Genomic DNA, 40,940 nt, shown 5'->3' on the forward strand with positions numbered 1-40,940 from the left:
CAACCGCGTTGCTTATCGAGACATCAAAGGACGCCGCATTGCCTTCTTCTACCTGAACGGCGTCCGCCACCACTAAGGTTGGGGTGTCGCCGTTTTGCTCACCGTCTCGCTCATCAATGATACTGCCAAGACCTGAGTCTGTGAGCTCAAACGCCTCGCCGCCCACTTCCGCTTCGGCGACCACATTCAGCTTGAAGCCTTCCACACCTTCAAAAATGTCGTCGTCTTCCGTCGCCACCTGGACAGTAAACTCGGTCACGTTACCCGGCAGCGTGAAACTGCTCTCACCGGCCTCAAGCACGATCTGTTTATCTTGCCCGTCTTCCACGTAATCAATGACAAACGGGGCATCCGGGAAGTCGATGGATTCCGCGACGTTCTCCTCCAGATCACTGAAGTCCAGGGCCACGCTGTACGTTATCGACCCAACAACAGGATTACTCAAACTTACCTCAAACGACGCAGCTTCACCCTCGCTTGTTAGCCCTGAGTCTCCTACAGTTAATGTTGGACGATCATCATCTGGGTTCGCTCCCGGTCCAGTACCGTCATCTAAAATGGTCGCGGTGCCTGAAGCTGGAGTTGTTTGGTCTGGGGTTGCACCCGTCAAAGTAAAGGTTTCTGGACCTTCATAAATATCATCAGCGACACTATCTAAACTCACAGTGAAAGATTGCACGCCAATAGGGAGAGAAACAGTAAACGTCCCATCTTCATTCACTTGGATTTCTTGAGTCGTACCATCAGATAACGTGACTAATACGTTTGTATTATCAAAGTCCACGCCCACTGCGCCAGCAGAACCGCCGATGGCAGAACCATCATCCAAAGACAATTCAATATTTGTCTCTATTTCGGTCGCCTGATCTAAAGTGACGTCAAAAGTGACTTGCTCACCTTCGTTAACGGTGGGGCTGGATATTTCTTGAATGACCACCTCTGCAGGAAGTGGTGCTTCTTGAGGAGCAGGTGCTTGAGGTTGGAAAATGTCCAATAGAGTCTGAACTTGTGTACTAGAGAATCCTGTTCCGTTGATCCCAACTGTCTCAAAATTAGTACTAGCTAAAGATTCTGCGCCAGTTCGGTTAATCGCCCCTGTGGTTTGAGGACTCGACCCGTTTACTCCACCAGCTGCGGTTTCGAAATCTTCACCAAGCTGAGTCGGGTCTTGCCCTTGTGCAATAGCTTCAATCAGAGCGGTAATGTCATCCGTCACATTTATCGAGCTACCTTGAGGTGTAACTTGCTCAACAACCAACTCCGAAGTATCTGAAACCTCTTCGATTATTAATTCACCAGGCTTGGGGAACTCTCCTTCTGCAAGGGTCCTTATATTCCCATCAAGCCCGATCACGACTATGTTGCCCACTAATGAGCTCAACGTTAAACGATCCATACCTACCTCGCCCCACTTCAAACTAATCCAAAAGTTTGTCACCTTTTAATTTACGACTATAGTTTAGTCAAAATCATCATATTTTTCGTTGTATGTTTAATGCTTACAGAGCTTTTGAACTCAAGGGGCGGGGTTTTAAAAAAGCTTGTAAAAGCACAGTCTTCGGAACGCTATGATGTTCAAAAATCGAGCTTTTTTCCTGAATTAATACAATAGCTAGCTAAGCAACTACTAGCCTATGCGCTATGGTTTATACAGGTGAGTTCGTGGACTTTCTGAGTAAAAGCCTAGGTTTAACAGTAGGTTGATCTATTCCTAACTCAAACACTGTTAATTGTGGTGTTCTGTCTCAACAGTGAGATAAAACAACAAAAAGAAACACGATTTTTTAGGAGAACTACCGTGAAATGGAACCGACTCAAATACGCCTGTTGTTGTAGCTTAATGGTGTCTATACCCGTTTTCGGTCAAACGTTAGAGCAAGCAGTGACATTGACGTTACAAAACAACCCAGATATTAAAAGTGCATTCAACGAGTTTACGAGTAAGCGGTACGTAAATGACGCATCTACAGGTGCTTATCTGCCATCCATTGATTTGGATGCGGGGATTGGCTATGAAGGTCTCGACCCGTCAGACGAGGTAGCTCGTGGCGACACAGACTACACCAGAAAAGAAGCATCGATCACATTGACCCAATTGATTTGGGACGGTAGCGCAACACTGAATGACATCGACAGAACCGCTGCCGATGCAGAATCGGTAAGGTTCCAACTCTTGGCTGATGCGTCAGACAAGGCACTGGAGGTCACAAAAGTATATTTAGATTCGGTGAAAGCCTACGAAATATTGAAACTCTCAGAAGACAATCTCGCAGTCCATAAAGACATCTATTCTGACATTTCAAAGCGTGTCACCTCTGGTATTGGGTCAACAGCAGATTTAACCCAGGTAGAAGCTCGTATCGCTAAAGCACACGGTAATCTTGCTGCCGCACAAAATAACTTATACGACACTCATACGTTGTTTACCCGTCTAGTTGGACAAACGCCGCAAGGGTTAATCTTTCCAAGAGCAGATGAAAACTTTCTCCCTTACACCGTAGATGAGGCGGTAAGTACGGCATACGAACTTCATCCTGTGATTCAAGTCGCTCTCGCAGATGTCGACTCTGCTAAATTCCAGTACAAACAATCAAAAGGTGTTTACTACCCAACGATTTCGATAGAAGCATCGCAAACATGGCGAGATGACGCAGACGGTCTGAAAGGGAGAAGTGATGAAACCTTAGCCATGCTTCGACTTCGCTATAACTTGTTCAATGGTGGTAGTGATGTAGCCAATGCAGATAGTTACGCTTACCAACTTAATAAAGCGAAAGATTTACGTGAAAGCGCGTATAAAAACGTCGAAGAAGGGCTAAAGCTGTCATGGACTGCGCTGGATTTAACACTCCAACAAAAAGAGTTCTTGTCGGATCATGTAGATTCAGCGTCTGAAACCGTGATTGCTTACGAAAAGCAATACAGAATCGGTCAACGAACACTTCTTGATGTATTGAACACACAAAATGAACTGTTTGAAGCGCGTAAAGACTACCTTGACGCAAAATATGCAGAACAATATGCAAAATATCGAGTAATGAACGCAACAGGTCAACTTCTCAGTGCATTGAGAGTCGAAGTACCGCAAGAATGGCTAGATAAGGTGGAGTACTAATTATGAAATACATAACTATTATTGCACTATCATTCGCAGTGGCTGCGTGTAGCTCTTCGCCGAATGAAAACGGCGACGAATATGAATACATGGATACGCCTATCGCCGAGCAAAATGCCGACCACCTTGATGAAGATAGTGATGGTGTGATCAACGAAAGAGATTTGTGTCCAGGCACACCAATAGGTGCTGACATAGACAACGATGGTTGTGGTGAGTACGAAAACACATCAGAGAAAATGCAGCTCCGTGTTCTGTTCGCCAATGATTCAGATGTAATCAACCCTGTGTTTTCGCAACAGATATATGAGTTGTCTAATTTCTTGAAAGCGTATCCTGAGACCTCTATAGAGATCCAGGGTTACGCTAGCCGAACGGGTACCGCAGAGCACAACCTAGACCTTTCTAAACGACGCGCAAATAACGTCCGAAACAAGTTGCTAGGTAACGGAATCAGTCCGGGAAGAGTGACTATCATCGGGTACGGTGATACTGTTCTGGCAACACAAGGAACAGATGAAGTTAGTCATGCTCAAAACAGACGAGTGACAGCAACGGTGATCGGTTATAAAGGCGAGGTAAAACAAGAATGGACTGTCTTTTCGACGCTGCCAAAGAATTAGCCTGAATACTCCCCCTTAAATTGTATAAAGGAGCTTCGGCTCCTTTCCTTTTAGCAGCGATGCAAACTGTATTATGCTTTAGGAATCTGCCCTTTAATGTTAACCTAGCTACGTCATAACAATGAGAGTTTTGAAATGAGCAAACTTACATCAGATATCCAAGAAAACCTTGACCTTTTCGTATCCGAAACTAAAGAAAACCAGTTAGTTTGGGGTCTACGTAACGAAGAAGGTTGGCTATCCTGCGATTCGACTGAATTCGAAAATAGTGAAGTTATGCCTTTCTGGTCATCTAAAGAAGATGCAGAAGCACATAACGTTGAAGAGTGGGCTGATTTTGATGTCCTGGAAATTCCTTTGGATATTTTTGTAGAAGATTGGCTTCTTACTCTTGCTGAAGATGGTGTTCTTGTAGGCACTAACTGGAACGCGCAGTTAGAAGGCAAAGAAATGGAACCACAAGATCTAGCAAAGCTTTATTTAGACTAATTGATGAGACCTCAGCCCACAAAGCTGAGGTCTTTTAGTTTACTATTTTTATAACTTTCACTCCGAATATCGACGAAGCGCATAGTTTTCGTCAGTCTTTTCGTCTTTACATACTTCACAGCGTCACACTGCTCATCAGATAATGAGTATTCTATTCATACGAAAGTAATACGATAAACCATAATATGCGCATGCTGTATCCCTTGCTCTGCTTCTTACTTTTTTGGAGCCCGGTCTATGCCAGTCACTCTCAATATACCGAACAATATCAGAACGTCACTCAATGGCATTCGGTTTATCAAGCCACACTAAAAACCAGTGCGAAGTCAGCGCTCAGTCTGCTTCAAAGCCGCTACCACACCGCAAAAAATGACAGTGAGAAGCTGTATGTAAGTGGTTTGATTTATGAATACATGTCTAACATTAAACAGCCCTATTATGGGAATAGCCAAAGACGGGACAATGAGTTTGCCAAGCTGGAATCCGAGTACATTCTCGCTTTAAATGAGCGAAAACAAGGCAGCTATGATGCATCAGTAAAGCACTTTACCTCGTTAAGAAATAAGATGAAGCAAAGTTCTAACATAGAGGGTGAAGCCTTGATGAACTACCAGCTTTGTTACACCTTAAATCAGCAAGGACGTTATCATAAAGCACATTTTTTCTGTGCATCTTTAGAAAGTCACCTGGATAGTAAGCATCAGGAAAGCTTTCCGAAAGATCTCTCACTCCGTATCATTGCCAATAACTACAATTTTCGTGGAGATTATGGAAAGTCGATAAGCGTATACCGCCGACTTCTTGCAAATATGCCCTATCAAAGCGACCCGTCAGGGGTTTATAACGATGTAGGTAGTTTGTTGGCAGAGCTTGGACAATTTGAGCAATCAGAACAGTACCTAATACAGGCCCTGCTTGCGCGTCAACAAGATGGTACACCAGTACAAGTCGCACAGGTCGAGCACAGCCTAGCCGCCATGTATGCCAAAGCCAAAGACTATGATAAGGCTATTACACATTATAAAAACTCGCTCACTATTCTTGAGCAAGTCGAGTATCCATATGGCCAAGGTTTAGTCTATTTGGGGCTTTCATCCGCCGAAGTCGAATCAGACAATGTGGAAGACGCTCTAAAGTATATTAACCAAGCGTTGGGGCTTGGTGAACGGTACGAGAATAACCATCTTCAAACCGAAGCACACTTAGCCGCAGGTTTTGCATACCTAAAAAGTTTGGATGCAAAGACGGCGATTGAGCACGCGAATTCCGCGCTAAAATTATCGACAAAGAACTCACGCCCATTACTGCAAGCAAAAGCGCAATTACTTCTTTCTAAGGCTTATCAGGTTAAGCAAAACTATCAAGCCGCTTTGTCACATTACGAAGCGTATTCAACAATAGAGTTGGCGAATCGAGATGCAAAAAACATGAAATCGATGGAAGCTCTGGACCTCACCAAAAATGAGTATGAATACGATCTCAATCTTGCTCGCTTACACACTGAACGCAATCTAAAGCGAAGTGAACTTGAGAAACTGACAGAACAAAAAAACATCTATAACTATATTGTTTTCTGTTTGGTGATGTTGCTAGTGCTAACACTTGTATTGCAGCGACAAGATCGGAAAAAGGCGCGTTTAGATAGTTTAACCAGCGCTTTGAATCGTTCTACCACTATTGAAACGATTAAGAGGCAGACGACGAAAATAGACGAAGAATTACGATATGTCCTCGCGTTGATTGATTTAGATAACTTTAAGTCAATTAACGATACTTACGGACATCCAGTAGGAGATTTGGTACTTAAGCAAGTTTGTCAGAAACTCAGCGCGAAGTTGAACAAGGGGGAGCTCATTGGGCGTTTAAGTGGAGAAGAGTTTGTTCTACTTCTAAAGAATGTAGATGAAATAGATGTACCATTCCGAGTTCAGAGTCTGCACAAAACAATTTCAGAGCAACAATTCAAAACAGATAAAAATGAAGAAGTCAGAGTTACAGCAAGCTTGGCCTATCTCGCGACATCAAATCCATTGACTCACTTTGATGAACTTTATTCGATCTTAGACCAAGCACTTTCTCAGGCAAAAAGAAGCGGACACAATGTCATTGTGGATGCTTACGACGAGCCGATAAACCTGTATACGGGATAATGCTAATATCAGTATGTCTGGCATTATTCCCATATGTTGTTTTTTTAAGCTTCTGAGTTCTGTTTTTCAACCAACGACTGCATAACCGCATTTTTGTTATTCAGGTAGTCTTCTAAACCTGCTTTACGCAAATCACACGACGGACAATCACCACAACCATCGCCGATGATGCCGTTGTAACAAGTGAGCGTATTTTCGCGAACCAGTTGCAACGCATCATACTGGTCAGCTAGCGCCCAAGTTTCCGCTTTGTTCAGCCACATTAACGGTGTTTTAATGGTCAACTCACGATCCATGCCTTTTATCAAAGCTGCGTTCATTGCTTTAACGAAAGCATCACGACAATCAGGGTAACCACTAAAGTCTGTTTCACAAACGCCAGTGATAACTGTTTCTGCACCAATCTGGTAGGCATAGATACCCGCTAGCGTTAAAAACAGTATGTTGCGTCCAGGTACGAACGAGTTCGGTAAACCGTTCTCTTGCAATTCATGTGAAACTGGAATGTCATCACGAGTCAGAGAGCTGATAGCCAGTTCGTTTAACAAACCCACATCCATCACTTTATGCGCTGCAACCCCCAAGTCTTTCGCTACCTGTTGAGCTACCTCGATCTCGAGCTTGTGACGCTGACCATAGTCAAAAGTGATCGCATGTACTTCATCAAATTCTTTCAGTGCCTGAACAAGACAGGTAGTCGAATCCTGCCCTCCACTAAAAACAACGACGGCTTTTTTCATGTTACTCTCCGAGCTTAAGCAATACTTAGGTATTTATGAGTTTGAATCGACAAACGCCAATTGCGAGCAACACAGGTATCAATACACAATTGCGTCGCGCGAGGCTTCTGGCTGATCGGCTGCAGAGCAATGATAGTCTGCGGCGTAATCTCAGCAGACGCTAACAGCTCATCAAGATGATCAATATCTTTCTGAGTCCCTACCGGATGCTTGATTTCATTCGCTCTTTCCAATGCGCTTTTCAGCACTGGTAATTTGCCTTTCATTGCCACTTTTGGTGACACTGTCACCCAAGTTTTCTCTGTCGTAACGACTTCTGACGTACCACTGGTTTCAATTTGGCACTGACAACCCATATCTTCAAACGCTTGTGCCAACGGACGCAAATCGTAAATACACGGCTCACCACCAGTAATAACGATATGCTTTGCGTTGAAACCTTGCTTCTTATATTGCTCTACGATGTCTTCTGCCGTTGCAACACACCACGTCGGAGAATCTTCCGTCTTAATCAGAATATCACCAATCGAACGTTGGTCCTCTTCTGCCGCCTCCCAGGTCTGTTTCGTGTCACACCATGAACACCCAACCGGGCATTCTTGAAGACGAACAAAAACAGCAGGAACGCCAGTAAAGACCCCTTCTCCTTGGATGGTTTCAAACATCTCATTTAGCTTATACAACGTAGAACTCACTCACTCATAATACTTCGAGGCGAAGACCTTAATGGAGAGCTGTGTCTAGGTCAATTCAAACCAAAAATTAATTGTTAAAATAGACCATTTTGTAGTTTCATAGGAAGGGCGTGCTTCTAATGGTTGTTATAAAATCACGCCTCAATTTTGAATTTTTAAGGTAAGTAACATGTATAAACTGATCGCCCTAGACATGGACGGCACGTTGTTAAACAGCGAAAAAGTAATTTCAGATGAAAATAAACGAGCGATCGCCAAAGCTCGAGAAGCAGGCGTAACCGTTGTTCTGGCCTCAGGTCGTCCAATCGATGGCATGCAAGCTAAATTGGATGAACTGGACATTCGTTCGGACAAAGATTTCGTTCTCTACTACAACGGCTCAATGGTCAAAAACATTGGTACCAATGAAATCATCCACCAGCAAATCATCGATGGTAAAGCGGCAAAGTTAGTCGCTCGAAAAGCAAAAGAACTCGGAGCCTATGTTCACGCGTTTAGTCAGGTTCACGGTCTGATCACTAACGAAAACAATCCATACACCGATATTGAAGCAAATATTAACGGTCTTAGTGTCACCGAAATGTGCTTTGAATCTCTGGAAGATGACCACCCTATTATCAAAGCGATGATGGTAGCAGAGCCAAGCAAGCTAACCGAAGTCATTGCTGCATTGCCGTCTGAATTACGTGACAAATTTACCGTCGTTCAGAGCGCTGCATACTTCCTGGAGTTTCTTAACCCGTTAAGCAATAAAGGCATTGGTATCGCTGCAATTGCAGAGCACTTGTCTATTAAACCGGAGGAAGTGATTTGTATGGGTGACGCAGAAAACGATCATCATATGTTGGAATTTGCGGGCTTAGGCATCGCGATGGAAAACGCCATGGAAGAAACCAAAAAGATCGCCGACTACATTACAGCAAGTAACGATGACCATGGTGTGGCCAGAGCCATTGAAAAATTTGTTCTGAACGCGTAATAAGCTCAGCTTCAATATCCCATCTCAAATAACAAACGGCACTCCATCTAAGGGTGCCGTTTTTAATCTTGTTTCACCCATCGTCAGTTGACTAAACGCGTCAAATAGTTAGAACGGTTTTACTCTGGTGGCTGCGGCCATTGAATATATGGTGGATTCGGCTCCTCTTCTGGAGGCACAAATGATGGAACCGTATTCTTGACACTACCTAGACTCTTGACGTATTGGTGCACAGCCCGCAAGTCATCTTCAGTCATGGTATTCAAAACCCACCAAGGCATTGGAGGTCTGGTCTTCAGCTGTTTTGCTTTGGCGATCCATTCAGATTCAGTCAGATTGCTAATGTATTCACGTAAGTTGACAGGGTAAGTGGTTCCCCATGGCCCTCTAAAACCGAGTTGTTCACCCAGCAACCATTGGGACTCAGGTATTGTTCCACCACTCGGTGCATAACCAGCGGTATGACAATCGTTACAACCGCCTATTATTACCAAGTACTTTCCTCTCGCCTTATACTCATCTCCCGTACCACCTAAAACAGCTATAGGTGAGATAAGTAAAATCATCAATAGTATGGAGAAATGTGCCTTTCTAATAGCCATAATAATCATACCTGTGTGTTTTATACAGGCTAATTATAGTTCTATCGATAACAGACGTACTTAATATCTAGTGAAAATGTTAATTATTCTCTATCTGAAATAGACTTACTCACCTCCTCTGGCTTATTACTTCTTATGAATGAGCAGGATCCTACATACTTACAGCCATTTCGTTCATGTCTGAGCTCTGAAGCCTTCTTTATACTGTCTAAAACAACGTGTAATAAGGCAATGTGCATGACTGACTACGAAAAAATGGTGGCTGGAGAGCCTTACTTAATTAGTGATCCAGAACTTGTAGAAATACGCTATCAAACAAGAGATAAAACGGATCACTTCAACCAACTCAGTTCGCGTCAGACAGAAGAAAAAACACAAGTTATCAAAAGCATCTTTAAGCAAGTTGGCGCAAACGTACATATAGAGAAAGGTGTAAGAATTGACTACGGTATCAATACTACGCTAGGTAACAACGTCTTTATTAACTATAACTTTGTGTTGTTAGATTGTTGTCCAACGACGATTGGTGACAATGTTTTTATTGCGCCCAATGTGCAGCTTTATACTGCCATTCACCCGCTTGACCCTCGCGAACGCAAACAACATATTGGACAAGCAAGACCCATTACCATAGAGGATGACGTTTGGATTGGTGGTGGCTGTATTATTCTACCTGGAGTGACAATAGGAAAAGGCAGCACAATTGGCGCAGGAAGCGTTGTTAACAAATCTATCCCAGCAAACAGTGTTGCGGTAGGTAACCCATGCAAAGTGGTTCGCTCACTCGAATTTGCAGAGTAAGCGTGTAACTAGGATAAGACATGATTCAAGGGGAGTCTCGGACCGTCATACGAGGCTTGCTTAATCTATAAACCCGTTTTAGCATACACCACCGTATTACTGAGTTGCCCCGATGGTAACCGGCGGTCATTATGCAGCGTTCCTTCAAGCTTGTAACCACAACGCTCTGCCACGCGCCGACTTTTGGAATTTCCTTCGGCCGCTTTGATTTCTACCCGATTCGCTTTCAAGTCCCGAAATGCGTATTCCTCAACCGCTTGAACCGCTTCCGTCATAAAACCAAAACCAGCACAAGAACTACGTAACCAGTAGCCAATTTCAAAAAATGGTACCCCTTTGTCTCTAATGATCAGTCCGATAGCACCAACGAAGCGGCCAGAGTGCTTCTCGAGCAGTGAGTAACGTAACTCACCTTCGAAGTTGTCAAAATTACTCATCGCCAGCTTTGTGTTTTCGATAGACTCCTCTTCGGTAAGCGCATAAGGGACCCAAGGAAGATACTCGCTTAGTTCGCTCTCACTTTCTTTTATTGCTTCTAGCATAAGTGGTTGCAACTTCATTGAAGGAGGCCGTAATTTAAGTCTTTCTGTTTCCATTTGTACCATCTCCTATCGTTGACTCACGAGTTACAAAGTAACGGGGTATATCCCCTTTTTACAGTTGGTTATCTTCGCAACCATTTATACATGACTAAACTGTCCACATACCCCAAACGACCGTGCCTGTAGGCTTTAGGAATCGTACCTACTATGCTGAAACCAAGTTTTTGCCAGAGCTTAACCGCGACTTCATTCGTCGAGACAACGCTATTGAATTGCATCGCTTCAAAACCAAGTTCTTCGGCTAGCCGTTGCGAATGCTCACACATCTTTCGAGCGATCCCTTTTCCTCTCGCCTCGTTTGCAACCATATAACCACAATTACAAATATGATTACTTGGCCCCATAGCATTAGGTTTCAGGTAATAGGAGCCTAAAACTACGTCGTTTTCTACATAAACGTACGACTTCAACGGAACTTCACACCAGATGTGGTATGCTTCTTCCAACGTCATTTCTGGATCAAATGCATAAGTTTCCTGAGCGTTAATAACGGCTGAAAAGGTTGGCCAAAATAACTTAAAATCAGATTTTGTTGTTTCCCTGAACATTAAAATTCCTTTCGAATAGAATACTTTGCTAAGACGTGTACAACGCAATATCTAACCTTTATATACCTTTCGGTAAAGTGAACAACCAGCCAGCAATAAGCACGGAGTATACCAAGACATTGAGGTTACACTATATTTATTCGCCAACATGTAAATCAGGTTGACAAATACAGTCACCTCACAGGTTATATAGGCAATAAAAAAGGTTTTTATCCATTCAGCACATTTGTAAGTGCCTGATTGCAGCCAAGTCATTTCGTCAAGAATAAACGTCCATGAAACGAGAAATGAAACCAATAAGCACGAGGTTCTCGCACTTTCCACCTCAAACCAATCTATAGACAAATTCAATAAAAACTACTAACGAGAATAATGTTGAGAACGGACATCTCAGATACCATGCAGATAAATTCTTCAAAAATAACAATCTATTAGTTTTATAAGCCTCCTTTTAGTATTAGTGTTTGCGATCAAGCTAATACTAATTAAAACTAAAGATGCCGAGGGTGAGGAATCTTTAGTTTTTTTGGCTAAACACCTTCAACATTACCACTTTAAGCCAATTTACAACGCGATTAAACACCTTAGAATGACCACACTTTCCGAAAACCAGCGATTCAAAACATGAGCATCAAACCAGACAGAGTCACTGCGATGCAGTTAATTATTGATCGAGCTAAGGTCGAGCTACCTCTGTATGAAAGTGACACATTCGTCTGTGGTACTGATGGCAATTGCATTGGTTGCCCAAAGAAATTGATGGAGCTAGTAGACTCAGAAGTGTCCTATTGGGAACACAGCATCTCTCGAGGCATTACACCAAACTTTGATGATATCCGTCGGTTTGGGAAACTCTGTACCAATGTAAAGAGAGGGCTTGTACGCAATAACATTTTGTAAATTACCTTTTGTCGACCAAGTTTTTTGTTGTGTATTACTCGTAGTTTCGCTTACACCAGTTTTCCCAGTTGTTTTCACCCAAACTCTTTCTAGCCTTGATAATTCTAAATATGGTGATAAATCCCATTAAAATACCAAACGAGGCGAAACAAATAAGATAGAACCTCCAATGTTCAGGCTCTTTATGCCAAGAAAATGCCCACATGAACGCTCCCCATAGTGGCCCCAAAAGTAAGCTATCCATTAAAAACACTTTTACAAACGACTGGAATACTAGTGGCTTTTTCGAGAGGTCTTTGTATTTTGGCCAAACAAATATTGTTGGTTTAGTTAAGTCCACGGGAACACCTTTTTCAATCAAGTGCAACCGGATGAATTCTGCCTTTTCCATAAAAACCCCACTAACTATATGTTATTGGAATTTTAAGGCTATCAAGTCATTCGCCTGAAAGGATTATCTAGATGTTGCGACTGATTTCAAAACTTAATTATTTAGTCGCTGGACCCAGCGCGAGCAACGCAAGGATAAAAATGTGGGCTTTCCTGAACCACGGGACCCAATAACAGCAATTCTCTTCATGGTGCTCATCTAGTCTTCATCCTGACCTATCAACTCGTGTAAGGTGAGCTCGACCACGATAGGAAAGTACCGCTGGTTTGCTTTTGCGGATCTTGGCAATACGAGAGCATTTCTTTATATGATATTGGCTTGCTGTACAGATAGCCTTGGTAAAAATCAATGCTGTGTTGTGCTATAGAATCGAGCTGATCTTGTGTTTCAATACCTTCTGCGATCACCTTCGTACCGATCGTATGAGCCATCTTAGTCACCGCAGAGACTATGCTTTGTTCTTTTTCATGCAGACAAATGTTATCAATGTATGATTTGTCGATTTTTATATAATCTATTTTTAGATTTCTAAGCACGGAAATAGAAGAGAAACCCGTTCCAAAGTCATCGACTGAAATCATCACACCAATCTCTTTTGCACTCAGAATGCTTTGAGTTAGCTTATCAATATTGGTGATCATTGCTGTTTCAGTGATTTCTAAATGCACATTGTTTGGATTAATAGAGTACTTTTCAATGAGCAGTTTTAAACTATCTAAGAATGTTTCATCTTCGAACTGAATAACCGAAACATTAATTGATATTGAAATGTATGGATGCATCTTGTTGACCAAAGCTAATGCTTCAATGGACATTTTAAGTACTAATTGTCCAAGCTCTATTATCAATCCATACTCTTCAGCTACCTTTATAAATTCGTCTGGTGAGACTCGTTCCCCTTTTAACTCCCACCTAACTAATGCTTCAAAAGAGTGTACCTTTTCGTCTCTGACATTTACTATCGGCTGGTATTGCATATAAAAGCTATCATCGTTAATCGCTTTTTTTATAGCTTCATATAAATACTCTTTTCGTTCAAAGCTTTCTTGTATATTCTTGCCAAAACAGCTAACGCGTAGATTATTCTTTTTTCCATAGCTAACAGCTAGATACGCATTTCTAATAGCAGTATTGATTGGGACACTGTCATCACAAATATAATAGCCTATATGATAGTCAGGTTTTACACGAATACTTCCTAACTGAAAACACACTGTTATCTGCTTCTTTAAGTTACTAATAAATTGTTCTAACTCTATTTCTGATAAAACGTAAGTGTGGATAATAAATTCATCACTCCCATACCGAGCAGAAATTGAACTGTGATATTTATCGTTATTTAATAATATATCTCCAACTTCTGAAATAATAAAATCGCCATACTCATGACCATAGTTATCGTTAATAAGATGCAGATTTTCTATATCAACATGCACAAAACCATTTAGTAGCGATGATTGATTTTTTTGAGTACGTTTTATAGCAATCGCTGGGGCGAAGTTATTTCGGTTATATAACCCGGAAAGCATATCACGACGTTCTAATGTTCGTATTCTACTCCCTCTAGAGTCAACCTCATTTTCTAGGCTCGATACTAATGTTTCAATTTTAGTTTGATTATCGATTGATGAGTAAATAAAGTTGGCACTTCTTACGGCAGTCAAACATAGTGCAAGTCCATAAACCACCCCCATTACCCCAAAACTTCTTAGAGTAGAATCGTCTCCAGTGAGTAATATAAAGCTATATGGAAAGGTGGTAAGAGATACATACACCAACGCGGAACGCCGATCAACAGATAGTAATGTGACGCTACCGCCCGACATCCCACAAAAAATGACTAATGTGAACATGACTTCTTCCAACGTCATTGTTTGATGAAATATATACGGGTAAGCAGCCCATATAATCGCTGAGAGAATGACACCAATAAAATGAAAGTCTAATTTATATTTGTTGTCGTTAGAAACACCATAATGAATCCAACAACGTAGACCAGTAATTACATAGACCAATAGCAACCAATAAATTTTCCCGTTTGTAGCATGAGGTCCATATACATTAGTCATAACTAAAATGGATGCAATGCAAACATTGATCATCAGTAAGGTAAGAATATTAGAGGAAAAGACTAATAAATGTCTGCGTTTGTTCATACAAATACTAAGCAATTAATTGCACTAATTTAACTAAACTAGCTTGTCTTACCGAATAAGTCTATATATTTGCTCGTTTTAATTGCACAAATCATATTTGTTAGAAATTTTCCGTATTAAGAGTGATCTTTAGATAAGACAAAGAAAAGCAAAAAATTGCTTGAAGGGATGGCGAGAAACAGGCGTGTATTAAAAGGGCCAACGGCTGTGACCCTTTTAATCTTGGGATTACTTACTCAAATCAACCAGCGGTTGCTCTACCTTTTTCACTGACTGATTTTGTTGGATATTTTTGACCGCTTCTAAAGCTTGCGTAACCTCTTGGTTGTTGCGAAGTACAGTATACGTAACGTCAAATTGCTTGCTTTCACCCGCTTTTATGGTTGGCACCAGCCCCAACGGACGTTGGTACTTTGTGTTGTACGCATAGCTGGTGCCAGGCTCAATCCCTGTGACGTAGCCCTGTTGTTCAGTATCTGTATTTTTCCATAGCGTCAGTACCGGCAATTGTTTAATGTTATAACCAACCGACACACCAAGGTTACCCGCTTGATTATGCAGTACAGCTAAGGTATTGCCCTTTTCATCACCAATCGGCTTGAGGTTAAATACCATTTCATCAAAGTCCTTGGTTGGCCCAAGATACGTCTGCCAATCGTCTAACCCTGCTTTGGCGTAGTCATTAAATGGTGAAATCTCACTGGCTGCAGCGGTTACTTTCGCGCCTTTCTCTAAGATCGGGCGACCAAAATTGGAGTGGTAGATGATCTGGTATTCATCATCATAGTCAGCCTTATTTGTCAGCGTATCATGCAAAGCAAACGTACTTTCACCAGGAACCACTTCGAGTTTGGTTAGCGTTTCCAGTTCCGCCTTTTTGAACGTACGCTCAGACACCGTGCCTTCAATCGTAATTTTATGTGGCGGATTATCATCAATGATTACTTTGACTGTCGAAGCAGGTGTATTTTGAACCCTACCGTGAAGGCTCAGTAGCTGACCATTATCATCCACACCTGGATGGCCAGTCCATTCATAACCGCATCGCACTAACATTTCATTAAAGCCATCTAACCAGCCAAGACCATTACGACTTTCCAATTCAATAAACGCCGGGTTAACCACTTCTTTTACTGGAGAATCCCAGCCTAAAATTCGCTCACCGTCACGTTTAACATTGAGTATACCCATGCCACGTGTTGGAATAACGGTGATGCTCAGTTCACCGTTATTGACCACAATGATATCGACACCCATCTGCTTGCCACCATGCAGACGGCGTTTTTCTATGGAAAACGGAGTATCACTTTTCATTTTTAGTGAGTCGCTGGTGACTTGCCAGTCCCCCACATCCTGGCCTTTAGCAGAATCGGTTAATACAAATTCGGCAGCATGAACATTTATCGTAGTCAGACCAAGAAGTACGGCAGCGAGCGTTGAATTCAATTTCATCTCTTTTTCCTTAATTTTGTTGTGAATAACAAATGCTGAATCGATTCAGTTAAAACATACGCCGAAAGAAAAGGAGCTAACATAAGCAACTAATGGCAATGTGATCTTGATAGTACGATAGTGATATATCGACTTGAAATTTGATTGCTGAATCAACTTCAGCAAGTTTGACCGCGCTTCTTGGGTTGTCTGTATTTATGTTGTGAAAACACAATTCATAGCAATCAAATGCGTTTGTGTTTACCATGAAGACAAATGTATCAACCGCTTTGAACCCTATGGACACAGCAGCAATCACACGACTTCAACAAGACTTGTTATTCAAAGTTATCGCAAAACTAAAGGCAGACAATGCGCAGGCCGGTTGTAGTTTGAATGAATCGTCTTTAGCACTGCAATTTGACGTATCCAGAACACCAATTCGCGCCGTGCTAAAATATATGGCTGATCAAAGCATCACCAAAGCGGTGCCAAACAAAGGTTTCGTATTACTCATCGACGCTGCAACTATTGAGGAGATGGATCAAAACGTCAGTCAACAATCCCGTGAAGAGAAACTCTATCTCCGCGTACTTATGGATCTGTTTTTTGGGGAGCTGGATTGCCCGATTTCCGAAAAAGAGCTTCAAGTGCGTTATGACGCCAACCGAGGTGAAATACAAAATGTTCTGCGATTGCTGGAAAGTGACGCGATCCTCCAGCGAAGCCCAGGCTACAAGTGGCAGCTCGAAGGTGTGCTGAATACACTTGATAGGCATACCGAAAGCTACCGATGCCGCCTTATTTTCGAACCCGCAGGTCTGCTCGAACCGAGCTGGAATCTGGATCGCGACGCACTTGAAACTCTACTTGATAGTCATCTAGAAGCCATTGCTGAACCGCAAACAGTAACGGCAAGCCAATTATTTAACCTAAGCGCCGAATTTCACGAAGTGCTCGCAGATTGCTCGGGAAATCGTTTCTTGTTAGGCATCATGCAGCAACACAATCGTCTTCGCAAAGCCACTGACCTGGTATCTATGCATATTCAATCCTCTGCGACTACCTCTTGCCAACGTCGAGTCGAAATCATTGAACTATTGTTAAAGGGAAATAACGCTCAAGCCGCAACAAAGCTCGCTCAGTTACTAGAAAATGACATTCGCGTTATGAAACGAACCTATAAAGAGGTAATGAATGTGCCTCGTGCGCAGCGAGAGAGCCTATTAAACAACATTGCCCCCAACTTTAATTAGCTCCCCTTCTCCCTCCAACCTTTCCTTTTTCCACTAGCTAAGCATTACTTTGAGCCTAACTAACCAAGTCAGGCTCTTTCACTCTTCACATATATTCGCTTGTTCATTCTTATTCCGGCCAACTCTTCGGACAACAAACACTCAACCTTAGCTAACGAAAACAAAAAGTTTAACTTTCATATTGTATTTTTGCACCACAAATACAATAATAATGATTCTTATTTAGAATTGAGAATGATCGCAGCGAGATTACGCGGTTTGATGACATTCAGTGAACCGGTAACACCACAACGAATCAGCCTTATTTGTAGCAATCTAAGTGGCTTTGTCTTTCATTCAACAGGTAAAGACGAAGGCTTGTTTAATTAGAACAAAATCAAAGGTCAGCGTACCTATCTGAGGACTTAAAAGTCCTTTCGTTGATAAACATAGAGAAGAAAATGAACATTAAAAAAGGAAGTTTAAAGATTTCCACTGTTGCACTTGCCGTTGCCGCAGCATGTACAGTGTTGACAGCTCAAGCAGAAGAATACGTCACTGATGAAAAAGTGGTCATTGTTTCAAGCCGCACCCCTAAAGCGCTCAGTGATATTCCAGGCACGGTTTGGTATATCGATTCTGAACAGATTGAACAAGAGTATCGTGGAGGAAAATCTCTTGGTGAAATTCTAGCGTCAACCATTCCCTCGTTAGATGTAAGCAGCGGAGCACGAACCAATTACGGTCAAAACCTGCGTGGACGTAAGATGCTCGTCATGATTGACGGCGTCTCTTTGCAATCATCTCGACAAATCAGTCGCTACTTAGATTCCATTGATCCATTTAATATTGAACGTATTGAAGTTCTTTCGGGAGCGACCTCTCTGTATGGTGCTGGCGCTTCAGGTGGCGTGATTAACATCATAACGAAAAAAGCGCAGAACGAAGATATTGAGTTTGAATCCTTTTTTGGTGGATCCTCAGGCTTTAACTCCGGCGAAGATTTTGATTACAAGATAGGTCAAGCAATCTCTGGTGGCAGTGAAAAAATTCAAGCCCGCGCTTCTGTTATCTACAGTGAAACGCAAGGCTACTTCGACGCTAATGGGAATATTGTGACTCCGGACATTTCGCAGGGATCGTTACAATTTAATAAAACAGTTGATTTTCTTACAACCGCTGGCATTAATATTTCTGAGACAAAAAAACTGAACCTTTTGGCACAATACTATGACAGCCAACAAGACTCTCCGTATGGTCTGTACATTGTTGGCCGTGATTTTGTTGATGTACGAAAAGGTTTTGAATCCGACCGCGAGCATGGAACCGAGCGCATGATGCTAAGCGCGTCTTACGTCGACGAGCAGTTCCTAGGACATCAGTTGATTGCAGAAGCTTCCTACCGTAAAGAAGACCAAACTTACACGCCTTACTATCAATCTTCAGGTCAACAAGTTACCGATGTCGTTTCGTTGAAAGCAGCGCTGGCGAAAAGCGTTGACCGATTAAACATCGTTTATGGCATTGATGCTTACCAGGATAAACTCGATAGCAATCAAGCGCTCTACGATCCAACCATTGCTAACAATTCAGGGAATCTGATTAACAAAACTTACGCGAAGGTTGGCCGATATCCAGGTATCGAAGTCAGTTCCATTGCCGGATTTGTACAAACTGATTATGCAATAACTGATGACTGGACCGTTGAAGGCGGCATTCGTTACCAATACATATCAAACGAGATTGACGATTTTATTGGCTACAGCCAACAGAAGAAAATAGCAGCAGGAAATGGCACTTCAGCCGATGCCGTTCCGGGCGGTGAAACCGACTACAGTGTTAGCCTATTTAACTTGGGTACGGTTTATCATCTAGATAGCGATTCTCAAATTTGGGCTAACTTCTCTCAAGGCTTCGACCTAGCAGACCCGGCTAAATACTATGGACAAGGAGACTACACCCTTGTTGGCGATCACTGGCAGCTTAACGATAGTATCAACGTGGATAAATCTAAGATGTCGGGCATTAAAACCAACAGCTTTGAACTTGGTTACCGCCTAGATACTGGTGATCTGAATGTACAAACCGCCGCTTATTACTCTCAGTCTGATAAGTCAGTGAAATATAACAAGACAACCATGCTCATCGATGAAATCGACGACAAAAAGCGTGTCTATGGTCTGGAAGCGATGGCGTCTTACTGGATGAATGACAATATCCAGCTCGGAGCATCGGGTCATTATGTGATCTCAGAAGTTAAGGGAGACGACGGCTGGCAAGACTTTAGCGCGGGTGAAGCGAGTACCTCAAAAGCGAACGCGTGGGCAGGTTGGGTTGACTCAGATCTATCGGTAAAAGTGCAAAGCCAAACCATGTTTGACTACAAAGATGACGCTCAAAACGAATTGAATGGCTACACCGTGTTTGATCTCGTCGGTAATTATCAACTTCCCGTTGGCAGCCTAGGCTTTGGTATTCAGAACCTGTTCGATAAAGATTACACCACAATCTGGGGGCAGAGAGCTCAAATTGTGTATTCGTCTCATTACGAGTCGGCAGCCTACTATTACAAAGGCCGCGGAAGAACGTTTGTTTTGAACTATCAAGTGAAGTACTAATCAGCACAACTTGAAAAATTACGCCATTAGAACAACGAAAAAGCCTGCGAACTTCGCAGGCTTTTTTGAAGCTGCTGAAGTACTTTATTCAGCTTCCTGAACTCTTGTTTTCTGACGCTGGTCTTGAGTGAGTTTTCTTACAAGAAGCGTGAACAACAGCATCAACATGGGGTATTGCAGAGTGGTAAATACCAGAGACCAAAAGCCGCTATGCGATACGATAGTTGCCGAATATAGGTACAATTGTTGAGCCAATACCAACACCAAAGTAACGAAAACCGTCTGTCTGGCGCTTATCTGCACTTGAGACTTGTCGAAAGTCATAACGATGACAGAAGCCGCCATTAGAATTGCCAGCCAGTTGCCAAATACTGGTAACGGCCAAATGACAGAAATCACCGCAGTAAATGCAGTCATAGCCAACCACACTCCTTTCGAGGTGAGCAACTGATCAACGTGTATCTTCGGGCTTCCTTCCAGACGCAAAATATGCCAAGCGACCAAAATCCCCAATAACGCACCCAGCAACATATCCAATATAAAAGCAGTACCAAGGAAGTATTTAGCCAGAATAACCAGCAACGTAATGCCAATAATCAGACCTGTTGAGACATTAACGCCAAAGTTACCAATTTTGTAAAATAGAAAAGTGAGCACACAACACCACACTGCGATAGGCAAGCTTGGAAAACTGAAACCGAAGCTATGTGTGAGCTCTACCACTGGCATATAAACATGTGGTCTTGGTAATGAAAACCCCTGCTGCGCGACAAGTATCATCACTGAAGTTACTGAAATTGCGAAAAATAGTCTAAAAACAAAACGGCTACCAAATCGCATCATCACCAACGGGAACAAAAACAGTAAAATGGCTGGTGCGGTGAGCTCTAGAATCATTTCAGCAGACTGAGAAGCCGTCTGAAAACTGGTTTCAGATAGTGAACCAACCCAGCTTTGTAACCCCATCATCCAATCCAATTCGATCTGGCGAAACGATGGAGCAGACTCGATCAAGTGATGAATGTAATGAACTGGTTGATGCGTCGCATCATTGAAATAACCAACGACCGTTTGCCATTGTGCGGGATAACGATACGTAGAGACTAGAAGCTGTTCTGGTGTCAGCAACATTGCTGACGCGATTTCTACACCATAATGTGGCGCAAACCAAATCGGTAGCTCGTTCCCACCCATTGAATTAACCATTGAGTAAGAAATGAGCTCTGAATCTGATACACAATCAAAGAAAACCGCCGTCTCAGTGCGACCTAGCTCTTTGCCTACCGTTACGACTAATCCGGTTTCTTCCCAAGTTTCCCTTTGAGCTGCAGTTCTTGGTGGCTCACCCTCAATTATTGTCCCTCCGGGCAGTGAAATTCGATTGGTTAGGATCTCGTGAACCAGTACCAATTTGTCATCTGCTCGCACAACACAAAGTGCACCTTCTACTGGCTCTGAAAACGACGCAGCGATAGCAGGTGAACTACCCAATAACACGGAGTAAAGAGTGACGAAAAATAACTGTCTCAACACAAAATGTAACCTTTAATAATAATAACCGACGTGTGAAGGCAGCAATATTGATAGATTTTTAAGAAACTAAGTGATGCCTCATGCGTATGATACATAAGACCGGGGAGGTTAGAGACAAAATCTTAATTCAACTCTGACTCTGGCCGGACATAATGCGCAATTGCGGTGACAATTTTGACAGTAATATGGAATTCGTGTCAGGAAAATTCACTCACCTTATTTAAATTCTCAGTTCTGAAACGACTATTAGGCGAATTCGTCTGAAAACAATAGCTTTAAATGATAAATCGTGACTCAGCCATTAAACTAAAAACGCAACTGACTGCACCTTATGTGTGATATGGCACTTCGGATTTAATCAGAGTCACCGGATCTTATCGGGCATGATGAGCGCTTTTCTTAGGCAATGAATGTGTTGACCAAAGCCTTGCTTTTCATATAGCGTTAACGCTTGTTGATTAAAGCTCCATACTTCGACAAACATCTGTTTCGCGCCATAATTGATGAAAGTGGATTCAATTTTATCAAGTAATGCTTTTGCTACCCCTTGCTTCCTGAACTCAGGCAACACGTACAATTCATCAACACTGCCCATCATAACGGGCTTACTGACGACAGAAATTAGCTCACAGAAGTGCCCAGAAACAAACCCGATAATTTCATCGTCCTTAGATGCGACATAAACCAGACATTCAGGGTTATCTATATAGCGCCCGATGCTTTTCTCTTGCTCAATTTCTTCTGCCGTTTTAAACAGTTCCGGTGATTGAACATGATGCTCATCATGCAAGTCGAACATAAGGTCATTGAGAATATTGATATCATCAAAACACGCAGATTTAATTACAAATGCACTCATAAAAAAGCTTACCAAAATTTGAACCTTCGTAGTTTGTGACCAAAGTACAAGGATGGCAAGTAGAGAGAACCAATAAAGTCGTCATTTGGTTATTCTTGCTGCGACTAAAGTTGTATCACTATTAAAAAAAAAGCCCCTGCTTGGATTGCAGGGGCGAAACATTAAACATATGGAGTAGATTAAACGCTATCGACGAAGCACTCGCTCAATTTCACTCAGACTGGTTGGATCGTCAATGGTCGATGGGACCGTGTATTTCTCACCATCAGCAATTTGACGAATGGTTCGACGTAAAATTTTACCCGAGCGTGTTTTCGGTAGACGATCAACGACCAGCGCATGCTTAAAGCAGGCAACCGCACCAATCTCACTACGTACTTTTCCGACCAGTTCACCTTCCAGATCCAACTCATCCACCTTAACGCCGTCTTTAAGTACGACAAAGCCAAGTGGGAGCTGTCCTTTTAGGTCATCGTGGATACCAACTACCGCACATTCTGCTATCGCCGGGTGACCGCCAACGATCTCTTCCATTTCACCCGTAGACAAACGGTGACCCGCAACGTTAATCACATCGTCAATACGTCCCATGATGAATAGGTAGCCGTCTTCGTCGAGATAACCACCGTCACCGGACACATAGTAGCCTGGAAACTGGCTCAGATAACCAGTTTCAAAACGATCATGGTTACGCCATACGGTTGGTAAGCAGCTTGGCGGTAACGGACGTTTTAGTGCAACAAAACCTTGTTGATTCGGTTTCACTGGCTCACCAAGTTCATCAAGAATTTCAACTTGATAGCCCGGAATTGGCTTGGTCGAAGATCCGGCTTTAACTGGCATCATTTCAATACCTGTTGGGTTACCTGCGATAGCCCAGCCCGTTTCCGTTTGCCACCAGTGATCGATAACCGGTTTGTCGGCTTTGCTTTGCACCCATTCAAGAGTTGGAGGGTCCAAACGCTCACCAGCCATAAAGATGGTTTTTAAGTTAGACAAATCGTAATGTTTTAAAAACTCACCTTCTGGGTCTTCTTTCTTAATCGCGCGGAATGCGGTAGGTGCAGAGAACAACGCATCAACTTTGTACTCATCACAAACTCGCCAGAATGCGCCCGGATTAGGCGTTCTAACCGGTTTGCCTTCAAAAAGTATCGTTGTACAGCCATGAATCAATGGTGCGTAAACAATGTAAGAGTGCCCTACTACCCAGCCAACATCAGATGCAGCCCAGAACACGCCACCCTGTGGAATATTGTAAATGGCACTCATTGAGTACTTCAGCGCTACCGCATGGCCACCGTTGTCACGAACCACGCCTTTCGGTTTACCCGTCGTACCTGAGGTGTAAAGGATGTAGAGTGGATCGGTCGCTAATACAGGAACACAAGCGTGTGGCAGTGCTTGGCTGTATTCTTGCTGCCAATCCAGATCTCTTTCTTGGTTCAGCTCTGCTTCACATTCCGAACGCTGGAAAACAAACACTTTCTCTGGTTTCCAACGGCTATCCATGATGGCTTTGTCCACCATTGGCTTGTATGGAATGATTTTGCTGATTTCGATACCACACGATGCCGTCATGATGACTTTAGGCTCGGCATCTTCAATACGCACTGCCAGCTCATTTGGTGCAAAACCACCAAACACCACTGAGTGAATTGCACCCAATCGTGCACACGCAAGCATCGCCATCGCCGCTTCTGGAATCATCGGCATGTAAATAACGACTCGGTCGCCTTTTTCTACACCTTGGGCAGACAACATACCGGCAACTTTCGCGACCTGATCGCGAAGCTCGGTGTAGGTATAGGTCTTTTTATTCCCTGTCACTGGTGAATCATAAATAAGGGCGGCGGTATCACCTCGACCTTGTTCACAATGGTAATCCAGTGCTAACCAAGACGTGTTCATCACGCCATCTGGGAACCAACGTTCAATACCGTTTTCATCAGTATTCAAGATGGTCTTTGGAGATTCGAACCAGTCGATATTCTCCGCTTGAGCGCGCCAAAAACTCTCCGGTTCGTTTTTCGCCCATAAATATTCTTTTTCGTATGAAGACATATTGCTTCCTCCAGTATGTCCTGACATTGCTTCTCTATTCAAAGACATTGGAGGGTACTCGCACAAATCCCTCCATCAGTATTCTCGCACTTCGGCTCATGATGGCTTTTTGTACCACCCAGCCCTGTTCAGTTTGCTTCGCTTGTGCCCCAACTTTTAACGTTCCTGACGGGTGGCCAAACGTCACCGACTCTTTTTCACCGCCACCAGCAGCCAGGTTAACTAATGTACCAGGCACACATGCTGCTGACGCGATAGCAACGGCTGCGGTTCCCATCATTGCGTGGTGTAGTTTGCCCATCGATAAGGCGCGAACTAACACGTCGATATCCGTATCATTTACCGCTTTACCACTTGAAGAAAGGTAGCTTTTCGGTTTGGATACAAAAGCGATTTTCGGTGTGTGCTGGCGTGTCTGAGCTTCTTCTAGTTCAGAAATCAGACCCATTTTTAACGCGCCATGCGCACGGATAGATTCAAACATTGCTAATGCAGCGTCGTCGTTGTTGATATCATCTTGTAGTTCAGTGCCCTGATATCCAATCGACTCTGCATCAATGAAAATGGTTGGAATGCCCGCGTTGATGAAAGTGGCATTGAAGGTGCCCACATTAGGCACCACCAAATCATCGACTAAGTTACCTGTTGGGAACATGCTGCCTTCACCGTCTGCTGGGTCAACAAAGTCCACTTGAATCTCAGCCGCTGGGAACGTCACGCCATCGAGTTCAAACTCGCCGGTTTCTTGCACGAAACCATTGACGATTGGCACGTGAATCAAGATCGTTTTGCCGATGTTCACTTGCCAAACGCGCACAGTCACAATCCCATTTTCTGGAATGCGATCTTGCTGAATCAGACCAGCATGAATCGCGAACGGCCCAACTGCGGCAGACAAATTGCCGCAGTTACCACTCCAGTCTACGAATGGCTTATCAATCGACACTTGGCCAAACAAGTAATCAACGTCATGATCGGCTTGGCTACTGCGCGAAACAATCACCGTTTTACTAGTACTGGAGGTTGCGCCACCCATACCGTCGATTTGCTTCGCGTAAGGATCCGGGCTGCCGATAACACGCAACAACAGTTTGTCACGCGCGGCTCCTGCCACCTGCGCTTCTTGAGGCAAATCTTCCAGGTTGAAAAAGACCCCTTTACTCGTGCCGCCACGCATATACGTCGCCGGCACTTTGATTTGGCTCATTTGATTCGGAGTATTGTTTTCCATAACCACTCCTTATTGTGCCAAGAAATCTTGAGCAAAACGTTGCAATACACCACCCGCGTTGTACACGTGAACTTCATCAGCGGTGTCTAGGCGACAGGTAACAGGAACGTCGACTCTCTCACCGTTGCGGCGTGTAATAACTAAGGCTAAATCAGCACCTGGCTTAATCTCACCAACTACGTCGTAAAGCTCAGTACCATCCAGTTCTAGCGTATTGCGGTTTACACCCGGTTTGAATTGCAGTGGCAGTACGCCCATGCCGACCAAGTTGGTACGGTGGATACGCTCAAAGCCTTCAGCAACGATTGCTTCTACACCAGCCAATCGAACGCCTTTTGCTGCCCAGTCACGAGATGAACCTTGACCATAATCCGCTCCAGCCACCACGATCAGTGGTTGTTTGCGGTTCATGTAAGTTTCAATTGCTTCCCACATGCGAACAACCTGACCTTCTGGCTCAATTCGAGCTAGAGAACCCTGTACCACTTCGCCGTTCTCTTTCACCATTTCGTTAAACAGTTTCGGGTTAGCAAAGGTCGCACGTTGCGCCGTTAAATGATCACCACGGTGGGTCGCGTAAGAGTTAAAGTCTTCTTCTGGCACGCCCATCTTCGCTAGGTATTCACCTGCCGCACTGCTCGCCATAATTGCATTCGATGGTGATAGGTGGTCGGTGGTAATGTTGTCACCCAAAACCGCTAAAGGACGCATGCCAGACAGTGTTCTTTCACCCGCTAGCGCACCTTCCCCCTCTTTTTGCCAATAGGGAGGACGACGAATGTAAGTACTCATCGGACGCCAATCGTAAAGCGGGTTAGAGTTTTGCGCTGCGTCGTCCAGTTTAAACATCTGGATGTAAACTTGATTAAACTGCTCTGGTTTAACGTGTTTACCAACCACCGCATCAATCTCTTCGTCGCTTGGCCACAAATCATTTAAGTAAATTGGCTTTCCATTTTGGTCAGTACCCAATGCGTCACGCTCGATATCAAAACGAATCGTACCAGCTAATGCATAAGCGACAACCAATGGTGGAGAAGCCAGGAACGCTTGCTTCGCGTAAGGGTGGATTCGACCATCAAAGTTACGGTTACCAGAAAGTACCGCTGTCGCATACAAATCGCGGTCAATGATCTCTTGTTGGATTTTTGGATCTAACGCGCCACTCATACCGTTACAGGTGGTACATGCGTAGCCTACGATACCGAAGCCAAGCTTTTCTAATTCTGGTAATAAGCCCGCTTCTTCTAGGTAAAGACGCGCAACCTTAGAACCCGGAGCAAAAGACGATTTCACCCAAGGCTTACGAATAAGGCCAAGTTCGTTGGCTTTCTTCGCGACAAGGCCAGCTGCAACCACGTTTCTTGGGTTACTGGTGTTAGTACAAGAGGTGATAGCAGCGATGATCACTGCGCCATCTGGCAGCTCACCTTCTTTCTCTTCCCACGCACCAGAAATGCCACGCTTCGCCAGTTCAGACGTTGGCAAGCGACGGTGTGGGTTTGAAGGACCAGCCATGTTACGGCTTACTGATGACAAATCGAACTCAAGTACGCGCTCGTAAACCGCAGTATCAAGATCATCCGCCCAAAGGCCTGTTTGTTTTGCGTATTTCTCTACCAAGTCGACTTGCTGTTCTTCACGGCCAGTCAGTTTCAGGTAGTTGATGGTCTGTTCGTCAATGTAGAACATACCCGCAGTTGCACCGTATTCTGGTGTCATGTTGGAGATGGTTGCGCGGTCACCGATTGTCAGGTCTCGTGCGCCTTCACCAAAGAATTCTAAGTAAGAAGAGACGACACGCTCGTTACGTAGGAACTCAGTGATCGCAAGAACGATATCGGTCGCAGTAATGCCCGGCTGACGTTTACCCGTCAGTTTTACACCCACAATATCTGGCAGGCGCATCATCGAAGGACGGCCAAGCATCACAGTTTCTGCTTCCAGACCACCAACACCAATCGCGATAACACCAAGTGCATCAACGTGTGGAGTGTGACTGTCGGTACCTACACAAGTATCTGGATAGGCAATGCCCTGCTTCGCTTGTACCACTGGAGACATTTTCTCCAGGTTGATCTGGTGCATGATACCGTTACCCGCAGGAATAACGCTGACGTTTTCAAATGCCGTTTTACACCACTCGATAAAGTGGAATCGGTCTTCATTTCGGCGCTCTTCAATCGCGCGATTTTTCTCGAATGCGTCTGGATCAAATCCAGCGTGTTCTACTGCGAGAGAATGATCAACAATAAGCTGAGTTTCAACCACAGGGTTTACTTTTGCAGGGTCACCGCCCTGATCCGCAATCGCATCACGCAGGCCTGCTAAGTCAACCAGTGCTGTCTGGCCTAAGATGTCGTGACATACGACACGTGCAGGATACCAAGGAAAATCGAGATCACGCTTACGTTCAATAAGTTGTTTAAGGCTGTCGGTTAAAACGTTTGGATCGCAGCGTCGTACCAGCTGCTCGGCAAGAACGCGTGAGGTGTAAGGGAGCGTTTCATAGGCTCCAGGAGAAATAGTATTTACGGCTTCGCGGGCATCAAAATAATCGAGTTGAGTCCCCGGAAGCGACTTACGATATTGGGTATTAATAGTTGTGCTCATGATTTGCTTCCATTCAATCTGTACATCTTGGCCTTCTCCCCATCACTCTAGAAACGTTACTCTTGAAAAGTTGTTTGGAGACTTGATTGGAGAACTGTTTTTGAGATGTAGTAGTCGTTCTAGTCACCTTAGTGATGAGAAATACTCCTTCCTCCATGTGGAGAGAATCGCACAGAGGAAGGAGTCACGCGCTAGCGTTTTTCGATAGGCACCCATTCCTGATGCTCTGGACCTGTGTAATCAGCGCTTGGGCGAATAATGCGGTTATTCGCGCGTTGCTCATACACGTGTGCAGCCCAACCAGTTAAACGGCTCATTACGAATATCGGTGTGAACAGTTTGGTTGGAATGTCCATAAAGTGGTACGCCGATGCATGGAAGAAGTCCGCATTACAGAACAGACCTTTCTCACGCTTCATAACCGATTCAACACGCTCAGATACCGCATATAGATGTGTGTCACCCACTTGCTTAGATAGCTCTTCAGACCAACGTTTGATCAGCGCGTTGCGAGGGTCACTTTCGCGATAAATCGCATGACCAAAGCCCATGATCTTGTCTTTGTTGGCAAGCATTTGCATGATGTTCGCTTCTGCTTCATCCGGCGTCTGCCAATCTTCGATCATTTCCATCGCGGCTTCGTTTGCGCCGCCGTGAAGTGGACCACGAAGCGTACCGATTGCCGCTGTAATACAAGAATGGATGTCTGACAATGTTGATGCACATACGCGCGCCGCAAATGTTGACGCATTAAACTCATGCTCTGCGTAGAGGATTAGTGAACAGTGCATCACTTGTTTATGCAGTTCGGTTGGCGTCTTATCAGTAAGAAGCTTCAGGAAGTAACCACCGATGCTGTCTTCAGTCTCGTCTTCCGTGTTAATACGGACACCATCATGGCTAAAGCGATACCAGTAACAGATGATTGCAGGGAATAGCGCGAGCATACGCTCAGTAGATTGCAGTTGCTCATCAAAGCTCATTTCCTGCTCTAAGTTACCCAGCATAGAACAACCTGTACGCATCACGTCCATTGGGTGTGCAGTCGCAGGGATAAGTTCTAGAGCTTGTTTAAGCTCCGTTGGCAAACCACGAAGGCTCAATAGGTGCGTCTTGTACGCATCGAGTTCTTGTTGATTTGGTAAGTGACCGCGTAACAGCAGGTGTGCCACTTCTTCAAATTGAGCATTATTGGCAAGGTCAGTAATATCGTAACCGCGATAAGTAAGACCTGTTCCCGTTTTACCGACAGTACATAAAGCTGTGCTTCCCGCGCTTTGACCACGTAGGCCTGCACCACCTAACTCTGCTTTCTTTGCTTCAGTTTGAGGCATTGTTTGAACTCCTTTTCTGTCTGGCTTTGCTCTCTTTGGAGCGTTTTTATTCACCAGACAAGTTTCACGTTATTGGATTTGATAAATTCCGATTATCTTTTCTTGGGCTTCCTTTGATTATTACTTCCCCGCTATTTTCCTTCTGAGAATAGCTGGTCAAGTTTGTCTTCGTAGTCGTGGTAGTTCAGGTGTTGATACAACTCTTTACGTGTCTGCATCGAATCAACCAACGCTTCCTGGTTACCTACTTCTAGAAGGTGTTTGTATACTGTTTCTGCGGCTTTGTTCATGGCACGGAATGCACTGAGTGGGTAAAGCACCATGTCCACTTTGGCTTTTGCCAGTTCATCACAACCGTAAAGTGGCGTTGCACCGAACTCGGTGATATTCGCTAAGATAGGAACATGCTTTCCTGTTGCTTGCTCTAGCGCATTAGAGAACTGTAGGTATTGATCCAACTTGTTCATCGCTTCTGGGAAGATCATGTCCGCGCCCGCTTCCACACAAGCAATCGCACGTTCAATCGCGCTGTCCATGCCTTCAACCGCGAGAGCGTCAGTACGAGCCATAATTACAAAGCTTTCGTCGTTACGCGCATCAACCGCAGCTTTAACGCGGTCAACCATCTCTTGCTGGCTAACAATCGCTTTGTTTGGGCGGTGACCACAACGTTTTTGCGCTACCTGGTCTTCCATATGAACTGCCGCCGCGCCCGCTTTTTCCATTTGTTTGATCGTGCGAGCGATATTAAATGCACCGCCAAAACCCGTGTCGATATCCACTAGCAATGGCAAATCACATGCGTTTGTAATGCGGTTAACGTCCACCAACACGTCATTCAGTGTGGTGATACCTAGGTCTGGCAATCCGTAAGAAGCATTTGCAATGCCACCACCAGACAAGTAAATCGCTTGATGCCCTAGGTTTTTCGCCATCATGGCGCAGTATGGGTTAACGGTACCGACAATTTGTAGCGGATTGTTTTGTTCAATGGCGAGTCTGAACTTCGCCCCCGGTGTTAAGCTCATGACGAATTCCTTCTAGTCTTTGTCTAAACTTTCAGTTCCTGTATGAATAATCTGCGATTGGATGAGTTTTCGACTCCCAGAGATGTGTCTTCTCATTAACATTTCTGCAAGTTCTTCATCGCGATTACGAATGGCTTCTAAAATATATTTGTGTTCGTTGAGTGCCTCATTCGGACGAGATTGCGAACGTGGCGACTGGTAGCGATACATGCGTAGTAAGTGATACAACTCATCACATAACAAAGTAATCAATTTGCTGTTTCGGCTTGCCTGAATGATGCGATAGTGAAAATCAAAGTCACCATGCTGGTGGAAATAAGAAGAGCCTTCTACTTGGTCAATATGCTTCGAATGTGTCGACAATAGCATTTCTAAACTCAATAGCTCTTCTTGGGTAATATGGCGAGCAGCAAGTCGTGCAGCCATCCCTTCTAACGCTTCGCGCACTGAGTAGAGTTCGATAAGCTTTTCTGGAGAAAAGGTGGTAACTCTCGCTCCAACATGCGGGATACGTTCAATTAGGCCCAAGCCTTCCAAACGCATCAACGCTTCACGTAAAGGGCCACGACTAACTTGATATTTCCTAGCAAGTTCTGGCTCTGAGATTTTACTCCCCGGCTCAACATCACCGTTCACGATAACTTCAATCAAAGTCTCCGTCAGTGTCTCAGACTTAGTGTGTTCTTTCTCAGAAGCTATCACTTTATAACGAGCTTTCAACTCAGAGTTCATATTCAAGCACTCAATTCAACGACACCGAAATGTCTACAATTCCTTAACCTAAATACAAGATAAACGATCAAAGTGTCGACAATCAAGATAATTGTCGACAATTTAGACTAAGGTCTTATTAGAAGGTCGAAAATGAACCCAATAAAGGCGTAATTTTCACCCATCACTCTGAGATCCCTCCGTAGTTGTCGACAACTTTTACATAACTAACTGCATGATTTTTATAAACAAGATTAATTTTTAAGAATAGTTACTGAGTATTAACATAAGTATTTAGGTATGGTATGCCTGTGGCTTGTTGTGTAGTCGTCGTTTTAGAGTTTGAATAGCGTGCCAAGGTACGACGGTTTTTTAATGGTAAGGATATCAGGTGTTAACTCCAAATTTGCATGAACCGACACCTATCCCCGGCCGTGAACTTTATGAACAAAATCGCCACTATGCCCAATATTCTCTTTATCTACCTTTTAAAGACACACAGTTAACATTTAATTAACCTTTCAACAAAGTTCAGATTCGTAGCTGAAACGACAATAAGACTCATCAACAGAATAGAGTCACTCACATAAGGAACGTGAACATGTTAAAGGTAATCAAACCAACGCTCGCCGCATCTATCATCGCCGCTTCATTTTCATTCAACGCTTTCGCCGCTGATGTAGAAAAAATGCATTTCCTCATTCCTGGTGGTGCCGGTGGCGGCTGGGATATGACCGCACGCGGTACTGGTGATGTACTAGTGAAATCAGACATCGTTGAAACCGTATCATTTCAAAACCTATCTGGTGGCGGCGGCGGTAAAGCCATTGCCCACTTGATTGAAACCGCAGATCGCCAAGAAGACACGCTAATGGTGAACTCAACGCCAATCGTTGTACGTTCTCTTAGTGGTATTTTCCCACAATCTTTCCGTGACCTCACTCCGGTAGCAGCTACCGTTGCTGACTACGGCGCTATTGTTACGTCCGCAGATTCACCATACAACTCATGGGAAGACGTCGTCAAAGCGTTTGAAGAGAACCCACGCAAAGTGAAGATTGCGGGCGGTTCAGCTCGTGGGTCGATGGATCACCTAGTTATTGCGGCCGCATTTAAAGGCGAAGGTTTTGATGCACGTAAAGTCCGTTACATTGGGTATGATGCGGGCGGAAAAGCGATGGCTGCGCTGCTTTCTGGTGAAACTCAACTCCTCTCTACCGGCTTAGGTGAAGTACTTGAAATGTCCAAATCTGGACAAGTTAAAGTACTGGCGATCACCGCTCCTAAGCGATTAGACGCGGCGCCAAACATTCCTACTCTCACTGAATACGGCAATGAAACTGTCTTTGCGAACTGGCGTGGATTCTTCGCAGCACCAGGAACAAGCCAAGAGAAAATCGACGAGTGGAATTCTGCATTCACAAAAATGTACAACACCGATGAATGGCAAGTCGTTCGTGACCGTAATGGCTGGATCGACAACTATAAAGCGGATAAAGATTTCTTCGCGTTCCTTGAAGATCAAGAGAAACAAATGGGCGATCTAATGCGCGAATTAGGTTTCCTTAAATAAATTGGTTACCTGAAGTAAACAGTAAACGGGGCTAATTCTCCAATACCAAACCAGTAACTACATCTGATTTGGTGTTAGCCCCATCTGCATTTGCACTCTAATTTTCACCGTATATGGGCATTGTCGACAATTCGGCATACACACTCCTTTGTTTATAGATTGATAAGCGGCTCGACTAGCAGCGAAATGCTTAATTGTTAATGAATTATCTTACTCATTAACGCTCATATACGGTCTTTTCTACCTTCGTTAGGAGTTGAAGATGTCTCGTTCAACCAATTTTTTTACCAAAGAAAACTTGCTCTGCCGCGATCGCGTCGGTGCGATGATCTTTTTACTTTTCTGTCTGGGCTACGGCTTCCAAACTTCTCAAATCGCATTATTTCCCGGTGATGAATATGAACCGTTCACCGCTCGCACGTTGCCGACAATTCTGACGTACATCGGTATCGGTTTAGCACTTTTATTGTTAGTCACCGGCCAACCGGATAAGAAAAATGGTGCTGTGTTGACGTTTAACTGGAAGCTGCTGATCTCGTTCTTAGTGTTAATGGCATTGTATGGCGTTGGGCTAACTTATCTGGGATTTGTGTTAGCGACTGGTTTGTTCCTTCTAGCAGGCTTTTACTTACTTGGTGAAAGACGCAAGTCCATTTTGTTTGGCGCTTCTTTCCCTTTTGTTATCGCCTTTTATTTATTGCTAACTCAAGGTTTAGATATCTACCTTGAGCCTGGTTTGATTTTCACCATCTGGTAGCCAAAGAAAAGGAAAGAGTTATGTTAGATGGAATTCTACAAGGTTTATCCACTGCGGTAATGCCAATGAACATCATGATGGTGATTGTTGGCTGCTTCGTCGGTACGTTTATCGGGATGCTACCCGGTCTTGGCCCTATTTCGGCAATCGCGTTGATGATCCCAATTACTTACGGTCTAGAGCCTTCTTCTGGTTTGATTTTGATGGCTGGCGTTTACTACGGCGCGGTATTTGGTGGCTCTACGTCTTCAATTCTGATTAACGCACCGGGCTGTTCTTCAACGGTGGTAACGGCATTTGACGGTTACCCAATGGCGCAAAAAGGTCAGGCGGGGAAAGCATTAGCACTTGCTGCTTACTCTTCTTTCACTGGCGGTACACTATCGGCGATTATGTTGCTAGTGGCAGCACCTGCATTAGCAAAGGTGTCGTTAAGTTTCCAATCCTCAGACTACTTCGCTTTGATGCTTCTTGGCTTGTCTGCGGTAGCGGCATTCGCCGGTAAAGGTCAGGTAATTAAAGCATGGATGATGACCATTCTGGGATTGATGCTGTCTACCGTTGGTATCGATAAAGGCGTGGGCGTAGAGCGCTTTACGTTCGGACTAACTGACTTAATGGATGGCTTTAGCTTCTTGTTGCTTGCCATGGCGACCTTTGCCTTGGGTGAAACGTTGATGGGTATTCTTAAACCGTCCGCAGATACTAGTGACGAAGAGCAAGACAAACTGAGCAACATCGGCTCAATGAAAGTCACCAAAGAAGAAATTAAAGAAGTGGCACCTGTTTCTATTCGCTCTTCTATTCTTGGTTTCTTTACTGGTGTACTTCCGGGCGCAGGCGCAACGATTGCCGCATTCCTCAGCTACGGCTTGGAACGAAATCTTGCGCCAAAAGAGAAAAAGGAAGAGTTTGGTAAAGGCAGCATTCGTGGCCTGGTAGCACCAGAATCGGCGAACAACGCCGCATCGAGCGGTTCATTTGTACCATTGTTGACACTGGGTATTCCTGGCTCAGGTACGACAGCCATCATGTTAGGCGCATTAATCGCTTACGGTATTCAGCCTGGTCCACGCCTGTTTGTTGAGCACCCGGATGTATTCTGGTCAGTGATCATCTCTATGTACTTTGGCAACATCGTACTGGTTATTCTTAACTTACCGCTTATTCCGTACATCTCGAAACTACTGGCAGTACCGAGAACCGTACTTCTTCCGATGATTTTGTTCTTCTCAATCACTGGCGTATACCTAGTTTCGTTCAATACTATGGATGTGTTTGTGATGCTGCTTGTTGCGATGGCTGCCATAGCGCTCCGATTAGCGAACTTCCCTCTTGCTCCATTATTGCTTGGTTTCATCCTAGGCGGTCTAATGGAAGAGAACCTACGCCGCGCATTGATGATTTCTGATGGTGAGTTGAGCTTCTTGTGGGAACGCCCTATTACTCTAACCTTTACTGTATTAGCAGTACTGGTACTGAGCAGCCCACTGTTTGTGAAACTGTTCCAAAAGCTACGAGCTCAACCAGTAAAAGTTGAACAATAAATCATCCCCCATGATTGACTTCTAAAGCCACCAGCCCGGTGGCTTTTTTCTTTGACCTTTCGCTACTATCTTTCTTTCATCAAGTTCAGTAGGGTTAACGCCATAAAAATACAACATAAAAACAAAAATCAAGGAAGACTTATGCTGCTGGAACTTACGTTGTTATTTGCTGCCGGAGTGATCGGAGGAATCATGAATTCTATTGCCGGAGGTGGCAGTTTTGTCACTTTCCCCGCTCTGATGGCAGTTGGTGTTCCTCCCGTTATCGCAAATGCCACAAATACGTATGCCTCTTGTGCTGGCTACATCAGTGGCGCGATAGGTTTCAGAGAAGAGATCCTAAAGAATAAGCAAGAATTGCTGTTTACCATCTGTTTAAGTCTCGTAGGCGGTGGAGTTGGTGCCTACCTGTTGCTGAATATTCCTGAATCAGTGTTTTTGGAAGCGATTCCCTGGCTACTATTATTTGCAACCTTACTGTTTATCTTTGGCTCACGTTTAACTCAGGCGATTAAAACCTTAACCAAAGGCCATAAACACGCGGGTATTTTAGGTGCGATCGCATTAGGCATTCTGTTAGTTGGCGTCGCTGCGTACGGTGGATTTTTTAATGCTGGATTAGGCGTGATTGTACTGAGTTACCTGGTGATCGCTGGTCATCAGGACATCAATCTAATGAATGGATTAAAGCTGCTCGTATCGACCTCTGTTTCGCTGGTCGCGATAGTCGTTTTCATCGCTAATGGCTCAATTGACTGGAGCAAAGGTAGCATAGTAATGGCGGGAACATTAGTCGGAGGCTATCTCGCTGCCCGTGTATCACGTCAATTGAACCCAAATCACGTGAGAGGATTCGTTGCGGTTTTTTCAACGCTTATCACAATCTACTTTTTCATTGATGTTTATGCCTTATAATATCGAAATCTGAGGTTGGGATAGATGAGTACGTCATGAGTGGTTGTAGCTAGTAATTCGCTTACGATATTGTAGAGGCGTGCATTGTACGTGCTCCCGGAAGAAGCGATTGAAACCACTCTGGTTCGCAAAACCGAGCTGTTGACTGATGGTTATTAAGGAGTTCTGATTATCCCGCAGCAGACGACGCGCCTCATTACAACGAACTAAGGTATAGAGACTAGTCAGGCAACTGCCCTCTTGCTGCAGACGTCGGTTAAGAGTCCAGCGTGTTATAAATAAACGTTCACATATCCAGTGACTCAGCTTATCCGCACCATGTGAAGATTCCGAATTCACCCATAGATACTCCTGAATTAATTTGATTATTTCATCCGTGTAGTTATTTTTAGACTGAAGATCATATAATGAAGATTCCAACCTTGTTATGACATGCGGCTGCAATATCGAATTATGCTCTATATTCGGTCGATACAAGGCCTCAAGGTCAATTTTATATATATTATTTTCACCGACATCAAAACTTGCAGAATATAATTTTTTTACTTCATCTATTTGATTAATGGTTAATACGTCGTTAAGTTTAACCTCTCGCAGAGCCCTGTTTCCTCTGTCATATTGTGAGACCAACTCGTCGATAAACCAAAAATTATACGCTGCCGCTTTGGCACCTAAAAGATCATTAAAATCTGATTTATATTCAATTAACAGATAACCATTATCGAATCTAAACTCCATCTTATCGGTTTCGCCAATCAGACCTCGGTAACGTTTAAAACAACAGAGCGAATCATATAATGTCGGTGCATTCAGCAATGCACTAACCATATCTGGGTGATTTTTAAACATTGTTACTAAAGGCTTTTCTTCCTCATCCGCTAACTGAAATCCACAAGACTCAGTTAATGAGAGTAATTTTCCATAACGCTGCTTATCAATCCGTCCTTTTTCAGCCAACAACTCATCATGATATATTCCAGTCTGTTTTGTTATATGATTATCTGACATTTCTAGTTGATACCGAACCAGATTCCAGATTTCATTTACAAGCTGCGTTGATACACTTTTCATCTACTTAGAAAACTTATTAATTTTAAGGCGAAAATTATTTCATTATATTGTTTTCTATTCTGTGATTGAGACAGATTAATTTGCAACATAAATGAATACTACTTAGCAGTGAGAGAATGCTCACAAAATTTAATCCATGCACCTGAAGGGTAATAAATTGCTCTTTAGAGATAAAACCGTAAGGAAAGCTTTTTATATAGTCTTTATCGACAGGCAAATCCTGACCATAAGATTTTAGCTCTGCTTATCTCTGGAGGCATAATGAAAAAAATATATACCTTATCCGCTATCGCGTCCGCTGTAGCTCTGACACTAACTGGTTGCTGGTCTGATTCTTCTACCGAATCAGTTCATACACAGGCCACACTAGGTTATATCTCTACTGCGTTAATAAACGAGGATGGATATCAGTTCAAAGACTTAAACCGGGATAACCAGCTAACCCCATACGAGGATTGGCGCCTGGATAGCGCAACACGAGCCAAAGATCTGTTATCACGCATGACGCTTGAACAAAAAGTAGGTATTATGATGCACGGCACCTTGTCGTTAGACGCTGAGGGACGTGTCGATTTCAACAGTATGTCCAAAGTACTGGACAACTATGTCAACACCTTTATCACCCGTATGTCTGGAAACCCACAGGCGATAGCAGAGGATAACAACTCTCTGCAACAAATAGCCGAATCTACTGGCCTGGGCATCCCTGTTACTATCAGTACCGACCCACGTAATCACTTTACGAATGATCCCGGAGCCACCGCAGTCAGCGCTGGTGAGTTCTCTCAATGGCCAGAGTTACTTGGCTTTGCAGCACTCAATGATGCGGAAACAGTGAAGGAATTTGCTGACATTGCTCGCCAGGAATATCGTGCAGTTGGTATCCAAATGGCCCTATCGCCACAAGCTGATCTCGCGACAGAACCTCGCTGGGGAAGGGTTTCCGGAACATTTGGCGAAGACAACAATGTAGCAAAAAATCTGGTGGGCGCTTATATCGAGGGCTTCCAGAACGGTGGGAATGGCCTGAATAACGGCTCGGTGATTACGGTAGTTAAACACTTTGCTGGCGGGGGCCCGCAGCTAGACGGTTTCGATGCGCACAACCAATGGGGTAAAGAGCAGATCTACCCAGGCAGTAACTTCGAGTACCATCTCGTTCCGTTTGAAGGAGCCTTCGATGCTAACGTTGCCTCAGTCATGCCCTACTATGGCCAGCCTATAGGTCTGACGTATGAGGGAGAGTCCATCGAAGAGGTTGGGTTCGGCTTTAACAAACAGATCATCACTGATTTGTTACGCGGTACCTATAACTTTAAAGGCGTGGTTTTGAGTGACTGGGGGATTGTCAAAGATTGTGGTGACCGCTGTATCAATGGATTGAGTGATGAAGAAGTTGCTAATGGGGTTAGCCCGTGGTCTGTGCCTTTCGGCATGTCATGGGGAGTTGAAGACTTAACTATTCCTCAGCGTTACGCAAAAGCCATTGATGCTGGCGTTGACCAGTTTGGCGGGGTCGATGATCCTTCTTATCTGCTAACCGCAGTGAATAGCGGACTAGTAACTGAGGAGCAAATCAATGCGTCTGTTAACCGTATCCTTATCCAAAAATTTGACCTAGGACTGTTTGAAGATCCTTATGTTGATGTGGATGAAGCTTTAGAACTAGTTGGCAACGACGAGTTTCAGCAATTGGGGCAGCAGGTACAGAGCAGCTCACACGTCTTATTGAAAAATGAAGCAGATCTATTGCCATTAAGTGCAGAGACCTACCCGAAAGTGTACCTGTACCAAAGTAATGCGGCCGTTGCTCAAGAGTATGGATTTGAGGTAGTTGATACCCCGGCTGAAGCCGATATCGCGATTGTACGGGTGAATACTCCGTATGAGTCTGACCCGCATTATCCGTTTGGCTCAGTTCACTACGGTCAGCTAGGTTTTGCCAATGAAGCAAGTCTGGTTCAGGATACGGATCATCTAGGTGGCAGCTACACAGGCAGCGAAGATCTCACGGCAATTCAGGCCGTGACCGATGCCGGTATACCTATGGTGTTGTCTGTTTATTTGGATCGTCCGGCGATATTGACTGAAGTTGCTCACAACGCCGATGCAATAATGGCAAACTTTGGCGCATTGGACAATGCTATGTTTGATGTCCTGACTGGTGTAGCAGAGCCGAAAGGACATTTGCCTTTTGAGTTGCCATCAAGCTGGAGTGCCGTATTAGAACAAGATGAGGATGTACCATACGACTCAATCGATCCTTTGTACGAATATGGTTTTGGCCTTAGCTATCAACAATAGCTATCAGTCATAACAAAGAAAAATCCGATGTCTGCATAGGCATCGGATTTTTATGTTTTTATTAAAACTAAAATCTGGCTACTTAATCAAACCCACTTCTTTATAGTACTTTAATGCCCCAGGATGCAGTGGTGCAGACAAGCCATCTTTCACCATTTCTTCTTTCTTCAAGTTAGCGAATGCCGGGTGAAGACGACGGAAGTCATCAAAGTTCTCAAATACCGCTTTCACCACGTTGTAAACCACTTCTTCGGATACTGAAGTTGAAGAGACAAAAGTTGCACCAACACCAAATGTTTGAACATCTTTTTCAGATCCGCGATACATACCACCAGGTACCGTAGCGACACGATAGAAACGGTTGTCAGCGATCAACTTGTCTACTTTAGCGCCTTCAACCGCGACGATATTGCTGTCACAAGAGGTGGTAGCTTCTTTAATCGCACCGCTTGGGTGACCAACGGTATAAATCATGGCGTCAATTTTGTTATCGCACAGTGCTTTAGACTGCTCTGCAGCTTTCAGCTCAGAAACCAGTTTGAAATCATCATTCGTCCAGCCGTACTCTTTCATCAGCACTTCCATGGTACCGCGCTGACCAGAGCCAGGGTTACCAATATTCACGCGCTTGCCTTTCAAGTCATCAAACGAGTTAATATTGGCATCTTTACGTGCGACGACAGTGAACGGTTCAGGGTGAACAGAAAATACCGCGCGTAGTTCTTTGAACGGGCCTGCATCCGCAAATTGGCTGGTACCATTGTAAGCATGGTGTTGCCAGTCTGACTGAGCGATACCCAAATCTAATTCGCCAGCTCGGATCGTATTGATATTGTAGATAGACCCACCAGTACTCTCAACCGAACAACGAATACCATGTTCGTCACGCGACTTATTTACGAGGCGACAAATCGCCCCACCCGTTGGATAGTAAACCCCAGTTACACCACCCGTACCAATCGTTACGAACGTACCTTCGGCAGCGACAGAGAAACTCGTACTCAGTGCAGCAAGAGAAGCCGTTATCGCGATTTGCTTAAACTTTAACATTGAACATCCTTTTTCCTTTTGTTTGTGACGGTTAAAGTATAGCAAGCGTTAATCGATTGATTATGCATGAGTTCACAGCAAATAAAATTTTCAGGCTTATTTGTATACAATTCTTTGACTAATCGAGTTAATGAAAAAGCCCCGTATCTGAACTGACCCCCAATAGTTGGACACCAATTATTGGGGGTCTTTCATGTCCAAATATAGTCGTGAGTTGAAGTGCATCTTAGCCAAGCAGTGCTTAAGTGGTGTGTCATCTCGTCTTTTAGCCAAAC

General features: G+C 44.0%; 32 protein-coding genes and 2 pseudogenes. 15 read left to right on the forward strand and 19 right to left on the reverse strand.

Annotated features, from left to right (window positions below; all coding sequences use genetic code 11):
* Nucleotides 1-1,396: pseudogene (locus L3V31_RS14830) on the reverse strand (calcium-binding protein); the annotation flags it as partial.
* Between the two features lie 402 nt (nt 1,397-1,798).
* Between L3V31_RS14830 and L3V31_RS14835 the strand changes: the two are divergent.
* The 4 genes from L3V31_RS14835 to L3V31_RS14850 all read left to right on the forward strand — a co-directional run bounded on the left by L3V31_RS14835 (nt 1,799) and on the right by L3V31_RS14850 (nt 6,377).
* Nucleotides 1,799-3,115, forward strand: coding sequence for a TolC family outer membrane protein (locus L3V31_RS14835; RefSeq protein WP_237316926.1), 1,317 nt, complete (start codon nt 1,799-1,801; stop codon nt 3,113-3,115).
* Nucleotides 3,116-3,117: 2 nt separating this feature from the next.
* The gene (locus tag L3V31_RS14840; RefSeq protein WP_237316927.1) at nt 3,118-3,738 is read left to right on the forward strand and encodes an OmpA family protein; all 621 of its coding nucleotides are present in this window, start codon (nt 3,118-3,120) and stop codon (nt 3,736-3,738) included.
* A gap of 135 nt (nt 3,739-3,873) precedes the next feature.
* Nucleotides 3,874-4,227 (forward strand): DUF2750 domain-containing protein, encoded by a 354-nt coding sequence (locus L3V31_RS14845; protein ID WP_237316929.1) that lies wholly within the window; start codon nt 3,874-3,876, stop codon nt 4,225-4,227.
* Nucleotides 4,228-4,412: 185 nt separating this feature from the next.
* Entirely contained in the window at nt 4,413-6,377 is a 1,965-nt protein-coding gene (locus tag L3V31_RS14850) for a diguanylate cyclase (protein ID WP_237316930.1), read from the forward strand.
* 44 nt (nt 6,378-6,421) lie between these two features.
* Here the strand turns inward: L3V31_RS14850 and queC are convergent, their stop codons facing one another.
* Both queC and queE read right to left on the reverse strand, forming a co-directional pair.
* Complete coding sequence (gene queC / locus L3V31_RS14855) at nt 6,422-7,117, reverse strand: 7-cyano-7-deazaguanine synthase QueC (protein ID WP_237316932.1); 696 nt, start codon at nt 7,115-7,117, stop codon at nt 6,422-6,424.
* A gap of 14 nt (nt 7,118-7,131) precedes the next feature.
* Nucleotides 7,132-7,782, reverse strand: a complete 651-nt coding sequence (queE, locus tag L3V31_RS14860; protein ID WP_237316934.1) for a 7-carboxy-7-deazaguanine synthase QueE — start codon at nt 7,780-7,782, stop codon at nt 7,132-7,134.
* Between the two features lie 199 nt (nt 7,783-7,981).
* On the opposite strand from queE, the gene L3V31_RS14865 reads away from it, so the two are divergent.
* Nucleotides 7,982-8,791 (forward strand): Cof-type HAD-IIB family hydrolase, encoded by an 810-nt coding sequence (locus tag L3V31_RS14865; RefSeq protein WP_237316936.1) that lies wholly within the window; start codon nt 7,982-7,984, stop codon nt 8,789-8,791.
* 119 nt (nt 8,792-8,910) lie between these two features.
* Here L3V31_RS14865 and L3V31_RS14870 read toward each other — a convergent pair whose 3' ends face one another.
* Nucleotides 8,911-9,357, reverse strand: coding sequence for a c-type cytochrome (locus L3V31_RS14870; RefSeq protein WP_346014856.1), 447 nt, complete (start codon nt 9,355-9,357; stop codon nt 8,911-8,913).
* 273 nt (nt 9,358-9,630) lie between these two features.
* Here L3V31_RS14870 and L3V31_RS14875 point away from each other — a divergent pair, with 273 nt between their 5' ends.
* Nucleotides 9,631-10,194, forward strand: a complete 564-nt coding sequence (locus L3V31_RS14875) for a sugar O-acetyltransferase (protein WP_237316940.1) — start codon at nt 9,631-9,633, stop codon at nt 10,192-10,194.
* A 65-nt stretch (nt 10,195-10,259) separates the two neighbouring features.
* On the opposite strand, the gene L3V31_RS14880 is transcribed toward L3V31_RS14875, so the two are convergent.
* Together L3V31_RS14880 and L3V31_RS14885 are read right to left on the reverse strand one after the other, a co-directional pair.
* Nucleotides 10,260-10,790 (reverse strand): GNAT family N-acetyltransferase, encoded by a 531-nt coding sequence (locus L3V31_RS14880; protein WP_237316942.1) that lies wholly within the window; start codon nt 10,788-10,790, stop codon nt 10,260-10,262.
* Nucleotides 10,791-10,858: 68 nt separating this feature from the next.
* Complete coding sequence (locus L3V31_RS14885) at nt 10,859-11,344, reverse strand: GNAT family N-acetyltransferase (protein WP_237316944.1); 486 nt, start codon at nt 11,342-11,344, stop codon at nt 10,859-10,861.
* A gap of 624 nt (nt 11,345-11,968) precedes the next feature.
* Between L3V31_RS14885 and L3V31_RS14890 the strand changes: the two genes are divergently transcribed.
* The gene (locus L3V31_RS14890; protein ID WP_237316946.1) at nt 11,969-12,244 is read left to right on the forward strand and encodes a hypothetical protein; all 276 of its coding nucleotides are present in this window, start codon (nt 11,969-11,971) and stop codon (nt 12,242-12,244) included.
* Nucleotides 12,245-12,278: 34 nt separating this feature from the next.
* Here the strand turns inward: L3V31_RS14890 and L3V31_RS14895 are convergent, their stop codons facing one another.
* The 3 genes from L3V31_RS14895 to L3V31_RS14905 form a co-directional block, all read right to left on the reverse strand.
* The gene (locus L3V31_RS14895) at nt 12,279-12,635 is read right to left on the reverse strand and encodes a DUF6404 family protein (protein ID WP_237316948.1); all 357 of its coding nucleotides are present in this window, start codon (nt 12,633-12,635) and stop codon (nt 12,279-12,281) included.
* A gap of 218 nt (nt 12,636-12,853) precedes the next feature.
* Nucleotides 12,854-14,791 (reverse strand): GGDEF domain-containing phosphodiesterase, encoded by a 1,938-nt coding sequence (locus L3V31_RS14900; protein WP_237316950.1) that lies wholly within the window; start codon nt 14,789-14,791, stop codon nt 12,854-12,856.
* A gap of 228 nt (nt 14,792-15,019) precedes the next feature.
* Nucleotides 15,020-16,243 carry an aldose 1-epimerase family protein gene (locus tag L3V31_RS14905; RefSeq protein ID WP_237316952.1) on the reverse strand — a complete coding sequence of 408 codons (1,224 nt, stop codon included), beginning with the start codon at nt 16,241-16,243 and terminating at the stop codon, nt 15,020-15,022.
* 278 nt (nt 16,244-16,521) lie between these two features.
* Here L3V31_RS14905 and L3V31_RS14910 point away from each other — a divergent pair, with 278 nt between their 5' ends.
* Nucleotides 16,522-17,478 carry a GntR family transcriptional regulator gene (locus L3V31_RS14910; RefSeq protein ID WP_237316991.1) on the forward strand — a complete coding sequence of 319 codons (957 nt, stop codon included), beginning with the start codon at nt 16,522-16,524 and terminating at the stop codon, nt 17,476-17,478.
* 440 nt (nt 17,479-17,918) lie between these two features.
* A complete protein-coding gene (locus L3V31_RS14915) occupies nt 17,919-20,075 on the forward strand; it encodes a TonB-dependent receptor (protein ID WP_237316954.1) in 2,157 nt (718 codons plus the stop codon).
* An 84-nt stretch (nt 20,076-20,159) separates the two neighbouring features.
* On the opposite strand, the gene L3V31_RS14920 is transcribed toward L3V31_RS14915, so the two are convergent.
* The 8 genes from L3V31_RS14920 to L3V31_RS14955 form a co-directional block, all read right to left on the reverse strand.
* Nucleotides 20,160-21,608 carry a bifunctional NUDIX hydrolase/phosphatase PAP2 family protein gene (locus L3V31_RS14920; RefSeq protein WP_237316955.1) on the reverse strand — a complete coding sequence of 483 codons (1,449 nt, stop codon included), beginning with the start codon at nt 21,606-21,608 and terminating at the stop codon, nt 20,160-20,162.
* Nucleotides 21,609-21,972: 364 nt separating this feature from the next.
* Nucleotides 21,973-22,467: a GNAT family N-acetyltransferase gene (locus tag L3V31_RS14925; RefSeq protein ID WP_237316957.1), complete on the reverse strand. Its 495-nt coding sequence runs from the start codon at nt 22,465-22,467 to the stop codon at nt 21,973-21,975.
* A 186-nt stretch (nt 22,468-22,653) separates the two neighbouring features.
* Nucleotides 22,654-24,531, reverse strand: coding sequence for a propionyl-CoA synthetase (locus L3V31_RS14930; RefSeq protein ID WP_237316960.1), 1,878 nt, complete (start codon nt 24,529-24,531; stop codon nt 22,654-22,656).
* A 34-nt stretch (nt 24,532-24,565) separates the two neighbouring features.
* On the reverse strand, nt 24,566-25,762 hold the full coding sequence (gene prpF / locus L3V31_RS14935; protein ID WP_237316961.1) for a 2-methylaconitate cis-trans isomerase PrpF: 1,197 nt from the start codon (nt 25,760-25,762) through the stop codon (nt 24,566-24,568).
* A gap of 9 nt (nt 25,763-25,771) precedes the next feature.
* Nucleotides 25,772-28,375 carry a Fe/S-dependent 2-methylisocitrate dehydratase AcnD gene (acnD, locus tag L3V31_RS14940; RefSeq protein ID WP_237316963.1) on the reverse strand — a complete coding sequence of 868 codons (2,604 nt, stop codon included), beginning with the start codon at nt 28,373-28,375 and terminating at the stop codon, nt 25,772-25,774.
* A 191-nt stretch (nt 28,376-28,566) separates the two neighbouring features.
* Nucleotides 28,567-29,709, reverse strand: coding sequence for a 2-methylcitrate synthase (gene prpC, locus L3V31_RS14945; protein ID WP_237316965.1), 1,143 nt, complete (start codon nt 29,707-29,709; stop codon nt 28,567-28,569).
* Between the two features lie 131 nt (nt 29,710-29,840).
* Nucleotides 29,841-30,737, reverse strand: a complete 897-nt coding sequence (prpB, locus tag L3V31_RS14950; RefSeq protein ID WP_237316967.1) for a methylisocitrate lyase — start codon at nt 30,735-30,737, stop codon at nt 29,841-29,843.
* Between the two features lie 12 nt (nt 30,738-30,749).
* Nucleotides 30,750-31,469 (reverse strand): GntR family transcriptional regulator, encoded by a 720-nt coding sequence (locus L3V31_RS14955; RefSeq protein WP_237316969.1) that lies wholly within the window; start codon nt 31,467-31,469, stop codon nt 30,750-30,752.
* Nucleotides 31,470-32,049: 580 nt separating this feature from the next.
* On the opposite strand from L3V31_RS14955, the gene L3V31_RS14960 reads away from it, so the two are divergent.
* The 4 genes from L3V31_RS14960 (at nt 32,050) to L3V31_RS14975 (ending at nt 36,240) form a co-directional block, all read left to right on the forward strand.
* Nucleotides 32,050-33,021 carry a tripartite tricarboxylate transporter substrate binding protein gene (locus tag L3V31_RS14960; protein ID WP_237316971.1) on the forward strand — a complete coding sequence of 324 codons (972 nt, stop codon included), beginning with the start codon at nt 32,050-32,052 and terminating at the stop codon, nt 33,019-33,021.
* 262 nt (nt 33,022-33,283) lie between these two features.
* Nucleotides 33,284-33,778 carry a tripartite tricarboxylate transporter TctB family protein gene (locus L3V31_RS14965; protein ID WP_237316972.1) on the forward strand — a complete coding sequence of 165 codons (495 nt, stop codon included), beginning with the start codon at nt 33,284-33,286 and terminating at the stop codon, nt 33,776-33,778.
* Between the two features lie 20 nt (nt 33,779-33,798).
* The gene (locus tag L3V31_RS14970; protein ID WP_237316974.1) at nt 33,799-35,325 is read left to right on the forward strand and encodes a tripartite tricarboxylate transporter permease; all 1,527 of its coding nucleotides are present in this window, start codon (nt 33,799-33,801) and stop codon (nt 35,323-35,325) included.
* 141 nt (nt 35,326-35,466) lie between these two features.
* On the forward strand, nt 35,467-36,240 hold the full coding sequence (locus L3V31_RS14975; RefSeq protein ID WP_237316976.1) for a sulfite exporter TauE/SafE family protein: 774 nt from the start codon (nt 35,467-35,469) through the stop codon (nt 36,238-36,240).
* A 33-nt stretch (nt 36,241-36,273) separates the two neighbouring features.
* Here the strand turns inward: L3V31_RS14975 and L3V31_RS14980 are convergent, their stop codons facing one another.
* Nucleotides 36,274-37,248 carry a helix-turn-helix domain-containing protein gene (locus L3V31_RS14980; RefSeq protein ID WP_237316978.1) on the reverse strand — a complete coding sequence of 325 codons (975 nt, stop codon included), beginning with the start codon at nt 37,246-37,248 and terminating at the stop codon, nt 36,274-36,276.
* 324 nt (nt 37,249-37,572) lie between these two features.
* On the opposite strand from L3V31_RS14980, the gene L3V31_RS14985 reads away from it, so the two are divergent.
* Nucleotides 37,573-39,615, forward strand: a complete 2,043-nt coding sequence (locus tag L3V31_RS14985) for a glycoside hydrolase family 3 protein (protein ID WP_237316980.1) — start codon at nt 37,573-37,575, stop codon at nt 39,613-39,615.
* 78 nt (nt 39,616-39,693) lie between these two features.
* Here L3V31_RS14985 and L3V31_RS14990 read toward each other — a convergent pair whose 3' ends face one another.
* Nucleotides 39,694-40,665 carry a TAXI family TRAP transporter solute-binding subunit gene (locus tag L3V31_RS14990; RefSeq protein ID WP_237316981.1) on the reverse strand — a complete coding sequence of 324 codons (972 nt, stop codon included), beginning with the start codon at nt 40,663-40,665 and terminating at the stop codon, nt 39,694-39,696.
* 193 nt (nt 40,666-40,858) lie between these two features.
* Between L3V31_RS14990 and L3V31_RS22085 the strand changes: the two are divergent.
* Nucleotides 40,859-40,940: pseudogene (locus tag L3V31_RS22085) on the forward strand (helix-turn-helix domain-containing protein); the annotation flags it as partial.

This window comes from Vibrio sp. J1-1 (genome assembly GCF_021728395.1).
GTDB lineage: Bacteria > Pseudomonadota > Gammaproteobacteria > Enterobacterales > Vibrionaceae > Vibrio.

Coding starts and splice junctions, on each gene's coding strand:
- L3V31_RS14865 (WP_237316936.1), top strand. CDS start 7,982: ATGTATAAACTGATCGCCCTAGACATGGACGGCACGTTGTTAAACAGC.
- L3V31_RS14955 (WP_237316969.1), bottom strand. CDS start 31,469: ATGAACTCTGAGTTGAAAGCTCGTTATAAAGTGATAGCTTCTGAGAAA.
- L3V31_RS14915 (WP_237316954.1), top strand. CDS start 17,919: ATGAACATTAAAAAAGGAAGTTTAAAGATTTCCACTGTTGCACTTGCC.
- acnD (WP_237316963.1), bottom strand. CDS start 28,375: ATGAGCACAACTATTAATACCCAATATCGTAAGTCGCTTCCGGGGACT.
- L3V31_RS14980 (WP_237316978.1), bottom strand. CDS start 37,248: ATGTCAGATAATCATATAACAAAACAGACTGGAATATATCATGATGAG.
- L3V31_RS14850 (WP_237316930.1), top strand. CDS start 4,413: ATGCGCATGCTGTATCCCTTGCTCTGCTTCTTACTTTTTTGGAGCCCG.
- L3V31_RS14895 (WP_237316948.1), bottom strand. CDS start 12,635: ATGGAAAAGGCAGAATTCATCCGGTTGCACTTGATTGAAAAAGGTGTT.
- L3V31_RS14930 (WP_237316960.1), bottom strand. CDS start 24,531: ATGTCTTCATACGAAAAAGAATATTTATGGGCGAAAAACGAACCGGAG.
- L3V31_RS14875 (WP_237316940.1), top strand. CDS start 9,631: ATGACTGACTACGAAAAAATGGTGGCTGGAGAGCCTTACTTAATTAGT.
- L3V31_RS14925 (WP_237316957.1), bottom strand. CDS start 22,467: ATGAGTGCATTTGTAATTAAATCTGCGTGTTTTGATGATATCAATATT.
- L3V31_RS14885 (WP_237316944.1), bottom strand. CDS start 11,344: ATGTTCAGGGAAACAACAAAATCTGATTTTAAGTTATTTTGGCCAACC.
- prpB (WP_237316967.1), bottom strand. CDS start 30,737: ATGAGCTTAACACCGGGGGCGAAGTTCAGACTCGCCATTGAACAAAAC.
- L3V31_RS14880 (WP_237316942.1), bottom strand. CDS start 10,790: ATGGAAACAGAAAGACTTAAATTACGGCCTCCTTCAATGAAGTTGCAA.
- queC (WP_237316932.1), bottom strand. CDS start 7,117: ATGAAAAAAGCCGTCGTTGTTTTTAGTGGAGGGCAGGATTCGACTACC.
- L3V31_RS14840 (WP_237316927.1), top strand. CDS start 3,118: ATGAAATACATAACTATTATTGCACTATCATTCGCAGTGGCTGCGTGT.
- prpF (WP_237316961.1), bottom strand. CDS start 25,762: ATGGAAAACAATACTCCGAATCAAATGAGCCAAATCAAAGTGCCGGCG.
- L3V31_RS14985 (WP_237316980.1), top strand. CDS start 37,573: ATGAAAAAAATATATACCTTATCCGCTATCGCGTCCGCTGTAGCTCTG.
- L3V31_RS14905 (WP_237316952.1), bottom strand. CDS start 16,243: ATGAAATTGAATTCAACGCTCGCTGCCGTACTTCTTGGTCTGACTACG.
- L3V31_RS14870 (WP_346014856.1), bottom strand. CDS start 9,357: ATGATTTTACTTATCTCACCTATAGCTGTTTTAGGTGGTACGGGAGAT.
- L3V31_RS14890 (WP_237316946.1), top strand. CDS start 11,969: ATGAGCATCAAACCAGACAGAGTCACTGCGATGCAGTTAATTATTGAT.
- L3V31_RS14845 (WP_237316929.1), top strand. CDS start 3,874: ATGAGCAAACTTACATCAGATATCCAAGAAAACCTTGACCTTTTCGTA.
- prpC (WP_237316965.1), bottom strand. CDS start 29,709: ATGCCTCAAACTGAAGCAAAGAAAGCAGAGTTAGGTGGTGCAGGCCTA.
- L3V31_RS14900 (WP_237316950.1), bottom strand. CDS start 14,791: ATGAACAAACGCAGACATTTATTAGTCTTTTCCTCTAATATTCTTACC.
- L3V31_RS14975 (WP_237316976.1), top strand. CDS start 35,467: ATGCTGCTGGAACTTACGTTGTTATTTGCTGCCGGAGTGATCGGAGGA.
- queE (WP_237316934.1), bottom strand. CDS start 7,782: ATGTTTGAAACCATCCAAGGAGAAGGGGTCTTTACTGGCGTTCCTGCT.
- L3V31_RS14910 (WP_237316991.1), top strand. CDS start 16,522: ATGGACACAGCAGCAATCACACGACTTCAACAAGACTTGTTATTCAAA.
- L3V31_RS14960 (WP_237316971.1), top strand. CDS start 32,050: ATGTTAAAGGTAATCAAACCAACGCTCGCCGCATCTATCATCGCCGCT.
- L3V31_RS14965 (WP_237316972.1), top strand. CDS start 33,284: ATGTCTCGTTCAACCAATTTTTTTACCAAAGAAAACTTGCTCTGCCGC.
- L3V31_RS14970 (WP_237316974.1), top strand. CDS start 33,799: ATGTTAGATGGAATTCTACAAGGTTTATCCACTGCGGTAATGCCAATG.
- L3V31_RS14990 (WP_237316981.1), bottom strand. CDS start 40,665: ATGTTAAAGTTTAAGCAAATCGCGATAACGGCTTCTCTTGCTGCACTG.